This is a genomic window from Nocardia sp. 852002-20019_SCH5090214 (assembly GCF_001665865.1).
In the GTDB taxonomy this organism is placed as follows: domain Bacteria; phylum Actinomycetota; class Actinomycetes; order Mycobacteriales; family Mycobacteriaceae; genus Nocardia; species Nocardia nova.
Genome location: NZ_LZMK01000383.1, coordinates 1 through 56412, shown reverse-complemented (window position 1 = coordinate 56412; position 56412 = coordinate 1). Strand labels below are relative to the sequence as shown.

The 56412-nt window shown below is 68.0% G+C and carries 58 protein-coding genes (1 of these 58 only partly in view); 29 read left to right on the top strand and 29 right to left on the bottom strand.

Annotated elements, in window-relative coordinates:
• Positions 1-195: the 5' end (the start) of a DUF1707 domain-containing protein gene (locus tag A5780_RS31740; RefSeq protein ID WP_064910832.1), read on the bottom strand. Its footprint begins 213 nt before the window's first position; 195 of the gene's 408 nt are visible here — the first part of the coding sequence; it begins with the start codon at positions 193-195; its stop codon lies off the left edge, out of view.
• Positions 196-308: 113 nt separating this feature from the next.
• Between A5780_RS31740 and A5780_RS31735 the strand changes: the two genes are divergently transcribed.
• From A5780_RS31735 to A5780_RS31715, 5 genes are all read left to right on the top strand, one after another.
• A complete protein-coding gene (locus A5780_RS31735; RefSeq protein ID WP_082976835.1) occupies positions 309-1295 on the top strand; it encodes an aminoglycoside phosphotransferase family protein in 987 nt (328 codons plus the stop codon).
• A 344-nt stretch (positions 1296-1639) separates the two neighbouring features.
• Entirely contained in the window at positions 1640-3106 is a 1467-nt protein-coding gene (locus A5780_RS31730) for a sensor histidine kinase (RefSeq protein WP_227463003.1), read from the top strand.
• Complete coding sequence (locus A5780_RS31725; RefSeq protein ID WP_030515692.1) at positions 3106-3534, top strand: roadblock/LC7 domain-containing protein; 429 nt, start codon at positions 3106-3108, stop codon at positions 3532-3534. The genes A5780_RS31730 and A5780_RS31725 overlap by 1 nt, the downstream gene beginning before the upstream one ends.
• Complete coding sequence (locus A5780_RS31720) at positions 3531-3881, top strand: DUF742 domain-containing protein (protein WP_030515691.1); 351 nt, start codon at positions 3531-3533, stop codon at positions 3879-3881. Before A5780_RS31725 ends, A5780_RS31720 begins: the two co-directional genes overlap by 4 nt.
• Positions 3856-4503 carry an ATP/GTP-binding protein gene (locus tag A5780_RS31715; RefSeq protein WP_081879507.1) on the top strand — a complete coding sequence of 216 codons (648 nt, stop codon included), beginning with the start codon at positions 3856-3858 and terminating at the stop codon, positions 4501-4503. Before A5780_RS31720 ends, A5780_RS31715 begins: the two co-directional genes overlap by 26 nt.
• A gap of 69 nt (positions 4504-4572) precedes the next feature.
• Here the strand turns inward: A5780_RS31715 and A5780_RS31710 are convergent, their stop codons facing one another.
• Positions 4573-5430, bottom strand: a complete 858-nt coding sequence (locus A5780_RS31710; protein ID WP_064910901.1) for a LysR family transcriptional regulator — start codon at positions 5428-5430, stop codon at positions 4573-4575.
• Positions 5431-5541: 111 nt separating this feature from the next.
• On the opposite strand from A5780_RS31710, the gene A5780_RS31705 reads away from it, so the two are divergent.
• Positions 5542-6837: an NAD(P)/FAD-dependent oxidoreductase gene (locus tag A5780_RS31705; protein ID WP_064910830.1), complete on the top strand. Its 1296-nt coding sequence runs from the start codon at positions 5542-5544 to the stop codon at positions 6835-6837.
• 68 nt (positions 6838-6905) lie between these two features.
• Here A5780_RS31705 and A5780_RS31700 read toward each other — a convergent pair whose 3' ends face one another.
• On the bottom strand, positions 6906-7610 hold the full coding sequence (locus tag A5780_RS31700) for an SDR family oxidoreductase (protein ID WP_064910828.1): 705 nt from the start codon (positions 7608-7610) through the stop codon (positions 6906-6908).
• Positions 7611-7705: 95 nt separating this feature from the next.
• On the opposite strand from A5780_RS31700, the gene A5780_RS31695 reads away from it, so the two are divergent.
• Entirely contained in the window at positions 7706-8371 is a 666-nt protein-coding gene (locus A5780_RS31695; RefSeq protein WP_064910826.1) for a TetR/AcrR family transcriptional regulator, read from the top strand.
• Positions 8372-8598: 227 nt separating this feature from the next.
• On the opposite strand, the gene A5780_RS31690 is transcribed toward A5780_RS31695, so the two are convergent.
• Positions 8599-9138 (bottom strand): DUF1697 domain-containing protein, encoded by a 540-nt coding sequence (locus A5780_RS31690; protein WP_030515685.1) that lies wholly within the window; start codon positions 9136-9138, stop codon positions 8599-8601.
• Between the two features lie 10 nt (positions 9139-9148).
• Entirely contained in the window at positions 9149-9802 is a 654-nt protein-coding gene (locus tag A5780_RS31685) for a dihydrofolate reductase family protein (RefSeq protein WP_064910824.1), read from the bottom strand.
• Between the two features lie 126 nt (positions 9803-9928).
• Here A5780_RS31685 and A5780_RS31680 point away from each other — a divergent pair, with 126 nt between their 5' ends.
• A complete protein-coding gene (locus A5780_RS31680) occupies positions 9929-10942 on the top strand; it encodes an RNA polymerase subunit sigma-70 (RefSeq protein ID WP_064910822.1) in 1014 nt (337 codons plus the stop codon).
• Between the two features lie 29 nt (positions 10943-10971).
• On the opposite strand, the gene A5780_RS31675 is transcribed toward A5780_RS31680, so the two are convergent.
• On the bottom strand, positions 10972-11715 hold the full coding sequence (locus tag A5780_RS31675; protein ID WP_039779969.1) for an acyltransferase: 744 nt from the start codon (positions 11713-11715) through the stop codon (positions 10972-10974).
• Positions 11716-11793: 78 nt separating this feature from the next.
• Here A5780_RS31675 and A5780_RS31670 point away from each other — a divergent pair, with 78 nt between their 5' ends.
• Complete coding sequence (locus tag A5780_RS31670; protein WP_231983164.1) at positions 11794-13239, top strand: PQQ-binding-like beta-propeller repeat protein; 1446 nt, start codon at positions 11794-11796, stop codon at positions 13237-13239.
• On the opposite strand, the gene A5780_RS31665 is transcribed toward A5780_RS31670, so the two are convergent.
• The 8 genes from A5780_RS31665 to ctaD all read right to left on the bottom strand — a co-directional run bounded on the left by A5780_RS31665 (position 13223) and on the right by ctaD (position 22674).
• A complete protein-coding gene (locus A5780_RS31665) occupies positions 13223-14497 on the bottom strand; it encodes a hypothetical protein (RefSeq protein ID WP_064910820.1) in 1275 nt (424 codons plus the stop codon). The genes A5780_RS31670 and A5780_RS31665 overlap by 17 nt on opposite strands.
• A gap of 187 nt (positions 14498-14684) precedes the next feature.
• Positions 14685-15662, bottom strand: a complete 978-nt coding sequence (locus A5780_RS31660) for a class I SAM-dependent methyltransferase (protein WP_039779972.1) — start codon at positions 15660-15662, stop codon at positions 14685-14687.
• A 36-nt stretch (positions 15663-15698) separates the two neighbouring features.
• Positions 15699-16463: an enoyl-CoA hydratase-related protein gene (locus A5780_RS31655; protein WP_064910818.1), complete on the bottom strand. Its 765-nt coding sequence runs from the start codon at positions 16461-16463 to the stop codon at positions 15699-15701.
• A gap of 235 nt (positions 16464-16698) precedes the next feature.
• The gene (locus A5780_RS31650) at positions 16699-17532 is read right to left on the bottom strand and encodes an NUDIX domain-containing protein (protein ID WP_064910816.1); all 834 of its coding nucleotides are present in this window, start codon (positions 17530-17532) and stop codon (positions 16699-16701) included.
• A gap of 93 nt (positions 17533-17625) precedes the next feature.
• Complete coding sequence (locus A5780_RS31645) at positions 17626-18456, bottom strand: ABC transporter ATP-binding protein (RefSeq protein WP_063015655.1); 831 nt, start codon at positions 18454-18456, stop codon at positions 17626-17628.
• 192 nt (positions 18457-18648) lie between these two features.
• Complete coding sequence (locus tag A5780_RS31640; RefSeq protein ID WP_064906130.1) at positions 18649-19464, bottom strand: aminoacyl-tRNA hydrolase; 816 nt, start codon at positions 19462-19464, stop codon at positions 18649-18651.
• A complete protein-coding gene (gene serB, locus A5780_RS31635) occupies positions 19464-20717 on the bottom strand; it encodes a phosphoserine phosphatase SerB (RefSeq protein ID WP_036524710.1) in 1254 nt (417 codons plus the stop codon). Before serB ends, A5780_RS31640 begins: the two co-directional genes overlap by 1 nt.
• Before the next feature lie 220 nt (positions 20718-20937).
• Entirely contained in the window at positions 20938-22674 is a 1737-nt protein-coding gene (gene ctaD / locus A5780_RS31630; protein ID WP_062963242.1) for a cytochrome c oxidase subunit I, read from the bottom strand.
• A 199-nt stretch (positions 22675-22873) separates the two neighbouring features.
• Between ctaD and A5780_RS31625 the strand changes: the two genes are divergently transcribed.
• The gene (locus A5780_RS31625) at positions 22874-23950 is read left to right on the top strand and encodes an ABC transporter substrate-binding protein (RefSeq protein ID WP_064910811.1); all 1077 of its coding nucleotides are present in this window, start codon (positions 22874-22876) and stop codon (positions 23948-23950) included.
• 12 nt (positions 23951-23962) lie between these two features.
• On the opposite strand, the gene A5780_RS41455 is transcribed toward A5780_RS31625, so the two are convergent.
• The gene (locus tag A5780_RS41455) at positions 23963-24457 is read right to left on the bottom strand and encodes a hypothetical protein (protein WP_181064045.1); all 495 of its coding nucleotides are present in this window, start codon (positions 24455-24457) and stop codon (positions 23963-23965) included.
• 89 nt (positions 24458-24546) lie between these two features.
• Between A5780_RS41455 and A5780_RS31615 the strand changes: the two genes are divergently transcribed.
• Complete coding sequence (locus tag A5780_RS31615; protein ID WP_181068468.1) at positions 24547-25113, top strand: AAA family ATPase; 567 nt, start codon at positions 24547-24549, stop codon at positions 25111-25113.
• Here A5780_RS31615 and A5780_RS42645 read toward each other — a convergent pair.
• Positions 25107-25241, bottom strand: a complete 135-nt coding sequence (locus tag A5780_RS42645; protein ID WP_255407307.1) for a hypothetical protein — start codon at positions 25239-25241, stop codon at positions 25107-25109. The two genes, A5780_RS31615 and A5780_RS42645, sit on opposite strands and share 7 nt — an antisense overlap.
• Positions 25242-25496: 255 nt before the next feature.
• Positions 25497-26459 (bottom strand): class 1b ribonucleoside-diphosphate reductase subunit beta, encoded by a 963-nt coding sequence (gene nrdF, locus A5780_RS31610; protein ID WP_064910809.1) that lies wholly within the window; start codon positions 26457-26459, stop codon positions 25497-25499.
• Positions 26460-26965: 506 nt separating this feature from the next.
• On the opposite strand from nrdF, the gene A5780_RS31605 reads away from it, so the two are divergent.
• Positions 26966-27364: a GNAT family N-acetyltransferase gene (locus A5780_RS31605; protein WP_063015661.1), complete on the top strand. Its 399-nt coding sequence runs from the start codon at positions 26966-26968 to the stop codon at positions 27362-27364.
• Positions 27365-27391: 27 nt separating this feature from the next.
• Here the strand turns inward: A5780_RS31605 and A5780_RS31600 are convergent, their stop codons facing one another.
• From A5780_RS31600 to A5780_RS31570, 7 genes are all read right to left on the bottom strand, one after another.
• Entirely contained in the window at positions 27392-28060 is a 669-nt protein-coding gene (locus A5780_RS31600) for an alpha/beta fold hydrolase (protein ID WP_064910808.1), read from the bottom strand.
• A 301-nt stretch (positions 28061-28361) separates the two neighbouring features.
• On the bottom strand, positions 28362-29915 hold the full coding sequence (gene mgtE / locus A5780_RS31595) for a magnesium transporter (protein WP_231983163.1): 1554 nt from the start codon (positions 29913-29915) through the stop codon (positions 28362-28364).
• 362 nt (positions 29916-30277) lie between these two features.
• Positions 30278-32359 (bottom strand): class 1b ribonucleoside-diphosphate reductase subunit alpha, encoded by a 2082-nt coding sequence (gene nrdE, locus A5780_RS31590; RefSeq protein ID WP_231983171.1) that lies wholly within the window; start codon positions 32357-32359, stop codon positions 30278-30280.
• Between the two features lie 59 nt (positions 32360-32418).
• Entirely contained in the window at positions 32419-32922 is a 504-nt protein-coding gene (gene nrdI, locus A5780_RS31585; RefSeq protein ID WP_051756104.1) for a class Ib ribonucleoside-diphosphate reductase assembly flavoprotein NrdI, read from the bottom strand.
• Positions 32923-32970: 48 nt separating this feature from the next.
• Entirely contained in the window at positions 32971-33204 is a 234-nt protein-coding gene (locus tag A5780_RS31580; protein ID WP_030515663.1) for a redoxin NrdH, read from the bottom strand.
• Positions 33205-33682: 478 nt separating this feature from the next.
• Entirely contained in the window at positions 33683-33805 is a 123-nt protein-coding gene (gene ykgO, locus A5780_RS31575) for a type B 50S ribosomal protein L36 (RefSeq protein ID WP_064910806.1), read from the bottom strand.
• 171 nt (positions 33806-33976) lie between these two features.
• Entirely contained in the window at positions 33977-34540 is a 564-nt protein-coding gene (locus A5780_RS31570; protein WP_064910898.1) for an NAD(P)H-dependent oxidoreductase, read from the bottom strand.
• Positions 34541-34758: 218 nt separating this feature from the next.
• Between A5780_RS31570 and A5780_RS31565 the strand changes: the two genes are divergently transcribed.
• Both A5780_RS31565 and nadE read left to right on the top strand, forming a co-directional pair.
• The gene (locus A5780_RS31565) at positions 34759-35376 is read left to right on the top strand and encodes a TetR/AcrR family transcriptional regulator (RefSeq protein WP_231983170.1); all 618 of its coding nucleotides are present in this window, start codon (positions 34759-34761) and stop codon (positions 35374-35376) included.
• Positions 35377-35386: 10 nt separating this feature from the next.
• Positions 35387-36229 (top strand): ammonia-dependent NAD(+) synthetase, encoded by an 843-nt coding sequence (gene nadE, locus A5780_RS31560; protein WP_063015692.1) that lies wholly within the window; start codon positions 35387-35389, stop codon positions 36227-36229.
• 35 nt (positions 36230-36264) lie between these two features.
• On the opposite strand, the gene A5780_RS31555 is transcribed toward nadE, so the two are convergent.
• Complete coding sequence (locus tag A5780_RS31555) at positions 36265-36507, bottom strand: MoaD/ThiS family protein (protein WP_063015665.1); 243 nt, start codon at positions 36505-36507, stop codon at positions 36265-36267.
• Entirely contained in the window at positions 36500-37558 is a 1059-nt protein-coding gene (gene moaA, locus A5780_RS31550; RefSeq protein ID WP_063015666.1) for a GTP 3',8-cyclase MoaA, read from the bottom strand. The genes A5780_RS31555 and moaA overlap by 8 nt, the downstream gene beginning before the upstream one ends.
• 259 nt (positions 37559-37817) lie before the next feature.
• On the opposite strand from moaA, the gene glp reads away from it, so the two are divergent.
• From glp to A5780_RS31535, 3 genes are all read left to right on the top strand, one after another.
• Positions 37818-39020, top strand: a complete 1203-nt coding sequence (gene glp / locus A5780_RS31545; protein ID WP_064910804.1) for a gephyrin-like molybdotransferase Glp — start codon at positions 37818-37820, stop codon at positions 39018-39020.
• Between the two features lie 101 nt (positions 39021-39121).
• Entirely contained in the window at positions 39122-40138 is a 1017-nt protein-coding gene (gene moaCB, locus A5780_RS31540; protein ID WP_064905606.1) for a bifunctional molybdenum cofactor biosynthesis protein MoaC/MoaB, read from the top strand.
• Complete coding sequence (locus A5780_RS31535) at positions 40131-40556, top strand: molybdenum cofactor biosynthesis protein MoaE (RefSeq protein WP_063015668.1); 426 nt, start codon at positions 40131-40133, stop codon at positions 40554-40556. Before moaCB ends, A5780_RS31535 begins: the two co-directional genes overlap by 8 nt.
• Before the next feature lie 9 nt (positions 40557-40565).
• On the opposite strand, the gene A5780_RS31530 is transcribed toward A5780_RS31535, so the two are convergent.
• On the bottom strand, positions 40566-41027 hold the full coding sequence (locus A5780_RS31530; RefSeq protein WP_064905596.1) for a MarR family winged helix-turn-helix transcriptional regulator: 462 nt from the start codon (positions 41025-41027) through the stop codon (positions 40566-40568).
• Positions 41028-41030: 3 nt separating this feature from the next.
• Here A5780_RS31530 and A5780_RS31525 point away from each other — a divergent pair, with 3 nt between their 5' ends.
• Positions 41031-42026, top strand: a complete 996-nt coding sequence (locus A5780_RS31525; protein WP_231983162.1) for an LLM class F420-dependent oxidoreductase — start codon at positions 41031-41033, stop codon at positions 42024-42026.
• Here A5780_RS31525 and A5780_RS31520 read toward each other — a convergent pair.
• Positions 42014-43063: a GTP-binding protein gene (locus A5780_RS31520; protein ID WP_064910802.1), complete on the bottom strand. Its 1050-nt coding sequence runs from the start codon at positions 43061-43063 to the stop codon at positions 42014-42016. The genes A5780_RS31525 and A5780_RS31520 overlap by 13 nt on opposite strands.
• Before the next feature lie 76 nt (positions 43064-43139).
• A complete protein-coding gene (locus A5780_RS31515) occupies positions 43140-44567 on the bottom strand; it encodes an N-acetylmuramoyl-L-alanine amidase (RefSeq protein WP_064910800.1) in 1428 nt (475 codons plus the stop codon).
• A 728-nt stretch (positions 44568-45295) separates the two neighbouring features.
• Here A5780_RS31515 and A5780_RS31510 point away from each other — a divergent pair.
• The 11 genes from A5780_RS31510 to A5780_RS31460 all read left to right on the top strand — a co-directional run.
• Complete coding sequence (locus A5780_RS31510) at positions 45296-45700, top strand: hypothetical protein (protein WP_063015672.1); 405 nt, start codon at positions 45296-45298, stop codon at positions 45698-45700.
• Positions 45701-45849: 149 nt separating this feature from the next.
• Entirely contained in the window at positions 45850-46911 is a 1062-nt protein-coding gene (gene galT, locus A5780_RS31505) for a galactose-1-phosphate uridylyltransferase (protein WP_064910893.1), read from the top strand.
• Positions 46908-48014, top strand: coding sequence for a galactokinase (galK, locus tag A5780_RS31500; protein ID WP_082976834.1), 1107 nt, complete (start codon positions 46908-46910; stop codon positions 48012-48014). Before galT ends, galK begins: the two co-directional genes overlap by 4 nt.
• Positions 48015-48047: 33 nt before the next feature.
• Positions 48048-48797, top strand: a complete 750-nt coding sequence (locus tag A5780_RS31495; protein ID WP_063015673.1) for an SDR family oxidoreductase — start codon at positions 48048-48050, stop codon at positions 48795-48797.
• 328 nt (positions 48798-49125) lie between these two features.
• The gene (locus A5780_RS31490) at positions 49126-50175 is read left to right on the top strand and encodes a 3-oxoacyl-ACP synthase III family protein (protein WP_063015674.1); all 1050 of its coding nucleotides are present in this window, start codon (positions 49126-49128) and stop codon (positions 50173-50175) included.
• Positions 50176-50185: 10 nt separating this feature from the next.
• On the top strand, positions 50186-51091 hold the full coding sequence (locus tag A5780_RS31485) for a hypothetical protein (protein WP_064910798.1): 906 nt from the start codon (positions 50186-50188) through the stop codon (positions 51089-51091).
• The gene (locus A5780_RS31480; RefSeq protein WP_063015676.1) at positions 51088-52758 is read left to right on the top strand and encodes a fatty acid CoA ligase family protein; all 1671 of its coding nucleotides are present in this window, start codon (positions 51088-51090) and stop codon (positions 52756-52758) included. Before A5780_RS31485 ends, A5780_RS31480 begins: the two co-directional genes overlap by 4 nt.
• Positions 52755-53048 (top strand): hypothetical protein, encoded by a 294-nt coding sequence (locus tag A5780_RS41450; protein ID WP_064910796.1) that lies wholly within the window; start codon positions 52755-52757, stop codon positions 53046-53048. The genes A5780_RS31480 and A5780_RS41450 overlap by 4 nt, the downstream gene beginning before the upstream one ends.
• Entirely contained in the window at positions 53045-54085 is a 1041-nt protein-coding gene (locus A5780_RS31470) for an NAD(P)-dependent oxidoreductase (RefSeq protein WP_064910794.1), read from the top strand. Before A5780_RS41450 ends, A5780_RS31470 begins: the two co-directional genes overlap by 4 nt.
• Before the next feature lie 20 nt (positions 54086-54105).
• Positions 54106-55299, top strand: a complete 1194-nt coding sequence (locus A5780_RS31465; RefSeq protein WP_063015678.1) for a hypothetical protein — start codon at positions 54106-54108, stop codon at positions 55297-55299.
• On the top strand, positions 55296-56412 hold a 1117-nt coding region (locus tag A5780_RS31460; protein ID WP_156769723.1), incomplete at its 3' end, for an MMPL family transporter. The genes A5780_RS31465 and A5780_RS31460, both read left to right, overlap by 4 nt.

Here is a 56412-nt window from a genome sequence, read left to right as displayed (position 1 = left end):
GCCCGGCCGATCCCGCACCGCGGGCAGATCCGACAGGATCGGCGACAACTCCCCGTAGGTACGCGCGGCGTAGACCTGCTGGACCCGATCGTCGAATTCGGCGAGATTCAATCGCCCCTCGTTCATCGCCGTGCGCAACCGCTCGACGATCTTCTCCCGGTCCGCGTCCGAGGCCCGCACGTGCTCGTTTCCCACGGCCCAAGCCTAGAGGCGACCATCGCCACACGCGGGGGAACATCACCCGGAACCACCTGGGGCAGGCGATAATCCGCTTGCGCTCCTCCGCTGCCCTCGGCCAGGCTGAGGCCGTGCCGACTCCGACCGGACCGCCGATCGCACTCCCACCCGAGGTCGTCGAGACCGTGAGCACGGTCTTCGGCGCGCGCGGCCGGACCTGGCTCACCGAACTTCCCGAGCGCGTCGAGGCGCTGTGCGCGCAGTGGCAGCTGACCTCGCTCGGCGCCGCCTTCGCCGGTGGCACCCACTCCTACGCCGCCCCCGTCCGCCGCGCCGACGGTTCGGTGGCGGTGCTGAAGATTCCGGTCGTCGACGAGGAGAACGTCGGCGAGGCGGCCGGCCTGTACTGCTACGACGGCGACGGAGCGGTCCGCCTCCACGACTACGACCCCGGTAGCGGCGCCCTCCTGCTCGAGTGTGCCCGGCCGGGCACGCCACTGCTGGCGCAGCCCGGGTTCCCGAGCCTGGAAGGCCTGCCCGAACATGCGGACAAGGTCGATGTGGCCTGCCGGTTGTACCGGCGTCTGCGCCGCCCGCCCGTCGCGCTGCCGGACGGATATCCGGACATTCCCACCGTTTCCGCTGTGCTCGCCGACTGGTCAGTCCGCTTCGGGCAACCGAAATCCGAACTGGTCCACGCCGTTCCGTCCACCCTGCTGGACGCCGCGGTGGCTCGATGCGCCGAACTTACCCGGCCACAGGGACCGCCGGTCGTCGTCAATCGCGATACCCACCTGGGCAATATCGTTGCCGCCGAACGGGAGCCGTGGCTGCTGATCGACCCGAAGCCGTATCTCGGTGAGGCCGCATTCGATATCGGTTTCCTGATCATGATTCGGATTCAGCGCTTGCCGACCGCCGAGCACGCGAAACGAATGGTCACCGATACGGCCGCGGCCACCGGCGTCGACCCCGGCCGCGCGTGCCGGTGGGCGTTTCTGCGGGCGATGGAGGAAATATCCTGGGCCGTCGACGATCACACGCCCACTGACCTGCGGTTACACCTCGCCGTCGCCACCGCCCTGAGCGGAATTGCGCCATCTTTCGAGGTGGGTTGAGCCGCACCGAAACAGGACGATTGCGAAACACCGGCGATGAAGATATTCCTACCGAGCCGTAGATAACGAATCGGTCGCTGCCACACGGAATTGCTGCTATCTTTGCTGTCGTCGGGTGCTGGGGCCGATCGGGATCCTCCCGCCGGTGGGTCGATGCTGAATTCGCCTGTCCGGTAAGCGCTTCGAGGTCTCCTCCAGGTTAGGTGCAGTATCATCCTGCCTGCCGCGTTCCCGCCGTCCGACCTGAGTGTTATCCCGGCCGCGCCGATCGCGGTCGTCGAGTTGGAAAGGACGAAGCGGCCGGAAATCCGGCACCGAGGGAACTGATGAATCAAGCTACCGCCGTGACTCTTTCGTGGATCCTCGCCGCCATTCTGATACTGACGATCGCGGGAGCTCTGTACGCCGCGTATTACGCGTCGCAGCAGCGCGCCCGTGCCCGCAGTGCCGAGGCGGAATTGCGCGCCCACGAGGACGAGCTCGAACATTTCACGAGCACCACAATGGGTTTGGTGGCCGACTCGGTGCGCCGCGCCGAATCGACGGTCGAATTGCCCGCCATCGACCGCGGCGGTTCTCGCTTCGCCCAGCTGCTGCAGCGGCTGACCGAGCGTTACGCCGACGACCTGCACCGAGTGGCCGCCGAAACCCATGAGCGCACCAGCCACGAGCTGGAATACGAGAAGCAGCAGGCGATCTCCGCCACCGAGGCCAGCATCCGCGAACAGGTCGAGAATGCCTCCCGCGAGGCGACCAGCGCCGCGGTCCGCGCGTTCGGCACCTCCGTGGTCAGCCTGGGCGCCGACGTCGGCCAGGTGGTGAGCGCCGCGCTGCGCCAGCACCGCGGTGACGACGTCTACGAGACGCTGATCCGCATCGACCACAGCGTCCAGCAGATGATCCGCCAGGCGCAGTCGTACGTGATCGTCTGTGGCGGTCTGCCCGGCCGCCGCTGGCCGCAGCAGTCGCTGACCGACATCGTCGGCGGCGCCATCGGCCGCGTCCGCGACTTCACCCGGATCCGGCCGCAGCAGCTCGACCGGGTGATCATCAGCCGTGCGGTCGAACCGCTCGTGCACACGATGGCCACCCTGCTGGACAACGCGCTGCGTTACTCGCCGCCCACCTCCTTCGTGGACGTCACCTTCCAGGAAGGCCACCACGGCCTGACGGTGATCATCGACGACGCCGGCGTGCGGATGAACCCCGAACAGATGGAAGAGGCCCGCCAGGTCCTCGCCGGCGAGCGCACCGTCGACATCCACCAACTGGGCCCGACCCCGCGGGTGGGTTTCCCGGGCATCGCCGCGCTGGCCCGCCGCTACGGCTTCACCGTGTACATCGACGGACCCAATATCTACGGTGGTATGCGCGCGATGGTCTACGTACCCGAGGGACTGCTGGCCGCGCGGCCCGACAACCTCGAAAGCGTTACGGCGCCACCGATTTCCACGCCGATCGAGGTCGCCGCGGCACCCGCCGCGGTCGGGAGCGCGCATGCCGCCCCGGCCCCGGTGACCCTCTCCGCGGCACCGGCCGCGCCGGTCGCCGAGGCGGAACCGCTGCCGGCCGCGGATCCGACACCGACCGGCCAGTCGTCCACGGTGCACGAGATCACGCCGGGCGGGCTGCCGCGCCGGCGGCGGCGCAGCGTGGCGTTGCCCGCCTCCGCCCGCGGGCCCCGCACCGATACCGGACAGCCGCATACCGATACGGGCCTGCCCCGGGTCGACATCGCCGAAGCCTGGCAGACCGGTTCCACCAGCGGACGTGCAGCCGCACATGACAACTCCGAAGGGATGACATCCTGATGGCCACACCCGGCACCACTGTGACCGACGGCGATAACAAGCTGTCGTGGATGCTCGAGGATCTGACCGTTCCCGGCGTCCGATTCGCCGTACTACTGTCCGAAGACGGCCTGCGCATCGCCCACGTCGGCGCCATCTCCCTCGACGACGCCGAGCGCTTCGCCGCCGCGGCCTCCGGCCTCAGATCCCTGGGTAAGGCCCTCAGCGAGTTCTGCGGCGGAGCGAACACGGTGCGGCAGAACATGACCGAGTACGACGAGGGCATGATCTTCATCACCGCGGCCGGTGAGGGCGCCCTGATCGGCGTCTCGACCATGTCCGATGTGGACGTCAGCATGGTCGCTCACCGGATGAACGAACTCGCCGTCAGAGTCGGCCGCGAACTCGGCAGCCTGCCCCGCCACAGGCCCGGTAGCGATCGGGCATGAGCAAGCACCGGCGCGATCCCGACCTGGTCCGTGCCTACGTACGCACGGGCGGACGTACCCGTGCGACTCGCTCGGTCGACCTGGTGACACTGGTTGTGGCAGCACAGGATCCGACGCCCGGTGCCAGTCCGGACGCGCGCCGGGTTTTGAACGTCTGCAGTCGGCACGCTGCACTGTCGCTCGCCGAGGTGGCCGCATATCTCGACCTGCCGCCCTCGGTAGTGAAGATCGTGGTATCGGACCTGCTCGACAGCGGCCATCTGGTCAACCCGACCCCGGCGGATCATGTGCCGGAGGTCGCACTGCTCGAGGAGGTACTGAATGGGCTCCGCGCTCTCGCCGTCTGAGCGCCCGACCGCCCTGTCCGAACGACCCGCCGCTGTGACCGACCGTACGGTCGACTATGTACCGGAAACGGTCACGCGGTCGGTGAAGCTGTTGGTAGCAGGTAATTTCGGCGTCGGTAAGACCACGTTCGTCAGCAGCGTGTCGGAGATTCGTCCGCTACGCACCGAGGAGACCATCACCGAGGCCAGTGTCGGGATCGACGATATGGCCGGTCTCCCGGGCAAGCAGACCACCACGGTGGCCATGGATTTCGGGCGCATCACGCTCAATCCGCAACTGGCGCTGTATCTGTTCGGTACGCCGGGGCAGCGCCGGTTCCTGCCGTTGTGGGAGGAGCTGGCCAACGGCGCACTCGGTGCGCTGGTGCTGGTCGACACCCGCCGAATCGACAAGGCCGACGAGGTGCTCTCCATCCTCGAGGAACGCGGCGTGCCGTATTCCGTGGCGATCAACGAATTCGACGGTGCGCATCGCTTCCCGCTCAGCGAGATTCGCGATGCGCTGGACCTGGAACCGGGCACCCCGCTGACCGCGTTGGACGCCCGCGACCGCGGCACCTGCCTGCGATCGCTGATCACGCTGGTGGAATTCCTGTTCCACCGGCTCGAACCGCGTCCCTGACCGTTTCACCCCGAGCAACGCCGTACCGGCCTCCGGTGCGGCGTTGCTCCGTTTTCAGGAGCTGCGCTTTCAGGAACTGTGCAGGGCGGCCAGCAGGGTGACCAGGATGGGTGAGCGCCGGATATCGCCGCGAAGTACGGCCGACACCGGAATGCGCAGCGGCCGGCCGGCGAGCTTCAGGGTGGCGATCCCTTCGGTGGCACTGTCGGCGTAGAGGATCGTCCAAGCGTCCGGCCGATTGATCAACTCCATCGTCGCGGTGTGGTCCGGCGGGATCGGCGGGCCGTAGCTCGGGCGGGTCGGTAGTTCGGCGAACGCGTGCCGGACGACGTTGTGCAGAAGCACCTGTTCCGTCTCCGGGGGCAGCAGCAGCGGATATTTCCCCAATTCGGCCAATGTCACATCACCGCGGCCGGCCAGCGGGTGGGCGGTCGAGGCGGCGATGACGAGGTCCTCCACCCACAGTTGTTCGACCGTCAGACCAGGCTGTTCGACACTGCCACGAATGAGAGCAAGATCACAATCGCCGTCGGCGACCGCGGCGATGCGCTGCCGGAAAGGCTTGATGACGAACTCGATTTCGGCACCCGGATGCGCTTCGCGTGCTCCGGCTATCGCGGATAGCGATCTTGTTGCGAAAGACATATTCGCTGCCAGGCGAATTCGTGGCCCGGAGTCGCGAACAGCTGCGCGAATAGCGGATTCGAGACTCAGCATTTGTTTCGCAAGGGGAAGTAGCCGAACGGTTGCCTCAGTCGGCACAACGGAGCGCGTGGAGCGCTCGAAGAGCTGCACACCAAGATCATGTTCGAGTCGCGCGATTTGATGACTGATAGCCGATTGCGATATGAAGCAGCGCACAGCGGCGCGACTGAAGCTCAACTCCTCGCACACCGCGACGAAGTAGGTGAGCTGACGAAGTTCCATCAAGATCTCCATTCATGAATGATCTAGATAAGAGTCATCAATATTATGCGCCCTGACCCCCGAAACATCCAGGGCATGAATCGCGTTTACTCATGACAGAAGGAGGCTGTCATGCAAGACGTGGATGCGGGAATCGAAACCACCGATGTGGTCATCGTGGGTTCGGGGTTCGGCGGGCTCGCCGCCGCGAAGCAGCTCAGCAAATCGGGGATCGACTACGTTCTCATCTCGGCGACGCCGGAACATCTGTTCCAGCCGCTGCTCTATCAGGTAGCGACGGGTGTGCTCCCGTCCACCGACATCGCTCCGCCGATCGCGCAGATCCTGCGCCGGCACAAGGGCGCGGATGTGCGGCTGGGCAAGGTCGTCGATATCGACGCCGCTGCCGCCGTCCTCACCTATGAGACCGAGCTGGGGCCGCGCAAGATTCGCTACGGCTCGCTGATCGCGGCCACCGGTGCCACCCAATCGTATTTCGGCCGCGACGATTTCGCGGAGAAGACGTTCTCGCTCAAGACCATCGACGATGCCAAACTGCTGCGGGCGCAGATCGAGCGCGTCTTCGCCGAGGCGGCGAAGGCCGATCCGGAAACCCGGGAACGGCTGCTGAGCTTCGTGGTCGTCGGCGCGGGCCCGACCGGCGTCGAGGTCGCCGGTCAGCTCAAGGAGCTCGCGAAACGCCACTATCACCAGGAGATTTCGGTGACCCTGGTGGAGGGCGCGGGCGCGGTGCTGCCGCCGTTCGGTGGCAGCCTGTCGGAGTATGCGCGCAAGTCGTTGAGCCGCAACGGCGTCGAGGTGCTGCTCGACACCTTCGTCACCGACATCGAAGCCGGCAAGGTGACCGTCAAGACCAAGGACGGTGTCGAGCGCGGTATCGGCGCCGAGACCGTGGTGTGGTCGGCGGGTGTGGCGGCCGGCGGATTCGCCACGCTGCTGGCCGAGGCCACCGGCTGCGAAACCGACCGTGCCGGACGGCTTCTCATCAACCCGGACTGCACGGTGGGCGGACACGCCGATATCTACGCCATCGGCGATATGACCTCGCTGAACGGCTATCCCGGCCAGTCGCCGACGGCCATGCAGGAGGGCCGCCACGTCGCCGACATCATCCGCCGCAAGAAGCAGCCCGGCACCCCGTTCGTGTACTGGGACAAGGGTTCGATGGCGGTGATCAGCCGGTTCAGCGCGGTCACCAAACTCAACGACCGCGTGAAGTTCACCGGCACCATCGCCTGGGCTACCTGGCTCGCCGTCCACCTGTTCTATCTGGTCGGCTTCCGCAACCGCTTCGTCGCGGTCCTGTCCTGGCTGGTGGCGTTCATCGGTACCGGCCGCCCGGGCTTCGACGAGAGCGACAAGCCGCAGCAGGCGGCGCCGATTCCCGAGAATCGACGAGCGGCGTAGCGTCACCCGACCGAATCCCCCTTCCGGCCCGCGACAACGATGCGGGCCGGAACGCGTGGCTCCCGGGTTCAGGCCGCTCGCTCGACGGCGGGCTCGGTGGTGGCCATGGCGAACAGATCCTCGGCAAGAGCATCGGGATGGACGCGCCGCACGTCGTTCGGTTCCACCGAGGCGAAATGGCCGGAATCGAACAACTGTTGCGCCGCACTGTTTTCGATGAGGCGGGTGATGAGCAGAGCGCCCACCCGCACGCCGCTCGGTCGGACCTGCTGGTCGATCGCGTACAGGTAATTGAGCAAGGCCGACTGCGGCACGCTCGAACTGGCCAGCGCCGCTTGCGGTTCGCGCACCGCTCCGCCTTGGGCGATGAGGACGGCGCCCGAGCCGCGGGCCGTCATCGCCGGCAGTAGCGCGTGCATGATGCGCACCGGCGTGGTCAGGTTGATCGGCAACCACGTGCGCAGGGTGTCCGCGTCCAGCGACAAGGCATCGACGGGTAGCCGGCTCACATCACCCGGGCTGTAGACCACCACGTCCGGAAGTTCGTGCGCCCTTCGCAATTCGGCGAGCGCGTGGTCGATCCGGGCGTCGTCGGTGAGGTCGGCGAGCAGGACGTCCACCTCGATCCCCTCGGCCGCCAGCCGCGCCCGCAACCGTTCGAGTGTGTCCGCGTTGCGCGCGATCAGCGTCACCGAATAGCCCGCACGGCCGAATCGCAGCGCCGACGACAATCCGAGCGCGGGACCCGCACCGAACACTGCCAGATGTGGCATGACCGAACCTCCATAACTCGAGGGGGCACTCAATTTGAGCGCCTTCTCAAGTTAAGGCTAAGTCGAGTGGGTTTTCAAGTTGTTAGTGTGAGGTCATGGTCGAGAAGGTGGCGAGTACCGGGGAAGCGGCGGCCGGCGCGCGCCCGCGGCGTCGGGACGCCCGGGACAATCGGGACAAGATCGCCGCGGCGGCCCGGCGGCGGTTCACGGCCGAGGGCCTCGACGCTTCGCTGAATCAGATCGCACGCGACGCCGGGGTCAGCATCGGCACGCTCTACAACCACTTCCCCACCCGGGAGGCGTTGATCGGCGACGCGTTACTGGACCTGGTCGTCGAGTCGGGCCGCAGCGCGGAGGACGCCTTGCGGGCGGACGACCCGTGGACGGGGCTGGTGGACCACTTGACGAAGCTGGCGCAGTGGCAGGCGAGCGATCGCGGCTTCACCGATATCTGCGTGTATTCGCTGCCCGCCGACAGTCCGATCGAGGTGGCGAAACAGCAGGGGCACACCCTGTTCCAGCGGTTGGTGACACGGGCGCAGGAGGCCGGGCAGCTGCGCAGCGACATCACCGAAGCCGATCTCGGCCTCCTGCTGTGGTCGGTGGTGCGCGCGACCGACGGCGTGCGCGAGGTAGCCCCCGAGGTGTGGCGCCGGCATCTGACGGTCCTGCTCGACGGCTTACGCGCAGAGGCCGCCCATCCCCTGCCGGGACGCGCGCTCGACCCCGAACAGGTCCGCGCGGCAATGACTCTCGGTTGAGACCCCCGAACACAGCAGTCCCCGGTAGTCTCCATCGATACCTGAACCTCAGTCGTCGCTGTCGGTTCCGGATATTCGACTGGCTTGCCGGGGGCCTGGCCAGATCCTGGAAACCATCTCCGTGAGTCGTTCGACGTCTCGTTCGACTCCGCGATGATTTCCGGTGTTCCGGTGTATTACCTAGTTCCTCCTGTTTTTTCTCCAGTCAAGACCTCAGGAAGGAAAAACTACAGCTTGGCCAGCACTTTTTGCACCGTCAGCCAGGTGCGGGTGGTGATGTCCCTGCCGTAGACGGTCTCCAGCCACGACATGTGGTTCGGCGTGCCCGCGACCGAGTTGTCGATGACCGCCAGCAGCGCCCGCGCCGGTTCGTCGAAGCGCACGATGCGCACGGCCGACTCCAGGTTGCCGGGCAGGTCCGGCGGCGCAGACCCGGCTCGATCCTTCACGAAGGTCGCGGTGAGATAGGTGCCGCGCGCATGTGTGAGGCCGGGAAAAGGATCGGAGTCGACCAGCTTCTGCAACTCCTCCCGGCTGCGGATGATGGTGCCGCCGCCGATGCCGAGCTCCGCCTGCAACGCCGCCTGGATCTGCGATTCCATTGCGGCGATATCGGTTTCGGTGCTGCCGAAGACGATGTTCCCACTCGCCAGCACCGATCCCACCCCCTCGTAGCCGAGGCCCTCGAAGACCGCCCGCAACTTCTCGTTGCGCATGTTGGGGTTGCTGGGCATAATCCCCCGCAACCAGGCCGCATACCGGTTCATGAGCCGAAGGCTACCCGGCGTCACCGACAGGAATGCCGGTTCGGCCGTCCCGGCGATCGGGCTGTCCGGCGGACTCGTCCGGCAGGCGTTCGTAGGTCAGGTGCGCGAGACTCGTGCCGACCGCGCGAACCCCGGTGAGCCGCAAGGGGCGCGGCGAGACCGGTGCCGAGCCGCCGGCGCGGGCGAAGAGCCGGCTCCCCGCGCCCATCACCACCGGGAATACCGCCAGTCGCACCTCGTCGACCAGGCCGTGGCCGGTCAGCGCGTGCACCAGTTCGGTACTCGCGTAGACCCGGATCTCGCCGTCGACGAGGTGTCGCAACCTCGCCACCTGCTCGGTGAGATCGCCCCGTAGCACGGTCGTGTTGTTCCACCGGGGATCCGACAGGGTCGCGGACACAACGTATTTCGGCAGACCGTTCATGCGGTCCGCGGTCGCACCGGTGCGCAGCGGATACCGGGCAGCGAAGTATTCGTAACTGCGCCTGCCCAGCAGCAGCGCCTGTGCGTCCAGCACATCGTCGTGAATCAGCCGGGCCCATTCCGCGCGGTCGTCCGGTGACAGCGCCGCACGCCAATCCGCGCCGCTGAAACCCTCCGCACCGGTCGGATCCTGGGTCACCCCGTCGAGTGACACATTTTCGAAGACGACGATCTTTCCCATGGCGGTACTCCTCTTGTGGTGGCGGGACTGCTACAGAGACAGACACCGCCGCATCGGCCGAAATGGTCGCGCTCGGACCGACACATTCACGGTCGACGTGGTGTCAATATTCGGTGGAGGTGTGTCATGACAGACGGAGATGACGACGCGGTGGCGATCGGCGATCTGATGGCCGGGGCGCGGACGGGCGACGGTGCGGCGTTCCGGGCGTTGACCGCGCCGTACCGCACGGAGCTACAGCTGCACTGCTATCGGATGCTCGGCTCGCTCCAGGATGCCGAGGATGCCCTGCAGGACACGATGCTGGCCGCGTGGCAGGGCATCGGCGCATTCCAGGAGCGCTCCTCGCTGCGCACCTGGCTGTACCGGATCGCCACCAACCGGTGCCTGAACGCGCGCCGGGCCGCGGGCCGGCGCCGGGCGAAGGAGTGGGACGTGCCGAACGTGGAACCGCCCGAGCCCTCCCGGCTCGGCGAGGTCGTGTGGTTGCAGCCCTGTCCCGACGCACTGCTCGAGCAGGTGCCGCCCGGCCCGGAGGCACGCTACGAGCTGAGCGAGTCCGTCTCGCTGGCCTTCGTGACCGCACTGCAACTGCTGCCGCCGCGCCAGGTCGCCGTCCTCGTCCTGCGCGATGTCCTCGGATTCCGTGCGGCCGAGACCGCCCGGATGCTCGACACCACCGTTGACTCGGTCAACAGTGCCCTCACCCGGGCCCGCGCGGCACTCGAGCGGCGCCGGCCGATCGGCCGGTCACCGGCACCGGGGTCGGCCGACGAGGAGGCGATCGTGGCGAGATTCGCGCACGCGTGGGAATCGGCCGATGTGGACGCGCTCGTGCGACTGCTGACCGACGACGTCTTCATGTCGATGCCGCCGATCCCGTTCGAATACGTGGGCCGCGAGGTCGCCACCCGCTTCTGCGCCGGCATCTTCGCCGCCGGGCGGCGATTCGACCTGGTACCGACGCGGGCCAACGGCCAACCGGCGTTCGGCGCCTACCTGCGCGGCCCGGACGGCAGCAGTCACGGCACCGGCCTGTACGTCCTGTCGCTCGCCGGTGAGCGCATCAGCGCCCTGGCCCGATTCGAGAGCACGGTGCTGCCGTGGTTCGGGCTGCCGCGCACGCTACCGAGCCGATAGCGGTACGGGAGGAGTAAGGGTCCGGCGGATCAGTCCGATCCGGCCCCGACTCCCGCCTTCTTGCGTTCGATATCGGCCAGCGCGGCGGCATGCCGGGCGCGCTCCTCGGCGGCGTCGTCCCAGGCCTTCTTGCGGTTCTTGACCACCCGGGCGGGGGCGCCGACGGCGATGCTGAAGTCGGGGATCTCCCCCTTCACGACGGCATGGGCGCCGAGCACGCAGCCGCGGCCCACCCGGGTCTCGCGCAGCACGGTCACCTTGGCCGCGATCCAGGTGTCGGGGCCGATGCGGACCGGGCTCTTCACGATGCCCTGATCCTTGATCGGCATCGTCACATCGTCCATCCGGTGGTCGAAATCGCAGATGTAGCACCAGTCGGCGACCAGGGTCGACTCGCCGATCTCGATGTCGAGATAGGTGTTGACGACGTTGTCCTTACCGAAGACCACCTTGTCGCCGATGCGCAGCGAGCCCTCGTGGCAGCGCAGCGCGTTGCCGTCGCCGATGTGCACCCATTTGCCGATCTCCATGCGACCGAGCTCGGGGGTGGCGTGGATCTCGACATTGCGGCCCAGGAAGACCATGCCGCGCAGCACGATATGCGGATTCGCCAGCCGGAATTTGAACAGCCGGTAGTACCGCACCAGATACCACGGCGTGTACGCCCGATTGGCGAGCACCCAGCGCAGCGACGCCATCGTCAGAAAGCGCGCCTGCTCCGGATCCCGGCGGCGCGAACCCCGCCAACGCGAACGCAACGGTGCGCCCCACATGCTCGTCACGGGCCAGCTCCCTTTCCTCGGGCGACGGTTACCTCGGTGGTCACCTGATCGAGGTACCAGCGTAGTCTCGTGCAGGCCCGTTACGAACAGATGGGAGTGCAGCAGGTGCGAAGCGGCAGTCGGCGACCCGAGCGCAGCGAGCACGACCGCGGCGGACACCACCCGACGACGTTGCGCCACTCGGTAATTCGGGGCGGCGCCCCGAGGCGCGCGATCGCGGCGGTGGGCGCCCTGGGCCTCCTGGCGCTGACCGGATGCGGCAGCAGCACCGTCGACGACATCAAGGTCGGTTCCGGCAAGGGCTGGCAGTCGGCCTTCCACGATGCCCGCAACAGCGGCGCGAGTCCCGTCACCGGCGCCCGGCATCTGAGTCTGAGCTGGTCGCGCCCGATCGGCGGCCCGCTGGCGAATGCGACCACGATCGGCCCGGACGGCCAGTTGTTCGTCACCTCCCGCACCACCACCGACTGTGTCGGCAAGCCGGGTACCACCGGCATGATCTTCTCGTTCCAGATGCCCACCGGACGCAAGCGCTTCTGCAATGCGCTGGGACCGGATGCTGTCGCCGCGGCCTCGGCGGTCGACGGGGCGAGCAACGTGTACGTCGGTGACGACGGCGGGGTGTTCTCGTTCAACGCGCTGGGGCAGCCGCGCTGGCGCACTCCCGTTGCCGGCGTTCCGGTCTCGGTGCAGTTCACCCACGACGGCACCGTGCTGTCGGTCTCGCAGTCCGGTCAGGTCGACGTCCTGGACCGGCAGACCGGCGACCGCGAGGTGTCGACCTATCAGGTGCTGGGCGACCCCGACTTCCTCGCGCACCCGAATGTCACGCGCCCGGCGGACGGGCAGGGTGTCGACGACTGCGCCGTCGGCGGTCCGCAGTGCGCGGTGGCGAATGTGTCGGCGCTCGATCCGAATTCGGGCCGCTTCTATCTGACCGCCTGGCGGACCGGCGCGCCCGCGGCGTCCGTGGTGGCGCTGCACTACGCCGACAAGAAGGTCACCCAGGACTGGAGCGTCGACATCCTCACCGGCGGCAGCGCGACCAGCCCGACGCTGTCGTCGGACGGGAAGGCGCTGTACGTGGGCGACAACAGCGGTCGCCTGCTCGCCGTCGACACCGCCGACGGTCACACGAAATGGACGCAGCCGCTGGGCTTCGCCCCGCGCGGCGGCATCTCCGAACTCGACGGGCTGCTGATTCCGGGCGGCGACGACGGCCATCTGATGGCATTGCACGACAACGGCGACCGCGCCGAGATCGCCTGGGAACGTAAGGATCTCACCCTGCGCGGCCGCCCGGTGCAGACGGCCGGCGATACCGGCTACGTGGTGGTGCCGATGGGCGACGCGCTGCATCTGCTGACCTTCGAGACGAAGTCGGGTAAGACGATCGCCTCCGCCCCGCTGCCGGGTGCGCAGGGCACGACGGTGTCCACCGCGATAGGGCCCGACGGCCAGGTCGTGGTCGGCACCCGGATCGGTGAGCTGTTCGCCTTCACACCGGATCGGTAGAGTTCGCCGCCGGCCCCACGCGCGGGGTTTCGCAGACGAATGCCGTTGCGGTGCGGCCGATCCGGGTGATCACCACGGTGTGCGGAGTGCTGCCCCGCGGTTTGATCCGGCGCCGCAGGGCATCGGGATCGACGTCGACGCCGCGGATCAGTATTTCCAGCGGACCGCAGTCGCGGCGGTACAGTTCGGCGCGCAGCGGCTTCTCCCGGAATTCCAGCCGGTCCAGGATTCGGAAACCGCGCACACCCGGCGGCACCGTCTCGCCGGTGAGATAGGCGATGCGCGGATCCAGTTGCCACAGGCCGTATCTCGCGGCGTAGTGGCGGACCAGGCCGGCCCGGACCACCGCGCCGTCCGGGTCGACGAGCCAGGTTCCGGGCTCGCGGTCGGGGAGGTCGTCGGGTTCGGCATCGGTCAGCGACCACGAGGAACCGTCGCTGCGCAGCACCGTCGCCCGCCTGGTCACCCCGGATTCGGTGAGCCCGCGCGACCACAGGCAGGCTTCGCGCACGGCGCCGTCGAGGGAGACCACCTCGACCTCACCGTCCCACGAAAGGCCCGCGTACCCGTCCGCGGCCGTCCGGTCGGCTCGCGCCGGCAAGGGTTGGGCGCCCGGGCGCCGCTGCGCGAAACGGTCGAAATCCAGTCCGGGAGCGCATTTCACGACCAGATCGCGGTCGCCGTAGACGGCCAGCAGCTGCGGTAGCGGCGGTTGTAGCTGAGCCGGATCGTGGGTGCGCCGGCCTCCCGCGCGCCGCGCAGGATCGGCGATCACCACGGCGCCGGCACTGCACGGCCGCAGCGCATCGGCCTGTGCCAGCGCGACATTCGGTGCATCCGCCAGATTGTGCGCGGCCATCGCCAGCCGCACCCGGTCCAGATCACTGCCGAGCACCGCCGGGCATTCCCGCCGCAGCGCGGCCAGTTCCGCGCCGATCGAGCAGGTGACGTCGTGGACGGGACGCCCCGCCAGCCGACGGGCCCGGTGTCGCGCCACGAGACTCGGCGTCGCCTGCTGCAGAGCGTCGTCGGTGAACAGCCATTCGGCCGCGTCGTCGAGTTTGGCGGCCGCCCGCCGGCGCAACTGCACGGTCTCCACCAGCGCGGCTGTGCGCTCGCCGTAGTCGCGGCGCAGGACCTCGAGGTCGCGCAGCATCGTCGCGGGCGTCAGCGCGTGTTCCCCGACCACGGACAGTGCGTCCCGGCCCGCCGCACTGTCCAGAAAGCCGACGTCTCCCGCTGTGAACGAATACCCCATCAGCGCCGCTCCGGCCGCCGCACGGGCGAGACCGACTGGGCCGCAACGGGTATCGAGCAAGCAGAGACCGCCCGCCGGTGGGGCACCGGCACCGCCGAGGGCCGGAGCACGCACCCCACGCCCGTCGAGACGGTCCGCGCCGGACCGGCAGCGTAGCCGGTCCGCACGCGAGACAGCCTGCCGCCCACTACTTTCCGGCGGCGCCCGGCTTCACGCCGGTGATCATGGCGTTGTAGAAGAACTGACGCGGCACCACGTGGCGCAGCACCTTCTCGTCGAGCTTGCTCAGGCCCAACCATGCCTTGTACTGGGCCATCCGGTAGCGCCAGGTGAGTTTCTCCTCCGGCACCGCCGCCTCGAAGGTACGCACCGGCCAGCCCCACAGCGCGGCCGCGAATTCCTCGGTCTCGGCGTGCACCTGCACCGCACCGGCGCTGCGGGCGATCTGCTCGAGCTCGGAGGGATCGAAGGTGTGCAGGTCGACCACGGCCTCCAGGGCCGCGGCCCGCGACGACTCGTCCAGTTCGGCCTGCGGTCGCCGCCAGTCGGACAGGAACGGCAGCTTGGTCACCTCGGTGGTGACCTTCCAGGTGATCTGGCCCAGTTTGCGGGCGTAGAAGTTGCCGATGGTGGTCGGCTCACCGGCGAACACGAAACGGCCGCCCGGCTTCAGTACCCGCAGGCATTCCCGCAGCGCCTGCTCGACATCCGGAATGTGGTGCAGCACAGCATGTCCCACGACCAGATCGAAGGTGTTGTCCTCGTAGGGGATGGTCTCGGCGTCGGCGACACGGCCGTCGACATCCAGCCCCAGGTTCTGCGCGTTGCGGGTGGCGACCTTGACCATGCCCGGCGAAAGGTCGGTCACCGAACCGGTTTTCGCCACTCCGGCCTGCATCAGATTCAACAGGAAGAAGCCGGTGCCGCAACCGAGTTCGAGGGCCCGCTCGTACGGCAGCGGCGCATTCGGGGCGACGGCGTCGAAGCGGCCGCGCGCGTACTCGATGCAGCGCTCGTCGTAGGAGATGGACCATTTGTCGTCGTAGGTCTCGGCCTCCCAGTCGTGGTAGAGGACCTGCGCGAGCTTGTTGTCGGTGAGCGCGGCCTGGACCTCGGCCTCGGTGGCGTGCGGGTTCGGCGCGGGGTCGTCAAGACGTGCGGTCATGGTGGCACAGCGTATCGAGTGATCACGCGGAGTGGGTCAGCGGCCCAGGAATTCCGCGACGCCCGGACCGGACGCCGAATAAGAACGTGTTCCTACGCTGCGGTCTTCGGTTTCGAACAGCTCCGCCCACTCGGCGCGGGCGCGGTCGAGGCCGTGCGGACCGGCCTCGAAGACCCGTTTCGCCGCGGCCAGCGCGCGTGCCGGGCCGGTGGTGAACTGCCGCGCCCACCGCAGCGCCGCAGCGAAGACGTCGTCGGGCGCGACCACCTCGTCGACCAGCCCGATCGCCGCCGCCTCCTCGGCATCGACGTAGCGGCCGGTGTACACCAGATCCTTGGCCGGGCCGGGGCCCACGAGCAGTCCCAGCCGGCGGATGCCCGCCACCGGGATCAGGCCCGCCCGGATCTGCGGCAGACCGAGTTTGACGTTGTCACCGATGAGCCGGCGGTCGGCGCCCAGAGCGATCTCGAGGCCCGCGCCGACCGCGTACCCGGTGATCGCGGCGATCGTCGGCTGCGGAATCCGGGCCAGGCAGCCCAGTGCCTGCTGCAGATCCGCGGCGACGGCGCCGGCCTGCGCGGGCGTCCAGCCCGCGAGTTCGGCCATGTCGTCGCCCGCGCTGAAGATTCGCTCGTCGCCGTAGACGATCACGGCCCGCACCTCGTCGTCCGCCGCGAGGTCCGCGGCTGCCGCGGCCAGCTCCAGCGCCAGCTGCAGATCGACGAGATTCAGCGGCGGCCGGGCGAAACGCAGTACGGCGATTCCCGCCTCGACACGGTCCACGGTCACGAATTCGGCCACGGCGGCGAGCCTACTGTGCGTGGCGGGACACCTGCGACGTCGGGATGTTCGCGCCGGTGTCGGACCGCCGGCGCGTCGCCGTCCGGGCCGCCGGTAGTGCGACGAGACGCTGCCGACCCGACCCGCGAGGCGAAACGGGTCCCCGAGACGAGCCCGCCGCACCGCGACCGGCGCCGGGTAGCAGCTCGCGACTCGGCCCACGCCCCGTGGCCGGGTGTCCGGTCGTACCGCCGGCTCAGTCTCGCTTCGAACCCTGCGACCGGGACGCGTCCGGCATGTCGGCGAAATACCGGTGGTTGTTCGGGAACTGCAGCATCGGCTGACCGTCGACCGGCTCGAAGACCGGCATGATCGGGCTGATCGCGCGCTCGGCCGCGAGAATCTCTGTGGTGGAGGCGAATTCGGCGATCGAACTCAGCTGCGTCCAGGTCGGCGGCAGCAGCACGTCCTCGCCGGCCCGCCAGCGGTCCAGCGCCTGCGCCGGAGTCCGCCACGCCACCTCGTGTGCCTCGGTGGTCGCGCCGTCGGCGCGCTGGCCTTCCGGCAGGACGGCGACGAAGAAGTAGGTGTCGTAGCGCCGCGGTTCCACCACCGGCGTGATCCAGTTGTCCCACGGGCGCAGCAGATCCGCGCGCAGCACCAGATTCTCGTTCGCCAGGAAATCGCCGAACGACAGTTCGCGGCGCTCGAGCTTCTCCCGGGCACTGCGGTAGGCGACGGTATCGGAGACGACGGTGTCGGCGGTCGGGCCCGCCAGCAGCACACCGCATTCCTCGAAGGTCTCCCGTACCGCGGCGCACACCAGCGCCTGCGCGCGAGCGCGGTCGACTCCGAAACGACGACCCCACCACGTCGGGTCCGGCCCGGCCCAGCCGATTTCCGCGTCGGCGTCGGAGCGGTCGACACCGCCACCGGGAAAGACGGTCATGCCGGCCGCGAAGGCCATCGCCTTGACCCGTCGTTGCAGGAATACCTCCGGTCCGGATGTGCCGTCACGCACGAGCACTACGGTCGAAGCGTCCTTCGGCGCCGGTGGCTCGGCCGGGGTTTCCGCAACAGATTCACTCACAATCGCACCATAACGCGCGCTTGGTTCCGATCGGCAGCAGGTGCCCGAATGCGGCACCGGTGCGCACTGCGGGAACAGGCGCCGGGAACCGGCTCAGGCGCGGTGGCGGCCGAAACGCTGCGAGCGCCGCGCGAAATACCGTCCGTCGATGCGATCGAGGGCGATGGACTGGCGGAAGGCCTCGCTGAGGTTCTCGGCGGTCAGCACGTCCGAGAGCAGGCCCTGTGCGATCACATCGCCCTCGTTGAGCAGCAGCGCGTGGGTGAAGCCGGGCGGAATCTCCTCGACGTGATGGGTGACCAGCACGGTCGCCGGAGCATCCGGGTCGGCGGCCAGATCGCCCAGTTGCTCGACCAGTTCCTCGCGGCCACCCAGATCGAGCCCGGCGGCCGGCTCGTCGAGCAGCAGCAGTTCGGGATCGGTCATCAGAGCGCGGGCGATGAGAACGCGTTTGCGTTCGCCCTCGGACAGGGTTCCGTAGGCGCGGTCCGAAAGGTGTTCGGCGCCCAGGCTTTCCAGGATGTCGACGGCGCGGTCGGTATCGACATCGTCGTAGCGTTCGCGCCAGCGGCCCATCACGGCGTACCCCGCCGACACCACCAGATCCGACACCTTCTCGTCCACCGGGATCCGGCTGGCCACCGCCGCCGACGACAGGCCGATGCGCGGCCGCAGTTCGCTGATGTCGGTCTTGCCGAGCACTTCGCCCAGCAGCGTGGCCGACCCCGAGGTCGGATACAGCTCGGCGGCGGCCATCCGCAGCAGCGACGTCTTACCGGCGCCGTTGGGGCCGAGCACGACCCAGCGTTCGTCGAGCTCCACCTGCCAGGTGACGGGACCCACCAGGGTATGGCCCGAACGCCGGACGGTCACCTCGTTGAAATCGATGAGCAGATCGGGATCCGGTTGCGGCACGAGCTCCATCTTTGCCGACGCGCTCGATCCGTTGCCAACGTGGTCGGTGTGCACGCTATCCGTCATAGTCGGCCACCCGCTCCCCCACGATCCGAATCGGCCATTGCCGCAGTGACATTCCGCACGTTTGAGCACCCTACGGCGCCCGACACGCCACGGCACGCCGGGCCTCGGCTCGGTGCGGTGGGTGGTCGCGCCGCGCTACGCCGCGTCGTCGAGCGGGCTCATCGGCGGCGCCACCGCGATCACCGTCATCGATCCGGGCGCGACTTCGGTGAACCCGGCATCCCGCACGGCGGCGATCGTCTCGAGCCCGTCGCCACCGTTCACTCGGGCGCACAGGCGGGCCCAGAGATCCGGCTCCGCGTCCCGGACGGCGCAGCGGAATCCACGCTGCGCCCAGGCGAAGGCTTGTTCCACCGGAAGCGCACCGGCCAGCAACATGCTCGCGTGACCGACCTGCGCCGCCGCCTTGCCCACGGTCATGCTCAGGGCCGAATTCACCCACAGCACAGGCAGTTCCGGGTCCGCGGGACCGGGCTCGTCCGATTCGAGATCGGTGCCGCCGATCTGCAGTTTGCGAATGCGCTGGTCGATGTCGCCGACCGGACCGGGCACCAGGGCGCGCGCCTCGGCGCCGTCCACCTCGAGCGTGACGCCGTCCACCTCGTTGGCCGCGAGCCACTGTGCGCCACGGGCCCGGCGCGCGACCTTCCGGATACGCGAGCGCTTCCACGCGAGGTAGCGGTCCTGCCACTCACCGTCCGGACCCACTCGCGGGTCCAGGCAGAGCGCCACGGCCGCGGCGGCCGCCGCCTCCAGTACCGCACTGCGGCGCGGCGGTTCGGCTTTCGGTATGTGCAGCACCATCTGCATCGCCTGCACCTGCGCGGGATCGTCCGGATCGCCGCCACCCCCGTAACCCAGCGCCAATTCCGCATGCCGGGCACGGAAACCCGAATCCAGCAGCAGTGGCGGTGCGGCGCCCTCGGGCGCGTCGATCTCGGGTTCGGTCATCAGCTCAGCGGCACTCGGCGCAGCAGTCCGTCGCGGGCGTCCGCGGCCTCGACCTCGTCGCGGGTGACCCCGAGAATGAACAACACCGCGTCCAGGAACGGATGCGACAACGCGGTGTCGGCGACCTCCCGCAGCGCGGGCTTGGCCTGGAAGGCGATACCGAGGCCGGCGGCGTTGAGCATGTCGATGTCGTTGGCCCCATCGCCGACCGCGACGGTCTGTTCCATCGGCACGCCCGCCTCGGCCGCGAAACGCCGCAGCGCCACCGCCTTTCCGGGCCGGTCGACGATCTCGCCGATGACCTGACCGGTGAGCTTGCCGTCGACCACCTCGAGGGTGTTGGCGTGCACGAAATCCAGTTCCAGCTCGTGCGCCAGCGGTTCGATCACCTGACGGAATCCGCCGGAGACCACACCGCACCGGAATCCGAGGCGGCGCAGGGTGCGAATGGTGGTCCGCGCGCCGGGGGTCAACTCGATCCGCTCGGCGACCTGATCGATCACCGTTTCGTCCAGTCCGGTGAGGGTGGCGACGCGCTGACGCAGCGATTCGGCGAAGTCGATCTCCCCGCGCATCGCGGCCTCGGTGACCTTGCGGACCTCCTCCTCGACACCGGCGTGGGCGGCCAGCATCTCGATCACCTCGCCCTGGATCAGGGTGGAGTCGACGTCGAAGACGATGAGCCGCTTCGCCCGCCGGGCCAGCCCCGCGCGCTCGACGGCGACGTCCACCTTCTCCTTCGCGGCGACCTCGGCCAGCGCCGTGCGCAGGCGGGTCTCGGCCAGCGCGTCCTCGGTGGGCGGTGCGGTGACCATCAGCTCGAGACCGGTCACCGGGTAGTCGGCGATACCGCGGATGGAGTCGATGTTGACCTCTTGGGCGGCCAGTGTGCGCGCGATGGTGCTGAACGCGCGAGCGGTCACCGGGCTGCCGAGCACCACCACCGCGTGTGTGGACAGCGGCGCCCCGGAGACCGAATTGGCGCCGATCTCGACGTCGACCTGCATGCCGACGGTCGCCATCGCGTCCTCGAGCTGATCCTGCAGATCCTCCGGATCGCCCGGACTCGTCACCAGCACCCCGAGGGTCAGCCGGCCCCGGATCACGACCTGCTCCACATCCAGCAGGCTCACGCCGTGCCGGGACAGCGCCGCCAGCAGCACCGAGGTCACGCCCGGTTTATCGGGCCCGGTGACCGTGATCAGCACCGTCGTCTCGGTGGCAGTGCCACGATCGGACTCGGACGTGCCCACGCGCAACTCCATCTCTTCGTCACAGCTCCACTTCCGCGGCGATCGCGGTCCGCGACGGCCAGCAGACATTCTCTCAGGTCGGGTGCGGCCACCGGCGCGCACCGGTCGCCGGGGTCACTGCCGCACCGCCGACCCGGCGCGGCACCCCCGAAACGCCGAACGCGGCGGCCGTCGCACTGGACGGCCGCCGCGCCGGGACTGCTCTCTTCGAAGCGGGGTACTAGCTCGACACCTTCTCGAGCTCGGCCACGTGATGGGACTTCGAGCCCCAGCCCACGTGCGCCTCGGCCCGCATGCGCTCCACCATGTGCGGGTAGTGCAGCTCGAACGCCGGACGCTCGGACCGGATCCGCGGCAGCTCGTAGAAGTTGTGCCGCGGCGGCGGGCAGGTGGTGGCCCACTCCAGCGAGTTGCCGTAGCCCCACGGATCGTCCACGGTCACGACCTCGCCGTAGCGGTAGCTCTTGAAGACGTTCCAGATGAACGGCAGCGTCGAGGCACCGAGGATGAAGGCGCCGATCGTGGAGACGGTGTTCAGGGCGGTGAAACCATCGGTCGGCAGGTAGTCCGCGTAACGACGCGGCATGCCCTCGTTACCCAGCCAGTGCTGCACCAGGAAGGTGGTGTGGAAGCCGACCATGGTCGCCCAGAAGTGCCACTTCGCCAGGCGCTCGTCCAGCATGCGGCCGGTCATCTTCGGGAACCAGAAGTAGATTCCGGCGAAGGTGGCGAACACGATGGTGCCGAAGAGCACGTAGTGGAAGTGCGCGACCACGAAGTAGGTGTCGGACACGTGGAAGTCCAGCGGCGGGCTGGCCAGGATGACGCCCGACAGACCACCGAAGAGGAACGTGACCAGGAAGCCGACCGAGAACAACATCGGTGATTCGAAGGTCAGCTGCCCCTTCCACATGGTGCCGATCCAGTTGAAGAACTTCACACCGGTCGGAACCGCGATCAGGAAGGTCATGAACGAGAAGTACGGCAGCAGCACCGCGCCGGTGGCGTACATGTGGTGCGCCCACACCGCGATCGACAGCGCCGCGATGCCCAGCGTCGCGTAGACCAGGGTGGTGTAACCGAAGATCGGCTTACGGCTGAAGACCGGGAAGATCTCGGACACGATGCCGAAGAACGGCAGCGCGATGATGTACACCTCGGGGTGGCCGAAGTACCAGAACAGGTGCTGGTAGAGCAGCGAACCGCCGGTGGCCGGGTCGTAGATGTGGCCGCCCAGGTGCCGGTCGTAGGCCAGCGCCATCAGCGCGGCGGTCAGCAGCGGGAAGGCCAGCAGGATCAGAACGCTGGTGACGGCGATGTTCCAGGTGAAGATCGGCATCCGGAACAGGGTCATACCGGGGCAGCGCAGGCAGACGACGGTGGTCAGCATGTTGACACCACCGAGGATGGTGCCCAGACCGGAGACGGCCAGACCCAGAATCCACAGGTCGCCGCCGACACCCGGGGAGTGCACGATGTCCGACAGCGGGGTGTAGGCGGTCCAGCCGAAGTCGGCGGCGCCACCGGGGGTGATGAAGCCCGCGGTCGCCATGGTCGCGCCGAACAGGTACAGCCAGTAGCTGAACGCGTTCAGACGCGGGAAGGCGACGTCGGGCGCACCGATCTGCAGCGGCAGCACGATGTTGGCGAAGCCGAACACGATCGCGGTCGCATAGAACAGCAGCATGATCGTGCCGTGCATGGTGAACAGCTGGTTGAACTGTTCCGGCGACAGGAACTGCAGACCCGGACGAGCGAGCTCACCACGCATCAGCAGGGCCATCAGGCCGCCGATCATGAAGAACGACATCGCGGTCACCAGGTACATCACACCGAGGACCTTGGGGTCCGTGGTGGTGACGGCCTTGTAGATGAACGAACCCTTCGGGCCCAGTCGTGCCGGATACGGCCGTGTCGCTTCCAGCTTGGGGACTGGCTGGGGCTCTACAGCAGTCACTGATCCTCCTGAAGGTGTGCCTTCTGCTCGTTTCGCACGCTCGTGCGTTCCGGCACATGACGAAACGACGGTGGCTTGCGCTAGAGGCATCGTAAACCGTGGCGTCGCAGGCGTCCGACGGGGTCCTACTCTCTGTCGTATTCGCCGCGCGGACGGTGCCGCAACGACCCTGCACACGGGCGCATGTACCCTACGCTGCATGCCGGTGAGCGAACGCGTCTCCACCCGAAAGCCCAAGACCCGCAAGCGCACCAGTGCGCGCCGGCTCTCGCTCGGCGGTGCGGCCGTCGGCGCGGTGGTCGCCCTGGTCACCGGGTGCGGCACCGGGGGTGACGACGCATCGAGTTCGATCGTCCGGACCACCACGAATATCGCCGGTGCGAGCGTGGTCGGCATCGAGCGCGACACCACCCGGGCCTGCGCCCTGCCCACCGCCCCCGATCAGGCGTCGGGCACGCGCACGGTGGCAGGCACCCAGGTGCCCGCGGATCCGAAACGCATTGTCGTCCTGGACACCGCGGCGCTGGACGCGGTCTGTGCCGTGGGCCTGTGGGAGCGGGTCGTCGGCGCGACCACGCAACCCGGCCCGGCGCCGCAACCGAACTATCTGGGCACCGGCGTGCTGAAGATCCCGAGCGTGGGGACCTCCGGGGCGGTGGACCCGGCGAAAATCTCCGCGTTGCAACCGGATCTGATCCTGGGCGCCGCGGGTGACGGGGATCTCGCCGCCTTGCGCGGCGTCGCCCCGACCGTACTGGTCGACCACCGCGGCTGGCAGGACGATTTCACCGCCTACACCGACGCCCTGGGCCGCGGTTCGGCCGGCGCGAAGGCGCTCGCGGACTACCGCACGGACGCCCGCGAAACCGGAGCCTCGATCGCGGCCAATTTCTCGCAGGCATCGGTGATCCGCTTCTCCCCCAAGGACATTCAGGTTCAGGGCACCGACACGTTCGCGGGGCAGGTGCTCGCCGACGCCGGTGTGCAGCGGCCCGGCGCCCAGCGCGATCGCTCGTTCACGGTGGACAGCCTCGCCACCGAGAGCGACCGCAACAAGATCGAGGGCGACATCATCTATTTGATGTTCGACGGCCCCGACGGTCAGAGCCACGGCGAATCAATCATGAAGGGCGACGACTGGAAAGAGCTCGGCGCCGTCGCCGACAAGCGCGATTTCGCCGTCGAGGACGACCTCTGGCACGGTTCCGGGCTCACCGCCGCGCGGGCGATCCTCGACGACCTACGGAAGACGCTGAACGGGTACGTCACCGACTGAGCGCGTATCGGCTCATCGCAGCTCGGGGCCCGGTTCACCGGCCATCCGCTCGTCGGCATCCGACGGATTCGCCGGGGTGCGGCGCGGATCGTCGCTTGCCGCCCGCGGACGCAATGCGTAGGCCGGCACCAACTGGTCGGTCAGGTGCAGCGGCGTCCGCCCGTCCGCATAACAGACCGAGAAATTCACCCGCCCCAGCCACTCGCCACTGAACGAGGGCACCCAGTGGGTCAGTGTCCCCGGCCGCTCCCCCGTCATATCCAGCCCCGCCCCGTTGACGTGCCGGGGCGCGCCCGGATCCCGGATGAGAATCGCATCCAACCGCACCCACACCGGTTTCGGCGGCTGCACGAGCACCCGGTAGTAATAGCCGGTCTCGTTCGGATACTGCAGCTGCGGTTCGGTCCCCTCGGTCCGCGGGACACCGTCCGGAAGCCGTCGCGGCGCCCGGCCGGAGAACCCATCGCCCGCCCCCTCCGACGACACACCCCCGGCACTCGAACACATATTCGAATCATACCGAGCGGTCGGCCCGATCGGCACCCACCCCACCGCATCGGGGCCACGCGTCGTCCGGGCACGTCATGATGGGGCGGATGGGCAAACTTCTCGTGCTGGTGAACGGCCTTCCGGGCGCCGGCAAATCAACCGTAGGCCAGGCGCTGGCACCGGCCTTGCGCGCCCGGCTCCTCTCGAAGGACGCGGTCAAGGAGGCGTTGGCGACCTGCGTCGAGGATCCCGCCGCTCTTCCGGATCTGGGCGGTGTCGCGATGGACGCGGTGTGGTCGATGGCGCGAACCAGTCCCACCTCGGTCGTCATCGATTCTTGGTGGTTCGCACCACGAGACACGCGATTCGCCCGCGCCGGTATCGAGAAGGTGGGCGCGGACCGGGCCGTCGAAATCTGGTGCGACGTACCACCCTCGGTGGCGAGGACCCGGTATGCGAGCCGGCGCCGCCCCGGCTTCTATCACGACGCCCAGCGCCTCGGCACGCAGTGGGACCGATGGGCCCGGGAAGCAGCACCGCTCGGACTGACGCCCACCGTCACGATCGACACCACCCGGCCCGTCGATTACACCGCGCTCGCCGCGCAGATCCACCGGGTTGCCGGTGAGCCGCTAACCCACGGCGGGCCTTTCTCGGCCTTCCGCGATCAATGAGCGGAGAAATCGGGGGTCTGCGTGCCGTGCGCGCGCAACGCGGCCGCGAACCACGCGAACACCGGGCCGTGTTCAGGCGCGGCGGGCCGGCCGTTGAGCACGCCGACCAGTCGCCGATAGTGTTCCACCCGAGGGTCGTTCGCGATTTCCAGGCGGTGCAGTATCCAGCTGCGCAGCTCGGCGTCGTCCGGTCTTGACCGTCAGCCCCGTCCGCTCGGCCGGCGCGCCGATCGTCAGCATCGTCTCGTCGTTCACGAGCCTCAGCCTGCCGCCTCCTCCTAGGGGAGACTCGAGCGGCTGGGCTCGGCAAGGTCCCAGGAGCCCAGAACGAACGAGCCCGGACGCAGAAGTCTGCGTCCGGGCCCTTCATGGTCGAACCGAGTTCAGAATTCCCAGTCCTCGTCTTCGGTGTTGACCGCCTTGCCGATGACGTAGCTGGAACCGGAGCCGGAGAAGAAGTCGTGGTTCTCGTCGGCGTTCGGGGACAGCGCCGACAGGATGGCCGGGTTGACGTCGGTCTCGTCGCGCGGGAACAGGCCCTCGTAACCGAGGTTCATCAGCGCCTTGTTGGCGTTGTAGCGCAGGAACTTCTTGACGTCCTCGGTGAGGCCGACCTCGTCGTAGAGGTCCTGGGTGTATTCGACCTCGTTCTCGTACAGCTCGAACAGCAGCTCGAAGGTGTAGTTCTTGAGCTCGTTGCGCTCGGGCTGGGTGAGGTCCTCGAGCCCCTTTTGGTACTTGTAGCCGATGTAGTAGCCGTGCACGGCCTCGTCACGAATGATCAGCCGGATCAGGTCGGCGGTGTTGGTGAGCTTGGCGCGCGAGGACCAGTACATCGGCAGATAGAACCCGGAGTAGAACAGGAAGCTCTCCAGCAGCGTGGAGGCCACCTTGCGCTTGAGCGGCTCGTCGCCCCGGTAGTACTCGAGCACGATCTCGGCCTTGCGCTGCAGATTCGGGTTCTCCTCCGACCAGCGGAAGGCGTCGTCGATCTCGCGGGTCGAGCACAGCGTGGAGAAGATGGAGCTGTAGCTCTTGGCGTGCACCGACTCCATGAACGCGATGTTGGTCAGCACCGCCTCTTCGTGCGGGGTGCGCGCGTCCGGAATCAGGCTCACCGCGCCGACCGTGCCCTGAATGGTGTCCAGCAGGGTCAGCCCCGTGAACACGCGCATGGTCAACTGCTTCTCGTGCGCGTTCAGCGTGTTCCACGACGGAATGTCGTTGGACACCGGAACCTTCTCCGGCAACCAGAAGTTGCCGACGAGCCGGTCCCAGACCTCGGCATCCTTCTCGTCGGGCACCCGATTCCAGTTGATCGCAGACACTCGATCGATCAGCTTCACGCCCGCTCACTCACCCTTCCCGCTTCGCCGGTCATTGTACGCTCGGACACTACTCCTAGTGGGCCGCCGCTCAGCACAACACAAGGGCTTGTGTCTCCCATGTCCTGGGCAAATGCGTTCCGGGGTGGGAAGTTCCACACCGCGGCCGAGAGCGAATGACGAGCGCGCGATGCACAGGCTACTGCCGCCGCCACGATCGCAGCAACGATGCCGAGAGTTTGCCAATGCGATCCAATACCGGGACGTGCCGGTCGATCCCCGCAGAGCACATTCCGGCGGACATCGATGAGGCCTGGCGGGTGCTCCCGACCGGGCTCAGCGCCCCGACCGGCGGCGGTGAACGCATGCGGGCGGCGCACTAATCGTGCAAACCTCCTCGGCTCCAGCGGTTTTCTCACAATCTCATGGAGGTTTGCACGAAAAGTTCGCGCTACAACACAGTTGATACCGCCTGCCGGGATGACGCCCCCGGGTTCATCGCGCCACTTGCTCCGAGAGGATGCCTCATGACCGTTGATCTCCGCATACGTTTCGCCGTCGACGACGAGGCCCTCTCGCGGCTGCACGCGGATGCATTCGGCGGTGACCGGACCGTGGTGCCCTGGAAGGCGCGCTTGGAACGGCACAGCCGGTCATGGGTCGGCGCGTTCGTGGGTGCTCGACTCGTCGGGTTCGTGCACGCGGCGTGGGACGGTGGGAGCCACGCGTTCCTCCTCGACACCGCGGTCGCCCCGGATCTCCGTCGGCAGAGCATCGGATCCGGCCTGGTGAACGCCCTGGTCGGCGACCTGCGCGAGCTCGGAATCGAATGGCTCCACGTCGATTACGAACCGCATCTGCGCAGCTTCTACCGCGATGCATGCGGTTTCGGAGCCACCGACGCCGGTCTCCTACGACTGAACTGATGAGCGCATCGGCGATGTGTGCATATTTCACTCGCTCAGCAGCAGTTCGGCGACGGCCTCCGGAGCCTCGTGCATGGCATCGTGGCCGGTGGGGAGGTCGTGGACCACCCACCCGGGGTCGGCTTCGAGCCGGGTGCGCTGTTCGGCGAAGGGGGTGCGGTCTTCCCAGCCCGAGCAGTAGACGAATTCCCGGCGGGGAACTCGGGCGAATGCGCCGGTGAGCCGGATTGTCTGCAGGAACGAGGCGAGCGGGTGGGGGCGGCGGCGCGGATCGCCGTTGCCCGGTGGGCGGACGGCATAACCGGTGGTCGCGGCGCCGTCGGCGATCACCTGCCGGAAGTAGTCGTTCATCGCCGACCAGCACGATTCGCCGTCCCGGGGGACGTACGCGTCGAGATGCACCAGGCGCGCGATCCGGCCGCCGGCACGGTCGGCCGCAGCGGCGATCACCATCCCGCCGTAACTGTGCCCGACCAGCGTCACATCGGTGAGGTCGGCGCGGTCGATGAACCGCACGACGTCGTCGGCGTGGGTGTCGAGGTTGGCGGTCGCGACCGTCGCGGCATCGTCGTCCGGCCGCAGACCGGTCAGGGTCAGGGCGTGGACGGTATGACCGGCGCGCTCCAGCAGCGGAACCACCGCCTCGAACGACCAGGAACCCTTCCACCCGCCGGGCACCAGAACATATGTCGTCATGCGCTTTTCCTTCTCTCCCACTGCGGCATCGAGGCACGCCACCTCGGAATCACTTCGCGTGGAGACAGTCTCACCGGCTGGGAGGGTGGCTTGCTACCGAGAGAAGGCCATCCAGTACCTGTTCGCCGCCAACATCGCCCGATCATTCACGACGTACCGTAAAGCATTGCCGCCGAATCGGTTTCGCCCCATCTCCCCGGGTCGCTCGTACGACCACGCCCCGGCGACGGGTAGCCCCGGCGAGCATCGCGGGCGGCTGTCGTCGACAGCGGACGGTACCGTCGCCGCCCGCGGTCCCGACTCAGATGCCGAGGACGAGCTTCGCCGTCGTGAAGTAGATGACCAGCCCGGTCGCATCGACCAGCGTCGTCACCATGGGCGCGGAGATCACCGCCGGGTCGATGCGCAATTTCTTGGCCAGCAACGGCATCGTGCCGCCGATGGTCGCGGCCCAGCCACAGATGATCACCAGGGTGATGCCGACGACCAGCGCGATCTGCGCGCCGACGAACGCCGCGCCGATCACCATGCCGACCACCGCGAGCATCGACCCCAGCACCAGGCCGACCCGGCATTCACGCCAGATGACCTTCAGCAGATCCGACACCCGCACCTCCCCCACGGCCAATGCCCGCACACACGAGGTCGCCGCCTGCGCACCGGCATTGCCGCCCGCGCCGATCAGGAGCGGAATGAACAACGCGAGATGCGCGGCCTGGGCGAGCGTCGCCTCGAACGCGTCGGTCACCGTGACCGTCAGGGTGGCCGCGACCAGCAGCAACAACAACCACATCGCGCGGTAGCGGGCCAGCTGGAACACACCGGCGGCCATGTAGTGCCCGGACCACGGGCTGGCGCCGGCCTGCCGCGCCACATCCTCACTGTCGGCGGCCTCGATGACCTCGACCGCGTCGTCGATGGTCAGCAGTCCGACCAGCCGGTCTTCGCTGTCGACGACCGGCAGGTTGATCAGGTTGGTCTCGCGCATGAGCCGCGCGGCCTTCTCCGCGGCGTCGGTCGCGCGGGCGAAAACCGGTGCGGTGACGACGAGTTCGGTCAGCATCGTCTCCGGATCGCTGAGAACCAGTTCCCGCATCTCGACGACGCCGGTGAGCCGGCGACCGCCGTCCACCACCGGCAGGGTGTACACCGTCTCCGCGTGCGCGCCCTTGGCCCGAACCACCCGCAGCGCCTGTTCGACGGTCAGATCACAGTGCAGCGCAACGACTTCCGGAGTCATGTAGCGACCGACCGATCCCTCGGGATAGCCGAGCAGCGCCGCGGTCATCCGCCGTTCACGCGGGCTCAGCCCGGCCAGCACCTTCTTGGCGACCGTCGCGGGGGCCTCGCGCAGCATCCGGGCGCGGTCGTCGGGGTCCATCCCCTCCACCAGTTCCCGGAAGCTCTGATCACGCATCCCGGACAGGATCTGCTGCTGGTCCACCGGCTCGAGCTCCTCGAACACCGCCAGCGCGCGGTCCTTGTCCAGCAGCCGGAACGCGATGCCGGCGTGCACGGCATCCATGCGCGCGAGTTCGTCGGCGATCCGGTGTGGGGCGTGGTCGTCCAGCCAGGTCAGCGCGGCGTCGACGCGGCGGTCGTCGATGAGGTCGCGGAGCGAGTCGTGATCCGAATGCTGTTCGGCGACAGCCGTTTCCGCCGTGCGGGCAGCATCGTGTCCGCTTGCGTCGGCGGCACACGTGTCGTGCACCCCCGCTTCGGTGGCGTGTTTCTCGCCGGCGGACGCTCGACCAGCCTCCGCGCCGGCGTGGTACAGCGCGGACTCGGTGGCCGGACGACCCTCATCCGGGACATCCGGGCGTGCGGGCGCGGCAAAGAACAGATCGGTCGACATGACAGAACCTCGGCATACTGCGAGTGGGTACGGGATCACGGATCACACCGCGAGGCACCGACCCTCGCCACCGAAAGCTCTACCGGCAGAACAGGAGGACGGCGCCGCGCGGCCTTCGACTCGGGGGTTCGCTACGCACAGCCACCCACCTCCTCATCGCCCGCACTACACCGTCAGAGAATTTCGATGCCCTCCCGGCACCCCGATGACCCGCCTCGTCGTCTGGTCATCGCCCGGACGCACAGCGCCCGCATGCAGGCTACACCCCCAACCGCCGCCGCGCCGAACCACGAAAACCAGGACGCACCGTCGTACTACGAACGGGCGCCCCGGCCGGAACCGGGGCGCCCGTTGCGCAATGCTCACAACATGCAGCTGACGCAGCCCTCCACCTCGGTGCCCTCCAACGCCATCTGCCGGATGCGGATGTAGTACAGGGTCTTGATTCCCTTGCGCCAGGCGTAGATCTGGGCCTTGTTGACGTCGCGGGTGGTGGCGCTGTCCTTGAAGAACAGGGTCAGCGACAGGCCCTGGTCCACGTGCTGGGTGGCCGCGGCGTAGGTGTCGATGATCTTCTCGTAGCCGATGTCGTAGGCGTCGGCGAAGTATTCGAGATTGTCGTTGGTCAGGTAGGGCGCCGGATAGTAGACGCGGCCGATCTTGCCTTCCTTGCGGATCTCGATCTTCGACGCCACCGGGTGGATCGAGCTGGTGGAGTGGTTGATGTAGGAGATCGACCCGGTCGGCGGCACCGCTTGCAGGTTCTGGTTGTAGATGCCGTGCTCCATGACCGAGGCCTTCAGCTCGAGCCAGTCCTCCTGGGTCGGGATGTGCACGCCCGCTTCGGCGAAGATCTCCCGCACGCGATCGGTCTTCGGCTCCCATGCCTGTTCGGTGTACTTGTCGAAGTATTCGCCGCTGGCGTACTTGGATTCCGGGAAGCCGCCGAAGGCCGTGCCGCGCTCGATGGCAAGCTTGTTGGAGGCACGCACCGCGTGATAGGCGACGGTATAGAAGTAGATGTTGGTGAAGTCCACACCTTCTTCGGATCCGTAGTGGACCCGCTCGCGCGCCAGATACCCGTGCAGGTTCATCTGGCCCAGGCCGATGGCGTGGGATTCGTTGTTGCCCTGCTCGATCGAGGGCACCGAATAGATGTGGGTCTGATCCGAGACCGCGGTCAGCGCCCGGATCGCGACCTCGATGGTCTGCCCGAAATCCGGTGAGTCCATCGCCTTGGCGATATTGAGCGAGCCCAGGTTGCAGGAGATGTCCTTGCCGACCTCCGCGTAGGACAGGTCGTCGTTGAACACCGACGGCGTGGAGACCTGCAGGATCTCCGAGCACAGGTTGGAGTGGGTGATCTTGCCCTTGATCGGGTTGGCCCGGTTCACCGTGTCCTCGAACATGATGTAGGGGTAACCGGATTCGAACTGCAGCTCGGCGATGGTCTGGAAGAACTCGCGGGCGTTGATCTTCGACTTGCGGATGCGCTTGTCGTCGACCATCTCGTAGTACTTCTCGGTGACGTCGATATCGGCGAACGGCACGCCGTAGATGCGCTCGACGTCGTAGGGCGAGAACAGGTACATGTCCTCGTTCTTCTTCGCCAGCTCGAAGGTGATGTCGGGGATCACCACACCCAGCGAGAGCGTCTTGATGCGGATCTTCTCGTCCGCGTTCTCCCGCTTGGTGTCGAGGAAGCGGTAGATGTCGGGGTGGTGCGCGTGCAGGTACACCGCGCCCGCGCCCTGACGCGCGCCGAGCTGATTGGCGTAGGAGAAGGAGTCCTCGAGCAGCTTCATGATGGGGATGACGCCGGAGGACTGGTTCTCGATCTTCTTGATCGGCGCACCGTGCTCGCGAATGTTGCTCAGCAGCAACGCGACTCCGCCGCCGCGCTTGGACAGCTGCAGCGCCGAGTTGATGGAGCGCCCGATGGACTCCATATTGTCCTCGATGCGCAGCAGGAAGCACGAGACCGGTTCGCCGCGCTGCTTCTTGCCCGAGTTCAGGAACGTCGGGGTGGCCGGCTGGAAGCGGCCGTCGATGATCTCCTCGACCAGCTGCTGGGCGAGGATCTCGTCGCCGGCGGCCAGGGTCAGCGCGACCATGCAGACCCGGTCCTCGAACCGCTCGAGATAGCGCTTCCCGTCGAAGGTCTTGAGCGTGTAGGACGTGTAGTACTTGAACGCGCCGAGGAAGGTGGGGAACCGGAACTTCTTGGCGTAGGCCTGCTGGAACAGCTTCTTGACGAACGCACGGCTGTACTGGTCGAGAACCTCGGGCTCGTAGTAGTTCTCCTCCACGAGGTAGTCGAGCTTCTCGTCGAGGTTGTGGAAGAAGACGGTGTTCTGGTTGACATGCTGCAGGAAGTACTGCCGGGCGGCGGCGACATCCTTGTCGAACTGGATCTCACCGTTGGGTCCGTACAGGTTCAGCATCGCGTTGAGCGCGTGGTAGTCCAGGCCCTCGGTCGAGGTCTCGGTGCTGACCGGGCGCTCTAGGCGGGCCGTCTTTCCGGCCGGTGCTGTTGTCGTTGCCAAAACAATCCCAATCCCTCTCGGACGCGCTCGACGTCCTCGGCGGTTCCCATCAGTTCGAAGCGATACAGGTACGGCACCCCGCATTTGCGCGAGATGACCTCTCCCGCATAGCAATACGTATCGCCGAAGTTCGTGTTGCCGGCCGCGATCACCCCGCGCAACAGCGCACGATTATGCGGATCGTTGAGGAATTTCGCCACCTGCCTGGGGACGAATTCCTTGTCCGAGCGACCGGCTGCCCCCTCGCCGCGCTGCGCGTCGAACACGTGCCGGCCGCCACCGTAGGTGGGGCAGATCAGCACATAGGGCGTGTCGACGCGCAGCGAATCGGCGGTGTGGAGCGGAATGCGAACGGCCGGCAAACCCAGCCGTTCGACGAAGCGGTGCGTGTTCTCCGACGCGCTCGAGAAGTAGACCAGAGCGGGCGTCGATTGGGTTCCTTCCCCGGACAACCCAGCCATCCCACTCCCCCTTACTCTGCTCGTCGGACGAACGGTGACCGGAGCGGATCAGGCCGCGGCGGTCACCAGGGACTTGATGCGGTCCGGACGGAAACCGGACCAGTGCTCGTCGCCGGCGACGACGACGGGGGCCTGCAGATATCCCAGCGCCATCACATAGTCGCGGGCCTCGGGGTTCTCGGAGATATCGACGACCTCGTACTCCACACCGGCCTTGTCGAGCGCGCGGTAGGTGGCGTTGCACTGGACACAAGCGGGCTTGGTGTAGACCGTGATACTCATGGGTGACCCTCTCTCCTTGCCTTATCCGATGCAGCCTTGAATCGGTACGCCATCTGCTGTGAGCATCCGTACTGAGCACGATCCATCTGGTACTGCGCAAACCCCTGGAAGTAGGGGCACCACCGGTGATCACAGTGCTGTGATCGGCTCGGAATCCGTCTCCCCTTCCAGTGCCGTAGACACTACACCTAGTGGCCGACAGATTCATACAACACGACATGTTGCGAACCACAAAGATGAAATTCGACGGCCGTAAGTACCAGGACAGTCGATTCGCAACCCGACACGACAGTGGCGCAGATCACGATTTCATGTCGCAGCTCTCTCCCAGCAAACCCAATACCACCTCTGGTCACATCGGCCACAGGGATCTCAACAGGCCCGTCTGGGCACATCCGAAACGACCGAATGCCGCGCCCGTTCCGGGGAACGAACGCGGCATTCGGCGGCTACTTCGGCGTGTCGCAGCCGAGCCGGATCAGCCCTGGCGAGCCTTGAACCGCGGCTCCTTCTTGTTGATCACATAGGTCTTGCCACGGCGTCGCACCACCTGAGCGCCCGACTTGTCCTTCAGCGAACGCAGTGAATTCCGGACCTTCATGAAGACCTCCTATTGGAAATGGTTTTCATATCCTATAGAGGTGTGCGACGGGAGCGTTAGGACGCCGGTCACGTCGCCGCCCCTCGTAGCCGATGGCCCCCGACGCCACCGAGGGGCCACACCATCGGGTGCGGCCCCTCGGAACGGCTCGAGCCGGTTACCGTCTCGGGCTCAGGCGTTGACCGATTCCCGCGCGGCGACCAGTTCGGTGACCGCGGCGGCGAGCTGGGTCAGAGCCTCGGCGTCGTCGCGCGGATGCGCCTCGCCGAAGCGCTGGCCGATGGTGCCGAAGTGCAGGTGCGCGCTCTCCACGACGGTGCCGCCGGCCACACTTACCGCCTTCACCGTGTCGCCGTGCGCCCACTTCGCGGCGTTCTGGCTGATCGAGGCGCTGATCACGGCGACCGGCTTGTCCTTGATCGAACCGGCGCCGTAGGGCCGCGAGGCCCAGTCGATCGCATTCTTCAGCACGGCCGGGATCGTTCCGTTGTATTCGGGGACGAACAGCACCAGGGCGTCGACGGCGGCGACGGCGTCACGCAGCGCCTGCGCCGGCGCCGGCACCTGACCCGGTACGTCGATGTCCTCGTTGTAGAACGGAACATTTCCGAGACCGTCGTAGATATCGACCTCGACACCTTCCGGTGCGGTCTGGGCGGCAGCCTCGGCCAGCTGCCGGTTGATCGAACCGGCGCGCAAGCTGCCGACGAGAGCCAGGATGCGAGTCTGTGACATGATCACTCCTTGTGCGGTGGGGCGGCGGTGGCTTCCGCTGTCACGACACGATAACCGGACTACGGTCCGCTTTCATTCCCGGGTCATGGGGTAAACGAACTGTGAACTGCGACACTCCCGATTCGACGCCGTCGAATTCGTCCCATTCGTCCGATCCGCGCGCCACGGATCCGGCCTTCGCCGCCGCGCCGCGTCCGGGCGTGCTGCCACTCGAGGCCGTGGCCGTCGACCTCCCGCCGACCGCGCTCACCACCGCGCTGCCGGTAGCCGAACACTCCGAGCGCAGCGATGCCGTACGCAATCGGCAGCTGCTGCTCGACGCCGCCGAGGAATTGGTCCGCGAATTCGGCGCCGACGGCGTCACGATGGACGCGGTCGCCAAGCGCGCGGGCGTCGGCAAGGGCACCGTATTCCGCCGGTTCGGCAACCGGGCCGGTCTCATGCTGGCGCTGCTCGACCAGTCCGAGCAGAAACTGCAGGCGGCGTTCATGTTCGGGCCGCCGCCGCTGGGCCCGGGCGCCCCGCCGCTGCAGCGGCTGATCGCCTACGGTCGCGCCCGTTTGGCCGGGATCGAGGTGGAGGGCGAAATGCGCCGCGCCGCCGACGAATCCGGCCGCTACGCCAGCGCGCCGTACAACATCTCGAAAACCCATGTGTCGCTGTTGCTTCGGCAGCTCGACATGAACGGCGATATCGCGCTGACGGCGGATACGCTGCTGGCGATCCTCGACGCCGGCCTGGTGCTGCATCAGCTGCGGGTCCTCGGTTATCGGCCCGAACAGATCGCCGACCACTGGGAAAACGTGGTGCGCGCACTGGTGGCACACGCCCAGTAGAGTGGCCCGCATGGGGAACCTGCGCGAACAGATCATCGCCGAATTGGGTGTCGCGGCCGAGATCGAACCGAAGGTCGAGGTGCGGCGCCGCGTCGAATTCCTGGCCGACTATCTGAGTTCCACGCCGGCAACGGGTTTCGTTCTCGGCATCAGCGGTGGTCAGGACAGTTCGCTCACCGGCAAACTGTGCCAGCTGGCCGTGGACGAGTTGCGCGCCCGGGGACAGGAGGCGACGTTCGTCGCGGTCCGGCTTCCCTACGGCGCGCAGGCCGATGCCGACGACGCGCAGCGGGCGCTGGATTTCATCGGCCCGGACCATGTGGTCGAGGTCAATGTGAAGCCCGGCGCCGACGCGGTGGCGGCCGCGACTGCCGAGGGCGTGCGCGAACTGCTCGGACACGAGACCGAGCTGCGTGATTTCGTTCGCGGCAACATCAAAGCGCGCGAACGGATGATCATCCAGTACGCGATCGCGGGGCAGCTGAATCTCGTGGTCGTCGGCACCGACCACGCGGCGGAGGCGGTCACCGGCTTCTTCACCAAGCACGGCGACGGCGGCGTCGACATCACTCCGCTGACCGGTTTGACCAAGCGCCAGGGTGCGGCATTGCTGCAGGAATTGGGCGCTCCGCCGAGCCTGTGGGAGAAGGTGCCCACCGCCGACCTCGAAGACGATCGCCCGGCGCTGCCGGACGAGGAGGCGCTCGGCCTGAAATATGCCCAGATCGACGATTATCTCGAGGGCAAGGACGTGGCGCCGGAGGTGGCCGAGCGCGTCGAGACGATCTACTGCAACACCCGGCACAAGCGGACGGTGCCGGTGTCGCCGCTCGACTCCTGGTGGAAGAACTGAGGGGCCGAGCCCACCGCTCGAGAAACGGGCGCTGATCAGCCGCCCGCGAACGGCGGTAGTACGTCGACGCGGGCGGTGAGGGGGGTGCTGTCGTCGCGGGTGAGTTCCTCGCCCACCAGATAGGCACAGACCTTCAGCATCGGATCGAGATCGGCTCCGTAGGCCGCGCGCAATGCCGTACGCAGGTCACCGACCGTTGCCGTATCGGGCAGGTCCAGATGTTCGCTGGATTTGCCGACCGCGTCGGCGATCGCGGCGAAATATCTGACCTCAACCACCGATGGCTCCCATCGTGCGTTCCGGGGGGACGAAATCGGCGGCGTCGATGCCGTGCCCGGCCCATTTGTTCCACATCGCGCCGCGCCACAGCTGTGCCACTTCGTCGTCGCTCGCGCCGGCGCGCAGCAGGGAGCGCAGATCGTATTCCTGGTCGCTGAACAGGCAGGACCGGACCATGCCGTCGGCGGTCAGGCGGGTGCGGTCGCAGTCGCCGCAGAATTGACGGGTGACCGAGGCGATGATGCCGACCGTGGCGGGACCGCCGTTCACCAGCCAGGTCTCCGCCGGGGCGGAGGGGTCGGCACGCCCGGTCTCGGTGAGGGTGAAGGCCGCGCCGAGAACGTCGAGAAGTTCGGCCGCGGTGACCATATTGGTGCGTGCCCACTCGTGGTCGGCGTCGAGCGGCATCTCCTCGATGAACCGCAGTTCGCATCCCTCGTTCAGGCACCATCGCAGCAGATCGACCGCACCGGAAAGGGTTTCGCGCATCAGCACGGCGTTCACCTTGACCGGGTAGAGACCGGCGGCATGGGCGGCGCGGATGCCGGTCAGCACCGAGCCGAGCCGGTCCCGGCGGGTGAGCCGGGCGAATCCGGCGGGGTCGACCGTATCGAGGGAGACGTTCACCCGGCCGAGTCCCGCGGCCGCCAGCCCGCGCGCGCGATGTTCGAGCCCGATGCCGTTGCTGGTCATCGCCAGCGGCGTGTCGGGAACGGCGGCATGGCATCCGGCGACGATCTCCTCGAGATCGCGCCGCATCAGCGGCTCGCCGCCGGTGAACCGCACCTCGCGGATGCCCAGGCGCCGCACCGCGAGTTCCACCAACCGCACGATCTCCGCGGCCGAGAGCAATTCGTCCGCGGGGATGGCCGGCAACCCCTCCTCCGGCATGCAATAGGTGCATCGCAACGAGCACTTCTCGGTGATCGACACTCGCAGATCCCGGGCCGTGCGCCCGAATTTGTCGACGAGCAGCTCCGTATCGGGCCGTCCGTCCAGCGAGGGCCGCCCGCCCCGGACGGCGGGAATCCCCATGAGAACGACGGTCACTCCTCCATTATGGGGGCCGCCCCCACCTCACGTCCCGCAAGTCCACACCTGTGAGGTAACCGAGTACCGCCGCAGCAAGTGAACATCCGGTCTGTACCCCCCGCGACGGTGAACTCCAAAGGTCTCGGCCCGCCTCGATTTTGCAGCGACGGAGCGAGGGAGCGCAGCGACTGAGCGGAGGAGTGAAAAATCGAGGCCCAGAGGGCCGAGACCCCGCCGCAGCGAAGCGAAGGCCAATAACACAGCTAGGCTGACGTCTATGAGTCAGCCTGCCAAGACTGTGGCTCGGTCCGTCGAGGATCATCGGGAGCGGATCGAACAGCTGCTGCGACCGCTGGCAGTGCGGCAGGTGGAGCAGTTGGCCTTGCACGGGGTGCGGGGCCGGATGCTGGCCGAGGATGTGCGGTCGCCGCTGGATCTGCCGGTGTTCCGCAATTCGGGGATGGACGGATACGCGGTCCGGGCGGAGTCGGTCGCGGTGACGCCCGTGACGCTGCCGGTGGCCGGTGTGGTGGCCGCCGGTCAGGGTGGCCCGGAGCGGTTGCCGGACGGGACGGCGGTCAAGGTGATGACGGGCGCGCCGATCCCGCCGGGCGCCGATTGTGTGGTGCCGGTGGAGGACACCCGGGCCGTCGACGGCGGCGTGTCGATCGAACGCGGCCGCAACGCAGGCGATTTCGTGCGGGAGGCGGGAACCGACATTCGGCGCGGTGAGCTGCTGGTGGCGGCCGGGTCGTTGTTGTCGCCGCATCGGATCGCGGCGCTGGCGGCGGTGGGCATCAGCTCGGTGGCGGTGGCGCGGCGGATCCGGGCGGCGGTTCTGACGACGGGCGACGAGCTGGTGTCGGCCGGTGTCGCGTTGCGCCCGGGGCAGATCTACAACTCGAACGGGATCGCGCTGGCTGCTGCGTTGGGCGCCAACGGGATCGATGTGGTGGATGTCTCGCACAGCCGCGACGATCCGGGCGAGTTCCGCCGCAAGTTGTCGATCGCGACGGCGGCCGCGGATGTGGTGTTCACTTCGGGTGGGGTGTCGCAGGGCGATTTCGAAGTGGTCAAGGAGGTGCTGGCCGAGGTCGGCGGCGAGTTCGGTTCGGTGGCCGTGCAGCCCGGCGGCCCGCAGGGCATCAGTGTGGTCGACGGGGTTCCGGTTTTGAGCTTCCCGGGTAATCCGGTGAGCACGATGGTGTCGTTCGAGGTGTTCGCCCGGCCGATCCTGCGGCAGCTGACCGGGTTGGCTCCGGTGCCGAGTTACGAGGTGGCGCTGTTGGATCCGGTGCGCTCCCCGGCGGGCCGGCGGCAGTTCCTGCGGGGCCGGCGCGAAGGTGCGGGGGTCCGTTCGGTGTCGGGACCCGGGTCGCATCTCGTGGCGGCGATGGCGCAGGCCGATGTTCTGATCGAAATTCCGGCCGACGTCACGACGGTGGCGGCCGGTTCGCTGGTGAGGGTGCGCGAACTGTGAACGAACTGTCCCATGCCGAATCCGGCGTACCGAAAGACGACGCTGTCCGGAAAGACGAGCCCGGCACCTTGTCGCACGTCGACGCCGAAGGCCGGGCGCGCATGGTCGATGTGAGCGCCAAGGCCGAGACGACACGGGTGGCGGTGGCGGCCGGCCTGCTGCGGACGACGCCCGAGGTGGTGGCGCTGGTGCGCGCGGACGACCTGCCGAAAGCCGATGTGCTGTCGACGGCTCGCATCGCCGGTATCTCGGGGGCGAAGAAGACCTCGGAGCTGATTCCGCTGTGCCATCAGCTGGCGCTGTCCTCGGTGGATGTGCGCTTCGGTTTCGACGAGGACGCCATCACCATCGAGGCGCGAGCGAAGACGAAGGGCCCCACCGGCGTCGAGATGGAGGCGCTCACCGCGGTCGCGATCGCCGGCCTCACGCTGCACGACATGGTGAAGGCGGTGGATCCGGCGGCCGTCCTGGACGGTGTGCGCCTGTTGACGAAAGACGGTGGTAAGCGCGGCCATTGGGAGCGGCCCGATATCGCATCGTCCGACGATGTCGCGCTGTCGGCCGAGGCGCCCGCGACCGGACACTCTCCCGCCGGCCGGCGCCACAGCGATGCGGTACACCACGCGACGCACGCCGGCGAGGGCTCCCGGACGGCGGTCGTGGTCGTGGCCTCGACCGGCGTCGCGGCCGGTACCCGGGTCGACAAGACCGGTCCGGTGCTGGCGGACTGGCTTGCCGGACTGGGCTTTTCGGTGCGCGGCCCGCTGGTCTACGCCGATGCCGATATCGCGGCCGGTCTGCGCGACGCGCTCGACGGCACGCCGGGACTGGTGATCACCACCGGCGGCACCGGTGCCTCGCCCTCCGATGCCACTCCGGAGGCGACGCTGGCGGTGCTGGATCGTGAATTGCCGGGCGTCGCCGAGTCGATCCGCCAGCGCGGTACGGCCGCGTTTCCGTTGGCGGCCTTGAGCCGTGGCGTCGCGGGCCTGTCCGGCACTACGGTGGTCGTGAATCTGCCCGGTTCGCCGGGCGGGGTCCGCGACGGAATCGCGGTCCTGCAACCGTTGCTGGATCATCTGCTGGCCCAGGTCGCCGGAGGAGGCCGCCATGAGTGAGTACACGCCGCTCACCCGCATCAGCGATCAGCCGCTGCAGCCCGAGGAGGTCGAGCGCGCGGTCACCGGCCCCGAATACGGCGCGGTCGTCGTCTTCACCGGTAAGGTTCGCAATCACGATGGCGGACAGGCGGTTTCGGCCCTGGAGTATTCGGCTCACCCCGAGGCGGAGAAGTTCTTGACCCGGGTGTGCGCCGAGGTCGGGAAATCCGCCGGCCTACCGGTCGCCGCGGTTCACCGGGTGGGCGAGCTGACGGTCGGCGATCTGGCGATCACGGTGGCCGTCGCCGCTCCGCACCGCCGCGAGGCCTTCCAGACCTGCGCGGAATTGGTGGACCGCATCAAGCACGAGGTCCCGATCTGGAAGCGCCAGCTGTTCGCCGACGGCATGTCCGAGTGGGTCAACGCCTGCGGCTAGGCCACGACGTCAGCGTGGTTCGGTGCCGGGATTCGCCTCGGCCGCCGGTGTGGACTCGGTGAGATTCGCCTCGATGCGGCGCAGCGCCCGGAAGAGTGCGGCGCGTTCGGCCGCGCTGAACGACGTCAGCGCCCGTTCGGTCAGTCGCGCGCTCTCGGCTTCGATCTCGTGCTCCAGATCCCGCCCGCGTGCGGTCAGGTGCAGGCGGACCAGTCGGCGGTCGGTCGGATGCGGTTCACGCCGGACCAGTCCGGCCGCTTCCATCCGGGTGGTCGCCCGGGTGACGGTGGGCGTTGCCAGGCCGAGCCGTTTGGCCACCTGACCGGGCGTCAGACCGTCCTCCTGCCAGAGCTGGCGCAAGATGAACTGCTGGCCCTCGTACACGCCGTGCCGGGCGTAGGCGGCCGCCGCCGCCACCGCGAGGGCGTGTTTGGTGGACCAGAACGCGGTCTGGAAGTCGTCGTCGGTCATGGTGTGTTCAGCGTAGAGGTATTGTATTCGTTAGCCGACTCACGTTATAGTCATTGTCCGGCTAACAACTTCGAACGGGAGATCTACGTGAAAATCGGCATCGCACTCACCGACTTCTCCTGGCCCGTCCCGAACGGCGAAATCGGTTCGGCGGTCACGGAACTCGCGCAAACAGCCGACACATCGGGTATCGACAGCCTCTGGGTGATGGACCACTTCTTCCAGATCGGCATCAGCGGACATCCGCCGGAGTCGCCGATGCTCGAGGCCTACGCCGCGCTGGGATTTCTCGCCGGCATCACCGACCGTATCCGGCTCGGCACGCTGGTCACGGCGGTGCCGTATCGCCATCCCGGCGTGCTGATCAAATCCGCGACCACCCTCGACGTCCTCAGCGGCGGCCGCCTGATCTTCGGCGTCGGCGCCGGCGCGCCCTTCGATCCGGAACCGATGGGCCCGAGCACCACATTCGAGGCCGAGGGCCTGGGTATTCCGTTCCCGCGACTGCCCCGGCGCTTCGAACAACTGGAGGAATTGCTGCAGATCGCACACCGCATGTGGAGCGAGGACGAGACGCCCTATCGGGGAAAGCATTACGAGTTGGCGCGGCCGCTCAATTCACCGAATTCGATCCAGCGCCCGCATCCGCCGATCCTGATCGGCGGCAGCGGCGAACGCAAAACCCTGCCGCTGGTGGCCCGATATGCCGACGCCTGCAATCTGTTCGACCTTCCCGGCAGCGGCTACGCCGACAACCTCGCGCACAAACTCGCTGTGCTGCGGCGCCAGTGCGACGAGATCGGCCGCGACTATTCCACGATCGAGAAGACCGTCACCACGGCCCTGGATATCGATTCGGGTCCCGGACCGGTGCTGGACCACTTGAAGACCCTGGCCGCCACGGGCATAGACCACGCGATTCTCGGACCGGACGGGCCGTGGACGCCGCCGCGCCTGCGACGGCTCATCGAGATGGCACCGGAGATTCACGCGCTCTGATCCGAGTCGTCCCTCGGCACGTACCGCCACACCGGCAGCAATGCCTGCTCGTCCAGCGATTCGGGTCCGGTGTGAGCGGTGGCGTGCAGCCGGGTTGCGGCGGAGTCCGCGTCCAGACCGGATCCGATGAGTACCAGCCGAGTTTCGCGGGTCTCACCGCGCGACCACGCGGCCGGCTCGAAGACCACATGCCGGCCGACCATGTGCAGCAGGAACTTCCGGTTCTCACCGCGTACGCCGAACGCGGTGGCGCCCTTGGCGCGGAACAGGCCCGACGGCGGATCCTCCAGGAATCCGACCAGGCGGCGCGGATCGAGATCGGTTGCGGTGGTGAACGTTACGCTGTCGTAGCCGTCGTGCAGATGGCGGTGTCCGGGCGCGTCGTGGTCGTGATCGTCGAGCAGTTCGTCGAACGACAACTGCCGCGCGACCGTCGATTCGCCGCGTTCGGGAACGTCGAACAGCAGCGGCGGATCGATGCGGCCGTGCGCGGTGGCATAGACCGGCACCCCCGCGGCGATTCCCTCGATCTCCGCGCGCAGGTCGTCCAGCCGCGCGGCCGGCACCCGGTCGGCCTTGTTCAGCACGATCAGGTCGGCCAGGCGCAGATGCGTGGTCAGTTCGGGATGGCGGGCGCGGCTGTCGTCGAAATGCTCGGCGTCCACGACCTCGATCAATCCGCCGTAACGAATGCGCGGATTGTCGCTGCCGATGACCATACGGATCAGGTTGCGAGGTTCGGCGAGGCCGCTGGCCTCCACCACGATCACATCGATGCCGTGGCGCGGCTCGGCGAGCCGGGCGAACATCTCGTCGAGTTCGGTCACGTCCACCGCACAGCACACACAGCCGTTGCCCAGCGAGACCATGGCGTCCACCTGGCCCGCGACCAGCATGGCGTCAATATTCACCGCGCCGAAATCGTTGACCACGACGCCGATCCGGGCCTCGCGTCGCCGCAGCAGATGGTTCAGCAGCGTGGTCTTACCGGCTCCCAGAAATCCCGCGACCACCAGAACAGGTATGCGCCGATCCATTCGGCCGAGCTTACCCACGCCCGGACGAGGACGTGCCCGCCCCTTCGTGCGGAGGGGCGGGCACGAACGGGGCCGATTACTTACTCTGCCCCAGGAGGGTGGATACCAGGGTGTAGGCCAGATTCACCAGTTCGGAATCGAGCGCACCGTTGCCCAAGCCGAGCGATTTCGCCAGCGGCAGCAGCAGCTGCATGGCGGTGGTGGCGAGATTACCTGCACCGGAACCGGATTGCGGTTTCTGGGTGCCGCTGGTTCCGGGTGCGGTCGAGGTCTGCGGTGAGACCCCGGACGTGCCCGGATCGGTGTTCGAATAGGTTCCCGGCGCCGTGCGATAGGTGCCGGCCGGATTCGAGCCCGGTTGCGTCGTGGCCGGAGCCGACGGCGCGGTGGACGTCGGCGCGGACTGCGTGGTGGCGGGCGCCGAGTTCGGCCCGCCACGCAATGCGTCCGTTGCCGAATTCTGTTGCGGTGCTGCCGGATTCTGGGTCCCCGAATTCTGGGCGCCGGAATTCGGTGTCGCCGATCCCTGCGGAGACGCGCTCTCCGGCGCGGCATTCTGCGGTGCCGGACTTTGCGGGGTGGCACTCGGCGACGTGGTGCTCTGTGACGTACCGGTCTGCGACGCGGAATTGTCCTGCCCCGGCGCCGACTGCGGCGCGTTCGCGGGACTGTCGGCGGGCGACGCGGCCGGCGAGGCACCACCCGGAGCCACTCCGATCAGATAACTCACCAGCCCGGTCGTGATCGCGATGGCATGCTCGAGCTGTCCCTCGGGCGATTCGAGCTTTTTCGCGTCGTCGACATTCGCGCCGTTGCCCATTTCGATGAAGACGTCGGGCACCTCGGTCAGCGCCGGGCCCGCGATATCGGACCGGGTTTGCAGACCGTCGACCGCGCCCGCGTAATCAGCGGGCGTGAACCCGGCCTTTTTGTACGCGTCGCGCATGGCATTCGTGGCGACCTGACCGGGGCCCGACTGCGCTTCGTTCGCCTTGGCATCGGGGACCGGCAGCTGCGGCACGATCAGATGGAATCCGTGATCCTGTTCCGGTGCGCCGTCGGCGTGGATGCTGACGGCCACCGCGGCGCCGGAGCTGTTGGCCGCCGCGGCGCGTTCGTCGACACATCCGCCCCAGCCGGTGTCGTCTTGGCGGCTCATCACGACGTGCGCGCCGAGCGCCTCGAGCGACTGCCGGACCAGCTGTGCCACATTCCAGTTGATGGTGTGCTCGGGCACGCCGTTGCGGGTGGTCATCCCCGTGGTCTGGCACTCCTTGGTGCCACCACGGCCGTTGTTCACTTGACGATTGAGGTCTTCGTTGTGGTTGCTGCCCTGATGGCCCGGGTCCAGAAATACCGTCTTACCCACCAATTTGGTCGACATATCGGGATCTGCGGGCGCGGCCGGCGCGGCGAGAGCGGCGACGGGCGCCAGCACACCGGCCGTGGTGACCGCGGCGACGGCGAGCCTGACTCCGGTCTTGATGATGTGTGGATGGTTCATGTTCGGACGGCGCACCCGGAGGCGGGCACACCCCTCCCTTCCCACTAGTAACATCAAACCCAGTGGTTCACTGTTGCAACGCCAGCATCAACTACGCAAGCTCAGTTACCGAACCGTTACCCCCATTAGACCCGCAGCGGGACGCCATTTCCGCAGACACGCCGGCCGTATGGCTGATTCAGCGGCAGTCGGCACGAGAAACGGACATCTCAGAGCTACCTCATCGCGGTCGCACTCGCGGAACGCACGGAACAACCGGCAGGTTTGTGTCGCTGACCACATCGAGGCGAAATTCGAGGGAATGCACATCATTGCCCGAATGTCGCTGCGGCCGGGCGAATCCGCACGATCCGCCGATATCCAGGCCCGCGGCCGAAAATGCCGAAATGCTGACCCCGGATGATTCGCCAGAGTAATTTAATTCTGAAATACCGCTGTGTTGCACGGGTCGCCGGCGCTGCAGTACGTTCCCATCTCGCACCTCGGCGGTCGAATCGCACGCCGGTGCCGTCCCCGTGGGCACGAGGGGATCCCGCGGGGACGTTCAGCGACGGCATTTCGCGGCCGTCTGCCCACCGGCCAGCGGACGCGTTGTCGAATCTCCAGATATTTCTCCGATCCGGTCCGCTCCTATCGCAATTCTGATAGACCAAGGCCCCGGAAGATGCGGGGATCTTCTCCGGCCGCCCGATAGTCGACGGCCGTCTGCGAGATCGAGGAGGACCGCCGTGCGTGGACGCACGTTTGTGATCGCCGGGGCCGTCGCGTCCACGGTGACGATGCTCGGATCCGGCACCGCTGCCGCCGATCCGGCGACGAACATTCCCGGAGACGGGATGTACCGGGTCGGGGTCGATATCGCGCCCGGCATCTATCAGTCCGCGGGGCCGGCGGACCCGGCGCACGACTGTTCCTGGGAGCGCCTGTGGAAGATTCCCGAACCCGGTGATCCGCCGGACCCGAACGCCGCCATCGTCGCCAGCGACCGCACCCACACCACTCCGGTGCGGGTGCTGATCAAATCGTCCGATGTCGCGTTCGCCTCGGCCAACTGCGGCGGCTGGGTGATGATGCCGGCGCCGCCGCCGACCGGCTCCTACGGGCCGGGCGGGTTGTTCGGCAGCGAGTACTGAGCGAGGCCGGTCCGGCGCGGTGTATCCGCCGCGCCGGATCCGGCACCCGCCGCCTGTCGCGGCCGCGATGTTAGTGTCCCGCTGAGATCCGGTGGATCGAGCGGAGGGATGCGATGGCGCGGCCGAGTCCGGTGATGAGTCGTCGGTCGCTGGCCGACGGCCGCGAGATCATCTACTTCGACAGCGAGCCGGTGCCACGCACCGCCGCCGACACCCGGGATCTGCCTCGGACCAGTACGCATTCCCAGGCGCGTTTCGATCCGCTGCTCGGCGAGTGGGTGGTGATCGCCTCGCACCGCCAGAGCCGGACCTTCCTGCCGCCGGCGGATCTGTGCCCGCTGTGCCCGTCGCGCCCCGGCTATCCCACCGAGGTCCCCGAGGCCGACTATCAGGTGGTGGTGTTCGAGAACCGCTTTCCGTCGCTGTCGACCGGCCGCGCCGAACTTCCCGACCACGTCGAAGGGTCGCCGGAGACGTTGCTGCGCAACGGTTTCGGCCGCTGCGAGGTCGTATGCTTCACCAGCGACCACAACAGTTCGTTCGCCGGGCTCGATCCGGGCCGGGCGCGCCTGGTGGTGGACGCGTGGGCCCAGCGCAGCGCCGAACTCGGGGCGCTCGACGGCGTGGCCCAGGTGTTCTGCTTCGAGAATCACGGCGAGGAGATCGGCGTCACGCTGTCGCATCCGCACGGCCAGATCTACGCCTACCCCTTCCCCACCCCGCGCACCGCGACGATGGTGGCCAACGCGGCACGCCATCGAAAAGCCCACGGCAGCAATCTGTTCGGTGATCTTCTGGGCGCCGAACGAGCCGCCGGCGTCCGGGTGGTCGCGGCGAACGAGGAGTGGACCGCCTTCGTACCACCGTTCGCCCGCTGGCCCTACGAAGTTCAGCTCTATCCGCACCGCCGGGTGGCCGATATCCCCGATCTCGACGATGCCCAGCGCGACGGTTTCGCGCATCTGTACCTGGATGTGCAGCAACGCTTCGCGCGCCGATTCGACACCCCCATGCCGTACGTGGCGGCATGGAATCAAGCGCCGAAATCCGGTGTGCCGGGCGATGATTGGTGGCTGCACCTGCAGCTGTTCTCGATCCGGCGGACGGCGCACAAGTTGAAGTATCTGGCCGGCTCGGAATCGGGGATGAACGTCTTCATCAGCGACACCACCCCCGAGACCGTGGCCGCCGAACTGCGGGAGGTGCGGTGAGCGCGGCACCCCGGCGCGGCGTATGGGTCGCGCCCGGCAGGGTCAACATCATCGGCGAGCACACCGACTACAACGACGGATACGCGCTGCCGATCGCGTTGCCTCAGGTCGTGACCTGCACCGCCGAGGCCACGACGGACGGCACGGTGCGGGTGAGTTCCAAACAGCACGCCGGGCAGGTGCGCGAATCGCTCGACGGGCTCGCCGAATCCGCCGTCACCGGCTGGGCCCGCTATCCGCTGGGCGTGGTGCACGAATATCGGCGCCGCGGGCACGAACTGTCCGGGGTGGTGCTGGAGATCGACGGGGCGGTACCGGTGGGAGCCGGGCTGTCGTCCTCTGCGGCGCTGGAATGCGCTGTGGCACTGGCGATTCGCGATCTGTTCGAGATCGACGCCGGCAGCGCCGAGCTGGTCGACATCGGCCGGGCCGCCGAGAACTCCTATGTCGGCGCGGCGACGGGGACCCTGGACCAGTCCGCCTCGTTGCTCTGCACGGCGGGTCACGCCCTGTTCCTGGACTTCGCCACCGGGGAATTCGCGCAGGTTCCCTTCGATCTCGCCGCGGCCGGCCTGCAATTGCTGGTAGCCGACACCGACACCCCGCACCGGCTGGCCGACGGCGGTTACGGCCGGCGTCGGCACGAATGTGAACAGGCCGCGCACGCTCTGGGCGTGCATTCCCTGCGGGCCGTCACCGATCCGGCGGAAACGCAGCGGCTGGCGGACCCGGTGCTGCGGCGGCGCGCCCGCCACGTCGTCACCGAGAACGCCCGGGTGCTGACCGTGGTGGAACTGCTGCGCGACGGGGGTGATCCGCGCGCGATCGGGCCGCTGCTCACCAGCGGACACGCCTCGTTGCGAGACGATTTCGAGGTCTCTACGCCGGAGCTGGATGCGGCGGTGGCGGCCGCGCTCGACGCCGGGGCCCACGGTGCGCGCATGGTGGGCGGCGGATTCGGCGGCAGCATCATCGCGGTGACCGATATCGAGCGGACCGATTCGATCGCGGCCGCGATCCGGCGGCGGTTTCGCGACGACGGTTTCTCCCCACCGCGATTCTTCGTGGCGGTGCCCGCCGCCGGAGCCCGCCGGATTTCCTGATCAGACGGCCGGGCGGCACTAGGGTGGGGTGCCATGACCAGGCGCAGAATTCTCATCACCGGAGCGAGTGCGGGCCTGGGGGCCGAGATGGCTCGGCAGTTCGCGGCGCGCGGGCGCGATCTCGCGCTGTGCGCGCGCCGCATGGAGAACCTGCGGTCGCTGCGCGAGCAATTGCGGGCGGCCCATCCCGATATCCGGGTTTCGCTGCGGACCCTCGACGTGGACGACCACGAGGCGGTCCCGCGCGTATTCGGGGAATTCCGCGACGAATTCGGCGGGCTGGATCGCGTGATCGTCAACGCCGGCCTGGGCAAGGGCGCGGCGCTGGGTACCGGGCGTGCGGATGCGAATATCGCGACGGCCACAACGAATTTCGTGAGTGCGCTGGCCCAGGCCGAGGCCGCACTGGAGATCTTTCGCGACCAGAACGCCGGGCATCTGGTGCTGATCTCGTCGATGAGCGCGGTGCGCGGGCTGCCCGGTAAGAAGGCCGCGTATGCGGCGAGCAAGGCCGGATTGTCCGCGCTCGGTGAGGGTTTGGCGATCGAACTGCGCCGCAGCCCGATCGCCGTGACCACGATGCAGCCCGGATTCATCGCCACCGAGATGTCGGCGCGCGCCGACGACGCCCGGCTGGTCGCACCGCTCGAACGCGGTGTGGCCGCGATGGTCGCCGCGATCGAGTCCGAGCCGGTGCGCGCCTGCGTGCCGCAATGGCCTTGGCGCGCACTGAACCTCGTGCTGCCACGGCTGCCGAGGGCGGTCATGGCACGGCTGGGCTGATCCGGCTCGGACGGCCCTGCGCTCGGTGAGGTCTCTCACAATCGACCGCCCCGATCGATGTGAAGTTTCACCACGAATCCGGCACTCTGCAAGTTAGCGGACTCCCGGATCCGCTTCGCGAACCGACAGAAGCCTCGATGTAGCGGCGATATTCATCGATTGCCGAGTAGTTACTACTTGCTGCGACGCGCTGTTACAAATACATCGAATTCACCACTACCCGATCGAAGCGTCGAGATGCGGATCAAGAATGCGCTAGTTACTCTCGGGTAGCATCACGTCACGAACAAATTCCGCAAGCATTCGTCATGCCAATTCAGGAGGCGGCGTGCCGCATTCTCGTTTCGAAGCGATCGGCGCATATCTACCCGAAAAAAAGGTCACCACGGAGGAATTGATATCGCGCCTCGCCGTACCGCCGGCCTTCGATCTCGAAAAGATCACAGGCGTGCGCGAACGCCGCGTTCACGACACCCGACCGGAATCCTACGAAGACTCGTTCGTCCTGGCCGGCAAGGCGCTGGACGAGTGTCTGTCCAGGTCACAGTACTCCGGGTCGGAGATCGAGGTGGTCATCTCCACCTCGATAACCCGCAGCAAGGACGCCGACAAGATATATATGGAGCCGTCCTTCGCGTCGGCTCTGGCACAACGCATCGGTGCGCGGAACGCTATTACCTTCGACCTTTCCAACGCCTGCGCGGGAATGCTCAGCGGAACCTACATCCTCGATCGGATGATTCGATCCGGAATGGTGCGCAACGGCATCGTGGTGAGCGGTGAGGCGATTACTCCGATCGCCGATACCGCGGTGCGCGAAATTTCCGACAAATACGATCTGCAATTCGCGTCGCTCACCGTGGGCGATTCCGCGGCCGCGGTGGTGCTCGATCGTTCCGTCGACGAGGCCGACCGCATCGACTACATCGAGCTGGTCACGGCCTCGGAGTTCTCGCACCTGTGCCTGGGCATGCCCAGTGACAAGACCCCGGGCGTGGCGCTCTACACCGACAATCGCAAGATGCACAACGAGTCCCGCTTTCTGTTGTGGACCGACACCCAGCGCATGTTCTACGAGAAGCGCGGCACCACGTTCGCCGAGGAGAACTTCGACTTCGTCATCCACCATCAGTTCGGCGCGGCGGCGATCCCGTATATGAACGCCATCGCCGAACGGGAATTCGGCGCACCGATGCCGCCCGACCTCAATGTGCTGACCGAATACGGAAATACTTCCAGCACTTCACATTTCATCGTGCTGCACGACCATCTGAGCCGCGGTGAGATCCCGGCCGGCTCGAAACTGCTGATGGTTCCGGCCGCCTCCGGGGTGGTCGGCGGTTTCCTGTCCACCACGATTTCGTCTCTGAAGGTCTGAGGTACTGGTCATGGGCGTTGCCATCACATCCACCGGAATCAGTCGCGAGAGCGACACGTTCAGCATCGTCGAGCACAGTGGCCGCGCCGCGCGCCGCAGCCTCGAACGCGCCGGGGTGGCGCCGGAGCAGGTCGGGGTGCTGATCAACGCGGGAATCTTCCGCGACTCCAACACCGTGGAACCGGCGGTGTCGGCGCTGATCCAGAAGGAGGCGGGGATCGGACTGGACTACCGGTTCGGCGACCCGCGCTCGTTCTCCTTCGACCTGATGAACGGCGCCACCGGTGTGCTCAACGCGGTTCAGGTCGCGCAGTCGATTCTCGAGACCGCCGGATCGGGCCACGTCCTGATCGTCTCCGGGGACACCCATCCGTCGCTGGCCCGGTCGGCGGCCGACGACGAGTTCCCCTACGCCACCGCGGGTGCCGCGCTGCTGCTCGAGCACACCGACGAGCCGGTCGGCTTCGGCCGCGTGCACACCGTCGCGGGTTCGGGTTCTCCCGTGGTGCAGTCGTATGTCGACGTCACCACGATGGGCACGGCCGGACGCGGACTGATGACGGTGGAACGCGAACCCGGATTCGAGGATCGACTGCTGGAGATCGCCGCCGACGCCGGCCGCCGCGCCCTCGACGCCGACGGAATCGATCCCGCCGCAACCGTTCTCATCGCCTCCACGCCGACGCCGAAGTTCCCGCGGCTGCTCGCGGACACCCTCGGTATCGGCGAGGTCCGCACCCCGGACCTGTCCGCCGGCGATCCACACACCGCGGCGTTGCCGCTGGCCTATCACCATTCAGTGGAGGAGGATTCGCTCGCCGGCTTCGACACCGTGCTGTTCGTCGCGGCGGGCGCGGGACCGTCCGCGGCGGCCGCGGTGTATCGCCTGCCGGTCGCCGCCGGTGCGGCGGCGTGAGCGGTACATACTGGCGCGCGGTCGACCGGTTCCGCGTGGTCGCCGCGGCCGCACCCGACCGCACCGCGGTGTATTTCGCCGATGCCGACCATGCGGGCACCCCGCACTATCGGCGGCTGAGCTACGCCGACCTGGATCGCTGGTCCGACACTGTCGGTGAGCGGCTCACCGCCGCGGGCGTCGGCAGCGGAACCCGCACCATCGTGCTGGTGCTGCCGGGGCCGGAGCTCTACGCGATCATGCTGGGACTGTTGAAGATCGGCGCGGTGCCGGTGGTCATCGATCCGGGTATGGGGCTGCGCCGGATGCTGCGCTGCCTGCAGGCGGCCGACGCCGAGGCGTTCATCGGCATTCCGCAGGCGCATGCGGCGCGGGTGCTGTTCCGCCGCTACTTCCGCGGGGTGCGGGTCGCGGTCACGGTTGGGCGGCGATGGTTCTGGGGCGGAGCGACATTCGACAGCTGGGGTCGCCGCCCGTCCGGCACCGCGCCGGACCGCGCTCCGGCACCCGAGGGCGACCTGCTGATGATCGCGTTCACCACCGGAAGCACCGGACCGGCCAAGGCCGTGGAGATGACCCACGGCAATCTGTCGGCCATGGTCGAGCAGGTCCACGCCGCGCGCGGGCATGTGCCGCCGCAGACCTCGCTGATCACGTTGCCGCTGGTCGGCATTCTGGATCTGTTGCTCGGTTCGCAGTGCGTGCTGCCGCCGCTGATTCCCAGCCGGGTGGGTGCGACCGATCCGGCGCACGTGGCCGACGCGATCGGCCGGTTCGGCGTCCGCACCATGTTCGCCTCCCCCGCCGTGCTGATTCCGCTGCTGCGCCACCTCGAACAGACCGGCACCCGGCTGCCGACACTGCGCAGCATCTATTCCGGTGGCGCGCCGGTCCCGGACTGGTGTATCGCCGGCCTGCGCGCGGTGCTCGAGGAGGATGTGCTGGTCTACGCCGGATACGGGTCCACCGAGGCACTGCCGATGTCGACGATCGAATCGCGCGAGCTGCTGGACGGCCCGTCCGAACGCGCCCGCGCCGGTGCGGGCACCTGCATCGGCCGACCAGCCGACCGGGTGCGGGCGCGAATCGTGGCGATCACCGACCACCCGCTGCCCACGTGGGCGGACGCCCGCGCCCGGGAGGATCAATTGGCGGCCACCCGCGGCATCGGCGAACTGGTGGTGGCGGGGCCGAATGTGAGCACTCGCTACTACTGGCCCGCCGTGGCCAACGCGGCGGGCAAGATCGTCGACGGCGAGACCGTCTGGCATCGCACCGGTGACCTCGCGTGGATCGATGACCAGGAGCGAATCTGGTTCTGCGGACGCAAATCCCAGCGGGTCCGCACCGCCGACGGCCCGATGTTCACGGTGCAGGTCGAGCAGATCTTCAACGCCGTCGCGGGTGTGGCGCGTACGGCACTGGTCGGGGTGGGGCCGGCGGAAGCACAGCGCCCCGTGCTGTGCGTGGAACTGCGCCCGGACGCCGATCGCGACGACGTGGCCGCCGCGCTGCGCGCGCGTGGCGCGGAATTCGAGCTGACCACGAAGATCTCGGAGTTCCTGTTTCATCCGGGATTTCCGGTCGATATCCGGCACAACGCCAAGATCGGGCGCGAACAGCTCGCGGTGTGGGCGGCTCGGCAGACCGCGAAGGCGTTGCGATGAACGTGAAAGTTGTTGCGCTGCGCGCTGTTCCGATCGCGGGATGGTTGTTCCTGCTGGCCGGTCCAGCGGTCCGGAGCTCCGGCCGCCGCTGGCTGCGCGCGCTGTGGTGGATCGACGCGGTGCTCAGCATCGGTGTGCACGCCGCCCAGATTCCGGTCGCCCTGCGCGCCGCGCGGGGCAGCGGCCGGTCGCGCCTGTACACCGCCGTCATGACGCAGCTGTTCGGGCTCACCTGGTGGCGCACCGAAATCGTCCGCAGCACAGGATCTTTCGAGGAGAACGAACGGTGAAGGCACTCGTCACGGGCGCATCCGGATTTCTCGGCGGCGCGCTGGTCCGCCGCCTGGTCCGCGAGGGCGGCCACGAGGTGACCGTCCTCGCGCGGCGGACCAGCAACCTCGGCGACCTGCCCGAACTCGAGGGTGTGCGGATCGCCTACGGCGATCTCACCGACGACGAATCCCTCGAACGCGCGTGCGCCGGAGTCGATGTGGTGTTCCACAGTGCCGCCCGCGTCGACGAACGCGGCACCCGCGCCCAGTTCCACACCGAGAACGTCCGCGCCACCGAAGTTCTGCTGCGCACCGCCCGCGCCGCCGGAGCCACGCGTTTCGTGTTCATCTCGAGCCCCAGCGCTCTGATGGATCGCGACGGCGGCGATCAGATCGACATAGACGAATCGGTGCCGTATCCGCGCCACTACCTGAACCTGTATTCCGAGACCAAGGCCGCCGCCGAGCGCACCGTCCTCGCCGCCGACACCCCGGGTTTCACCACCTGCGCGCTACGGCCGCGCGCGATCTGGGGAGCCGGCGACCGCTCCGGCCCGATCGTGCGCCTGCTCGGCCGGACCGCACAGGGGCGCCTGCCCGATCTGTCGTCCGGCCGCTCGGTCCAGGCGTCGCTGTGCCATGTGGACAACATCGTGCACGCCTGTCTGGGCGTCGCCGGCTCCGACCGGGTCGGCGGCAAGGCCTATTTCGTCGCCGATGCGGAGCGGACCGACGTCTGGGCCTTCCTGGCCGAGGTGGCGGGCGGGCTCGGCTACCCGGCTCCCAGCCGCCGGCCGGATCCGCGTGTGCTGGCGGCCGCCGTGTCGGTGATCGAAACTGCCTGGCGCATACCGGCGATCGCGCGGCGCTGGTCGCCACCGCTGTCGCGCTACGTGGTGGCGTTGCTGACCCGCACCGCGACCTACGACACCGGCGCGGCGGCACGCGATTTCGGTTACGCGCCGATCATCGACCGCGAACAGGGCTTGGCCCGGTTCCTGTCCTGGCTCGAATCCGAGGGCGGCATCGAGCAACTCACCCGCGAGCTGCGGTAACGCAGAGTCAGGAGCCGATCATGAGTCCCGTCTTCCGGCGGCGGATCTCCCCCACCGAGCGCATGTACTTCCCGATGCGCGATATGGCCCCGCCGTTTCTGATGCAACTGGCGATCCCGGGAACCGGGCCCCTGGACGCGGAGGCGCTGCGCCGGGCGGTCGCGGTCGCGGCCGCCGCCTGTCCGGGCGCCCGGCTGCGACGCGAGGGCAAGTACTGGGTGGACACCGGCGTGCCCCCGGCCGTGCGCGAGATTCCCGGACATGTCGTGAACTACGACCGGCTCGAGGCCGACCCGGTCCTCGCGTCGGCGATCGGCCCCACCCCGGAAACCACCTGTGAGGTGCTGCTGCTGACCGGCGACCCGGTCACCGTGATCTTCCGGGTGTTCCACGGCGTCATGGACGGGATGGGCATGGTGCTGTGGACTCGCAACGTCCTCGCCGCGCTGCGCGGTGAACAGCCGGAAGAACTTCGCGACCCGGTCGCCGACCGGGAACTGGTGCGGCGCCTCGGCGCGCCGGGACGTCCCACTGCCATGATTCCCCGATTCCGTTCGGCGGTCGGCCACGGCCGTCAGGAGGTGGGCAGCCCCCGGCATCTGCTGCGGCACCGCAGTATCGGGGCCACCGGTCCCGGTGCGGTGGCGCGAGTGTCGGCGCTGCTGGCCGACGCCGCGGGCAGCACGCAGCGGATCATGGTGCCGGTCGATCTGCGCCGCCACGACGCACAGCTGCGGTCGACGGCGAATCTGGCGTTGCCGCTGTTCCTCGACATCCGGCCCGGCCAGGATTGGCGACAGGTGCGCGAAGACATGCGTGCGGGTCTGCGAGACCGCACCGAACTCAACCAGTTTGCCGCCGGCGCGATCGCCAACGCACCGCACGCCGTCGGCCGCACCATTCTGCGTACGACCAACGCGCTCGGCGCCCGCTTCGGGCGCAACCTCGCCTCGGCGACGGTCTCGCACATGGGCCGCTTCGATCTCGGCGAACTGGCGGTGCCCGGCTGGTCGCCCACGTCGGTGCGGGTGCTGCCCCAGCACAGCGTCGCGATGCCGCTGCTGTTCGCGATGGTGGAGGCGGGCGGCCGTACCGAGCTGACGGTCTCCGCGCGCAACGGCCGCGACATCGAGGATCGGCTCGAAGCGCTGCTGGACCGCATCGCCTCCACGCTGGAAAGCGAACTGCCGCAACCGGATTCGGTCCCCGCATGACGCGCTGGGCGCGGCTGGTCGGCACCCGCCCGAAACTGGTGCTGCTCGCGGCGATCGGTTTCGCGATCGTGTGCGGACTGTTCGGCGCGGACGTCCAGCAGCGGGTGAGCGCGGCCGGATTCGCCGATCCCGGAAGCGAATCCGCGCTCGTCGACCGGGTGGTCACGGCACATCTGGGCCGGCAGAACCCCGATGTGATCGCGATCTTCACCGCGCCCGACGGACAGGACCTCGCCGCACTGGGCCCGCGCGTCCAGCAGGCGGTCGACCACATCGATCCGGCGCTGCTGGCTCAGCCGGTGCAGACCTATTGGAACAATGCCCCACCGCGCCAGAATTTCCTGCGGTCGGCGGACGGACGGCAGGGGCTGGCCGTGGTGTTCGCCGCCGGCGACGACAATCAGCGCATCGCCGCCTACCACGACATCGCCGCTGCGCTGACCGTTCCCGGCGTCTCGGTGCGATTCACCGGCTACAGCGCCCTGGCCGACGAGATCGACCGGCAGTCCCGCCACGATCTGGTGCTCGCCGAATCCGTCTCGCTGCCGGTCACAGCGGTGATTCTGGTGCTGGTGTTCGGCGGAGTGGTCGCCGCCGGCCTGCCGCTGCTGGTGGGTGTGCTGGCCGTCGTGGGCTCACTGGGCGCGGTCGCGGTGATCGCGCACGTCACCGAGGTGAGTGTCTTCGCCGTGAACGTCGCCTCGCTGCTGGGACTCGGCCTGGCCATCGACTACGGGCTGTTCGTAGTCACCCGATTCCGCGAGGAACTCGCCGCGGGTGCCGCGGTTTCCGAGGCGGTGACGCGCACCCTGGCCACCGCCGGTCGGACCGTGGGATTCTCGGCACTGCTGCTGGCCTGTGCCTTCGCCGGAACGTTCGTCTTTCCGCAGGCGGTACTGCGATCGCTGGGTTTCGGGGCCATCGCGGCGGTCCTGCTGGCCGCGGGACTGTCGCTGACCGTCCTGCCCGCCGCGCTCGCCCTGCTCGGTCACCGCGTCGGCGCCTGGAGCTGGCGCCGCGACGCCTTCGACCGCGGCCGGCGCCGCGCCGAGCGATGGTGGGGCCGCGTGGTGGACGCGGTGGTGCGCCGGCCCGGCGTCGTGGCCGTCACCG

What these genes read in the sequence shown, in the direction of transcription:
- A5780_RS31660 (WP_039779972.1), bottom strand. Translation starts at nt 15,662, where the DNA reads ATGACCGCACGTCTTGACGACCCCGCGCCGAACCCGCACGCCACCGAG.
- A5780_RS31530 (WP_064905596.1), bottom strand. Translation starts at nt 41,027, where the DNA reads ATGACCGACGACGACTTCCAGACCGCGTTCTGGTCCACCAAACACGCC.
- A5780_RS31715 (WP_081879507.1), top strand. Translation starts at nt 3,856, where the DNA reads ATGGGCTCCGCGCTCTCGCCGTCTGAGCGCCCGACCGCCCTGTCCGAA.
- A5780_RS31580 (WP_030515663.1), bottom strand. Translation starts at nt 33,204, where the DNA reads ATGAGTATCACGGTCTACACCAAGCCCGCTTGTGTCCAGTGCAACGCC.
- A5780_RS31520 (WP_064910802.1), bottom strand. Translation starts at nt 43,063, where the DNA reads ATGGATCGGCGCATACCTGTTCTGGTGGTCGCGGGATTTCTGGGAGCC.
- A5780_RS31710 (WP_064910901.1), bottom strand. Translation starts at nt 5,430, where the DNA reads ATGGAACTTCGTCAGCTCACCTACTTCGTCGCGGTGTGCGAGGAGTTG.
- A5780_RS31705 (WP_064910830.1), top strand. Translation starts at nt 5,542, where the DNA reads ATGCAAGACGTGGATGCGGGAATCGAAACCACCGATGTGGTCATCGTG.
- A5780_RS31605 (WP_063015661.1), top strand. Translation starts at nt 26,966, where the DNA reads ATGACCGTTGATCTCCGCATACGTTTCGCCGTCGACGACGAGGCCCTC.
- A5780_RS31700 (WP_064910828.1), bottom strand. Translation starts at nt 7,610, where the DNA reads ATGCCACATCTGGCAGTGTTCGGTGCGGGTCCCGCGCTCGGATTGTCG.
- A5780_RS31720 (WP_030515691.1), top strand. Translation starts at nt 3,531, where the DNA reads ATGAGCAAGCACCGGCGCGATCCCGACCTGGTCCGTGCCTACGTACGC.
- A5780_RS31685 (WP_064910824.1), bottom strand. Translation starts at nt 9,802, where the DNA reads ATGGGAAAGATCGTCGTCTTCGAAAATGTGTCACTCGACGGGGTGACC.
- ykgO (WP_064910806.1), bottom strand. Translation starts at nt 33,805, where the DNA reads ATGAAGGTCCGGAATTCACTGCGTTCGCTGAAGGACAAGTCGGGCGCT.
- nadE (WP_063015692.1), top strand. Translation starts at nt 35,387, where the DNA reads ATGGGGAACCTGCGCGAACAGATCATCGCCGAATTGGGTGTCGCGGCC.
- A5780_RS31640 (WP_064906130.1), bottom strand. Translation starts at nt 19,464, where the DNA reads ATGACCGAACCCGAGATCGACGCGCCCGAGGGCGCCGCACCGCCACTG.
- A5780_RS41450 (WP_064910796.1), top strand. Translation starts at nt 52,755, where the DNA reads ATGAACGTGAAAGTTGTTGCGCTGCGCGCTGTTCCGATCGCGGGATGG.
- A5780_RS31600 (WP_064910808.1), bottom strand. Translation starts at nt 28,060, where the DNA reads ATGACGACATATGTTCTGGTGCCCGGCGGGTGGAAGGGTTCCTGGTCG.
- A5780_RS31665 (WP_064910820.1), bottom strand. Translation starts at nt 14,497, where the DNA reads ATGGGGTATTCGTTCACAGCGGGAGACGTCGGCTTTCTGGACAGTGCG.
- moaCB (WP_064905606.1), top strand. Translation starts at nt 39,122, where the DNA reads ATGGTCGATGTGAGCGCCAAGGCCGAGACGACACGGGTGGCGGTGGCG.
- A5780_RS31695 (WP_064910826.1), top strand. Translation starts at nt 7,706, where the DNA reads ATGGTCGAGAAGGTGGCGAGTACCGGGGAAGCGGCGGCCGGCGCGCGC.
- A5780_RS31675 (WP_039779969.1), bottom strand. Translation starts at nt 11,715, where the DNA reads ATGTGGGGCGCACCGTTGCGTTCGCGTTGGCGGGGTTCGCGCCGCCGG.
- A5780_RS31690 (WP_030515685.1), bottom strand. Translation starts at nt 9,138, where the DNA reads ATGAACCGGTATGCGGCCTGGTTGCGGGGGATTATGCCCAGCAACCCC.
- A5780_RS31515 (WP_064910800.1), bottom strand. Translation starts at nt 44,567, where the DNA reads ATGAACCATCCACACATCATCAAGACCGGAGTCAGGCTCGCCGTCGCC.
- A5780_RS31570 (WP_064910898.1), bottom strand. Translation starts at nt 34,540, where the DNA reads ATGTCACAGACTCGCATCCTGGCTCTCGTCGGCAGCTTGCGCGCCGGT.
- A5780_RS31615 (WP_181068468.1), top strand. Translation starts at nt 24,547, where the DNA reads ATGGGCAAACTTCTCGTGCTGGTGAACGGCCTTCCGGGCGCCGGCAAA.
- A5780_RS41455 (WP_181064045.1), bottom strand. Translation starts at nt 24,457, where the DNA reads ATGTGTTCGAGTGCCGGGGGTGTGTCGTCGGAGGGGGCGGGCGATGGG.
- glp (WP_064910804.1), top strand. Translation starts at nt 37,818, where the DNA reads ATGAGTCAGCCTGCCAAGACTGTGGCTCGGTCCGTCGAGGATCATCGG.
- A5780_RS31465 (WP_063015678.1), top strand. Translation starts at nt 54,106, where the DNA reads ATGAGTCCCGTCTTCCGGCGGCGGATCTCCCCCACCGAGCGCATGTAC.
- A5780_RS31485 (WP_064910798.1), top strand. Translation starts at nt 50,186, where the DNA reads ATGGGCGTTGCCATCACATCCACCGGAATCAGTCGCGAGAGCGACACG.
- A5780_RS31625 (WP_064910811.1), top strand. Translation starts at nt 22,874, where the DNA reads ATGCCGGTGAGCGAACGCGTCTCCACCCGAAAGCCCAAGACCCGCAAG.
- A5780_RS31495 (WP_063015673.1), top strand. Translation starts at nt 48,048, where the DNA reads ATGACCAGGCGCAGAATTCTCATCACCGGAGCGAGTGCGGGCCTGGGG.
- A5780_RS31680 (WP_064910822.1), top strand. Translation starts at nt 9,929, where the DNA reads ATGACAGACGGAGATGACGACGCGGTGGCGATCGGCGATCTGATGGCC.
- nrdI (WP_051756104.1), bottom strand. Translation starts at nt 32,922, where the DNA reads ATGGCTGGGTTGTCCGGGGAAGGAACCCAATCGACGCCCGCTCTGGTC.
- A5780_RS31645 (WP_063015655.1), bottom strand. Translation starts at nt 18,456, where the DNA reads ATGGAGCTCGTGCCGCAACCGGATCCCGATCTGCTCATCGATTTCAAC.
- A5780_RS31725 (WP_030515692.1), top strand. Translation starts at nt 3,106, where the DNA reads ATGGCCACACCCGGCACCACTGTGACCGACGGCGATAACAAGCTGTCG.
- nrdE (WP_231983171.1), bottom strand. Translation starts at nt 32,359, where the DNA reads ATGCTGAACCTGTACGGACCCAACGGTGAGATCCAGTTCGACAAGGAT.
- A5780_RS31535 (WP_063015668.1), top strand. Translation starts at nt 40,131, where the DNA reads ATGAGTGAGTACACGCCGCTCACCCGCATCAGCGATCAGCCGCTGCAG.
- mgtE (WP_231983163.1), bottom strand. Translation starts at nt 29,915, where the DNA reads ATGTCGACCGATCTGTTCTTTGCCGCGCCCGCACGCCCGGATGTCCCG.